Genomic DNA, 57,671 nt, shown 5'->3' on the forward strand with positions numbered 1-57,671 from the left:
CCCGTCGGCGACGGGCCACGGGGCGAGTTCGGTGTTGACGAAGAAAGGGCTGCCGGACAGGCCGATGCGCGGATTGGGGGCGGTGAAGTGGAGGGTGGGCGGGATCTGCCCGTGCTCGACGGCGGCGACGGCCTTGATCAGGCCGGCGATGCCGGACGCGGCGTCGAGGTGCCCGATATTGGTCTTCACTGCCCCCAGGGCGCAGGAGCCGGGCTCGGCGGTGCTCGCGCCGAACGCCGTGCTGAGGGCGGCGAACTCGATCGGGTCACCGAGGGCCGTGGCGGTGCCGTGGCACTCGACGTAGCCGATCGTCTCCGGCTCGACGTCCGCGTTGGCCAGGGCCGTCGCGATGACGGAGGCCTGCGAGTCGCTGCTGGGGGCGGTGAAACCGGCCCTGCGGTCCCCGTCGTTGTTCAGCGCGGAACCCTTGATGACGGCGTGGATGTGGTCGCCGTCGGCGAGCGCGTCGCCGAGCCGCTTGAGGACGGCCATCCCGACGCCGTTCCCGCCGACGGTGCCCTTGGCGTCCGCGTCGAAGGTCCGGCAGTACCCGTCCGGCGAGAAGATGCCGTCCTCCGTGTACGTGTAGCCGCTGTGCTTGGTCGCGTCGACGGCGACGCCACCGGCGAGCGCCATGTCGCACTGGTACGACAGGAGCGCCTGGCAAGCCAGCGCCACGGAGACGAGCGAGGTCGAACAGGCCGACTGGACGTTGACACTGGGGCCTTCGAGGCCGAGCTTGTACGACACCCGCGAGGTGAGGAAGTCGGCGCTGTTGCCGATCATCACCTGACTGCCGCCCAGCGCTCCGACGGCCCCGCCGTTGGCCGCGACGTTGAACATCAGATACGTGTTGGTTCCCGCCCCGGCATACACGCCGACGAGTCCCTCGTAGCGGGCGGGGTCGTGGCCCGCCGTCTCCAAGGCGGTCCAGGCGCATTCGAGCAGGATCCGGGCCTGGGGATCCATCGCCTCGGCCTCGCGGGGCGAATAGCCGAAGAACTCGGCGTCGAACCGGTCGATGTCCGCCAGTTCATAGACCGCGGGGACGTACAGCGGGTCCCTGGCTCGTTCCGGGTCGACGCCGCGGGCCGCAAGATCCTCCTCGGACAGGAAGGCGACCGAGCACTTCCCGTCCCGTATGTTGCGCCAGTAGGCCCCCACGTCCGAAGCTCCCGGAAAGCGACCCGCCATGCCGATCACGGCGATGTCCAGGCTCTCCGCATACTCGTCGAACTGCTGCTCTGTCATCGGTCTCCCCTCGCCGCAGCGAGCATGTTCTCTCCCCCTGGGCGGGCTCCCCGCTCAGGCGGGTCCCGCCGTCCGGCTGCGTCCGGTCAGGTTGACGAGGACGGTCGCGTCCCTGTCGATCCGGCCTGCGGCCGCTTCGTTGCGCACCGCGGCGATCGTCGCCGCGGCGGCGTGACAGACGTCGAGGCCCTCCAACTCCCGCAGCATCGCCCGGGCTTGAACGAGCTCTCGGCCGGTGGCCGAGACGATGGCGCCGCCGGTGCTCGATGCGACGGCGTGCAGATAAGGGTAGTAGGGCGCGCCGTCGCCGAGCAGAATCGCCGTGGCCAGACCCTCGGGCCGCTCGATGCGGTCGGCGTCGGTCAGTTCCGTACGTCCCTCCTGCCAGGCCCGCGCGGCGGGCGCGCAGGAGTCCTCCTGGACCATGAGGAAGCGGGGCATGCGGTCGATGGCACCGATCCGCAGGTACTCACGCATACCCTTGTGGGCGGCCACGACGCCCATGCCGCTGCTGATGCCCTGGACGATCACGTCGGGCGTCCGGCCCATCTCGTCGAGGGCCTCCAGATAGGCGATCTTCAGCCCTTCACGACGCGCCCAGTTGAAGAACCCCGCGTCCAGGTGCAGCCTGTGGGCCTCGGCGTACCTGCGGGCCTGGGCCGAGGCGTCCACATAGGTGCCGGGCACCACGGTGAGCGTGGTCCTGGCGTCGTCGAGGATGTCGTGGTTGACGGCGAAGTCCTCACCGCAGAAGAAGTGGGCCCGCATGGCGGGGTCCCTGCGTACCGCACGGGCCAGCGCCGTCGAGCTGTTGCCCGTACTCGACCCCACGAACTCCTTGACACCGAACTGCCGGTACACGGCGAGCACGACGGCCGCCAGCCGGTCCTTGGTGGTTCCCGTCGGCTGCTTCGACTCGTCCTTCACCCAGAGGTCCGGCACGCCGACGGCAGTACCGAGCCGGGGCGCGGGACGGCACGGCGTACGTACGGTGACCCCGTCGTCGAGGAAGTCCGGCGAACTGAGGGGCAGAAAGTCGAAGTAGGCTCGTTCGGGGGCCTCATGGGCCCGGTGCGCCGAATCGTCGAGGGCATAATGCGGCTCGAGCGCACCCGAGCAGTCGGGGCACCGGTACACCAGTGCCGGCTCGAGTTCAGTACGGCAGCGCGTGCAGACGAGCACGTACTTGCCGGACGCCGGGCCATGGCTCAATACATCCACCGGCAATGCAGCGGCTCCTTGCTCTGTGGTTCCGGATGACGTTGTGTGGCGTGAGGACACCCGCATCAGCTGGTGGGCCTCTCGTTGTCGGCATCGCTCCGGCCGTGCCAGGACCGCCACAGCGCCGCGTACGGGCCGTCCGCCGCGATGAGTTTGTCGTGGGTATCCAGTTCGACGATCCTGCCGTCGTCCACCACGGCCACGCGGTCGGCGTCGTGGGCGGTCTGGAGCCGGTGGGCGATGGCGATCACGGTGCGGTCCGCCCGGACGGCGGCCATCGCCCACTCGGCGTGGCGTGCGGTCGCCGGATCGAGGAGTGCGGTGGCCTCGTCGAGGATCAGGGTGTGCGGGTCGGCGAGCTCGACCCTCGCCAGAGAGAGCTGCTGGGCCTGGGCCGGATCCAGCACCATGCCCCCGGAGCCGACCTCCGTGTCCATCCCGTCGGGCAGATCCTCGGCCCAGTCGGCACCCACCAGGGCGAGCGCGGCATACAGGCGCGCGTCATCGGCGTGCGGTGCGGCCATGGTGAGGTTGTCCCGAAGAGTACCGATGAACACGTGGTGCTCCTGAGTGACCATGACGATGCGGTTGCCCAGCTCGTCCGCGGCCGCGAGGTCCGCGACCGGCACGCCTCCCACGTGCACGCTGCCATGCCGTGGGGCGTCCGCACCGGACAACAGCTTTCCGAGTGTGGTCTTGCCCGCGCCGGAAGGACCGACGACGGCGAGCCGTTCGCCGGGGCGGACGGTGAGGTCGACTTCTTTCAGGACGTCGCGCCCTGCCACGTAGGCGTAGTCCACCCCGCGCACCTCGATGCGATCATCGGCGGGTTCCGGCACGTTGGTGCGGCGCTCCCCCGCGACCAGAGCGACGCCCTTGATCCGAGCCAGGGACGCTCCGCTGCTCTGCAGCTGTTCCACCCACATCAGGATGCGGTCCAGCGGGTCGATCAGCTGCCATATGTAGAGGCTCCCTGCCACCACCACGCCGAGACCGATCGAGCCGTCGATGTACGCGTATCCGCCCACGAGCAGGGTCACGGCGACCGGCAGCGAGTGTGCGAACTCGGTGACCGGGAACAGGACGCTGCGCAGGAACAGGGTGCGGCGTGCCGCACGGTACGACTGATCGATGGCACGGTCCGCGTCGCGCACACGGCGCTCGCGCAGCCCGAAGGCCTCCACGGTGCGTGCGCCCTGCGCGGTGGAGGCGACGACCTCGGCCACCTCCGAAGCCGCTTCTCCCGCAGCGAGGTAAGCGGTCCTCGCCCGCACGAGGTACCAGCGGGTGACCCACCAGACCAAGGGCATGCCCACCAGGGCGAACAGCCCGAGCAGCGGGTGGAGCAGGAACACGGCCGCGAAGATGAACAACACCTGTACCGCCGCGATGAACACATCGGGAACCGCGCTGCGCAGGGTGGTGGCGACGGTGCCGACGTCCATAGTGCACCGCGTCACCAAATCCCCGGAGCTGACCTGTTCGACGACCCTGGCGGGCAGGGCGAGAGCTCGGCTCACCACCTCTTCGCGCAGGCGTGCGAGGGCCCGCTCGCCGAACCGGTGGGAGTGGTTGAGCGCGAAGCGCGTGAGGACGAGTTGACCGATCGCGCACAGCAGCCCGCCGAGTGCGAGCTGGTCGACCGCCGATGTCGTGGCGTCTCCGTTCTCGATACGCGTGACGATGCGGCCCAGCAGCCAGGGCCCGGCGAGGCCCGCGACGGCGGCGAGTCCGGTGAAGAGGAGGACCAGGGCCATCGCCCGCCAGTCCGTCTTGATCAGCGCCAGGATGCCCCGACGTACGGGCGCCGCGTCCGCGACGGGAAGACGCCGGGGTTCGTGGGAGCCGCTCATCGGCTTTTTCCTTCCCGAGTGTTCCTTCCGCCCACCGGCAGGTCGCTCTCGTCGCTGCCCCGAAGGACGAGGCGCCGGTAGGCCGGATGGGAGGCGAGCAGTTCCCCGTGGTTGCCTACGGCCGCGACTTCGCCGTCCACGAGCAGGACGACATCGCAGACTTGGTCGAGGAGCAGGGGCGAGGTACTCACCACGAGGGTGGTGCGCCCCTGCCGTTCGGTACGGATGTTCTGGGCGACCGTCGCCTCGGTGTGCGCATCGAGCGCCGACGTCGGCTCGACGAGCAGCAGCACCTCCGGGTCGGCGAGCAGGGCGCGGGTCAGGCGCAGTCGCTGCCGCTGCCCCCCTGACACGTTCTGGCCCCGCTCCTCCAGCCGGGATTCGACCCCGTCGGGCATGGCCTCCACGATGTCGTGGGCCACCGCGGTCCGTACCGCCCGCTGCAACTCCTCGTCCGTGTGGTCGTCCCGTACGGAGACGGCGGAGCGCAGCGCCCCCGCGAACAGGTGGGCGTCGTTGTCGGCGACCAGGATGCGGCGGCGCACTTCGGCCAGTTCCAGGTCCGACAGCTTCGCCTCGCCCCAGGTCGCTTCGGAGTCCACGTACCGGGCGAGCCGGTCGACCACGGCTCTGGCCTCGTCGAGCCGGGCAGTGACGAGTCCGGTCATCCGCCCGGGCCGCAGTGTCAGTCCGGAGGCGGGGTCGTGCAGTGCGGTGGGTCCGGCGGGCGCGGTCGCGGTGGCCTGCGCGTCCTCGACCTCGGGCCGCAACGCCAGGATGTCGGTCACTCTACGGGCGGAGACGAGGCCCCGGGGCAGGTCTTCGGCGCCCTCCAGGAAGAAGGACACCGGGACGAGGAGCGCGGCGACGTATCCGTAGACGGCGACCATCTCGCCGACGCTGATGGCGCCGCTGGCGGCCATCCGAGCGCCGATCCAGGTCACGACGGCGATGAAGACGACGGGCAGCCCCGCTCCGATGGCCTGCACCCAGCTGGTGAACGAGGCGACCCGATAGCCGTCGGTCACCAGCTGCTGGGAGCGCTGCCGGTACCGCTTTTCGAAGACAGCCTTGCCGCCGATACCGCAGAGCACGGAGAGGCCGGCCACTATGTCCCCGGCGGCGGCGGTGAGCTTGCCCTGGTGTTCCCGGTAGGTGCCCTCCGCGCCGTGCAGCTTGCCAAGGAGCGGGCCGACGGCAATGGCGAGCAGCGGCACGCCGAGCACCACGACGGCCGCGAGGACGGCGGAAATGGTGAACAGCAGGGTGGCGGTGGCCAGGTAGGCGATGGCCGCGCCGACGCCGGGGCCCGTGATGGTGAGCGTCTGGGCGATACGGCTCATGTCGCCGGCCTGGAGGTGGGTGAGTTCGCCGACGGACACCTTGTGCGGCAGCGTGGCGCCGAGCCGGGTGATCTGCCGGATGACGACCTGGGCCGTGCGGTAAGTGGCGTCCACGCGGACGAGCGTCATGGTGCGATGGCGGAGGATGCCGAGCACCGCGATGACCGCGCCGGTGACCAGGACGATGACGGTCCAGAACAGCAGTGTGCCCGTGTCCCGTTGTCTGAGCCCGTCGTCGATGGCCCTGGCCATGAAGTACGGCGGCAGCATCAGGGCGCACATCCACAGGCTGCCCCACAGGGTACCGAGCAGGATCCGTCGGCGTTGCGCGACGACGAGCCACCACAGATAGCGGGCGGGGCTGCGGAGGTCGGGTGAGCCCGGGTCGGTGTAGGGCACCCGGTTCGACTGGGTTCCGGCGGCGCTCGTGTCCCGGAGCGGCGTCATCTTTCTTGAAGCCTTCACGTCCTCAAATGCTTTCACGGGCGTCGGGCTCCTTGTGCAGGGGCCGGCCGGACGCGGCGGTGCCAGGACGTTGCGAGACTGTTCTCTTGTTCATGTCGTCCCTGAAGTCCAGCCAGTCCTTGACCGGCGCGGGGTCGAACTTGGGCGCCGGGGCGACGAGTTGGATGAAGCGCGTGCCGACGTCCAGGAGGCCCTGGCCCACCTCCTCCGGGCTGCGCCGAAAGACGCGGGTCGACCGCTCGATCTCCCCGGGGTCGCGTCCGATCTCGGCGCACCAGGCATCGAGGACACTGTGCCGGTACGCCAGTTCCTTCGCGTCGCCGAAGCCGTGCCAGATGTCGGCGTACTGTGCGGCGAGCCGGAGGGTCCTGCGTCGGCCGTTGCCGCCGATGAGCACGGGAATCTTGCGGGTGGGGGCCGGGTTGAGCTGCCGCCAGCGGCGGTCGATGCGCTCCAGGCCCTCTCCCAGGGCGTCGAGCCGGTCCTTCGGCGTGCCGAACTCGTAGCCGTACTCGGCGTAGTCCTTCTCGCTCCAACCGGCGCCGATGCCCAGGATGAGCCGTCCGTCGCTGATGTGGTCGACGGTCCGCGCCATGTCCGCGAGCAGATCGGGGTTCCGGTAGGAGTTGCAGCTCACCAGCGGCCCTATCTCCACCCTGCTGGTCGCCTCGGCCCATGCCCCGAGCATCGTCCAGCACTCGTAGTGCTCGCCGTCGGTGGGGCCGTACACCGGGAAGAAGTGATCCCAGTTCATCAGGACGTCGATGCCCAGGTCCTCGAACATCGCGGCGGCTCGGCGGATCTCGGGGTACGAGCAGTACTGCGGTTGTATCTGCACGCCTATGCGGACAGGAAAGGAGGAGTAGGGCAGGTCGTACATGACGCTCCAAAGGAACAAGGAAGAACGGCAGACATCGAACCGCACTGGCATCGTCACGGGATGTTCTCGGCCGACATGCGCTGACGGAGGCTGAGCGGACGCATGTCCGTCCAGATCTCCGCGATGTGGGCCAGGCATTCGTCTCGTGGCCCCTCTTTCCCGACGGGGCTCCACCCCTCGGGGACATCGCGGCCCGAGGGCCAGATCGAGTACTGCTCCTCCGCGTTGACCACCACTGCGTACGAGGTGTCGTCCTGTCGGTCTTCCATGGGTGTCGTCCCTCCGTCCTCATCGTGCGGGGCGTTGCGGGCGCCCCGGCTGTCTGCGCCTCAGCTGCTGGTTCTGCCGCCTTCCCCGTTCCCTGGCGTGGTCGAGACCGTCGGCCGGTGCGGCCTCGTCGGCGGCGGCGAGGACCGCCTGGGCGCGCACCGTGGTCGCCCGGAACAGGTCGATCAGCTCGGCGCGGAGACCGAGTTCGGCCCGCAGCCGCTGGTGCAGTTCGATGAGCAGCAGTGAATGTCCGCCCAGGTCGAAGAAGTTTTGCTCCAGGCCGACGGCCTGTGTGCCGAGGAGGTCCTCCCAGATCGCGGCCACGGCCCGCTCGCGGGTGGTGCGCGGAGCCAGGGCAGGGGCCTCGGCAGGGGGCGGCGCGGGCAGGGCCTTGCGGTCCACCTTGCCGTGCGGGGTCAGGGGGAGCGCGGCCAGGGGAACGAGCGCGGACGGCACCATGTGGCGGGGCAGCTTCTCCCGCAGCCACTCGAGGACGGCGGCGTCGGTGGCCTCGGCATGCGCCGGTACGTAGTAGCCGACTGCCGTAGCCGGTTCCTGCCCTTCGCGGCAGACCGCGACCACCCCTTCCCGCACCAGCGGGCAGTCGGTCAACGCGGCCTCGACCTCGCCCAGTTCGACGCGGAACCCGCGGATCTTGACCTGGTCGTCGCCGCGGCCCAGGAACTCCAGGGTGCCGTCCTGGCGCCTGCGCACCAGGTCCCCGGTGTGGTAGAGCCGCGATCCCGGCCTGTCGGCACCGAAGGGGTCCGGGGCGAACGCCGCGGCGGTCAGGTCGGGACGTCCGACGTACCCGCGGGCCACGTTGGCGCCCGCGACGCACAGCTCGCCGATCCCGCCGGCCGGCACCGGGCGCCCGGCGGGATCCAGGACGTGGACCCTGGTGTTCGGCAGTGGTGTCCCCAACGGGGCGGTGGCCGCGGTGGGTTCGTCGTCGGGCGGAACGAGCCAGGTCAGCACGCCCACGGTGGCCTCGGTGGGGCCGTAGTGGTTGTGGACCCGGCAGTCGGGGCCCGCGGCGCGGGCCACGGAACGGAGCCAGTGCCACTGCGAGGCCTCGCCGCCCACCACGAGGTGACGCCGGGGCAGGAGATCCGCGTCGCGCCCGGAGCGCATCAGCGCCCTGAGGTGGGAGGGGGCGATCTTCAGGCAGTCGATCCGGTGGTGCGTCAGATGGTCGGCGAGAGCCTGGGCGTCGAGCGCCCTGGCCCGGGTGATCAGATGCAGTGTGCCGCCCGTGACGAGAGGAGGTACGAGCATCGTGAGACATGAGTCGACGGTCAAGGGCTGGAGCATGGCGTAGCTCAGGGCCTCGGAGATCCCGAGACGGTCCAGGAACGCGTACGTGTAGTTGACGATCTGGCGATGCTCGACGGCGACGCCCTTGGGGATTCCGGTGGAGCCCGAGGTGTAGAGGATGTACGCGAGGTCGCCGGGCACGGCACCGCTGTCCGGGCAGTCGTCGGGCAGGTCGCGCAGGGCGGTCCAGTTCGGGTCGAGCCGTACGGCGTGGGCGTCACCCGCGCCGGATGTGCCGTCGGGACCGTCGTGGACGAGGGCCGTGGCGCCGCAGTCGCGCAGCACCATGTCCCGGCGCGCGGTGGGGTCCGCGGGATCGATCGGGACATAGGCGCCGCCCGCCTTGAGCACCGCGAGCACGGCTACGATCATGGCGGGCGAGCGCTCCAGGCAGAGGGCGACCGGGCGCCGCGGCCCCACTCCCGCCGCACGCAGCAGGTGGGCGAGGCGGTTGGCGAGCCGGTCGAGGTCGGCGAAGGTCAGCTCCGCATCCTCGCACCGCACGGCGACGGCGTCAGGGGTGCGGGCGGCCTGTCGGGCGAAAAGCTCGTGGACGCAGTCGGCCGCCGCCGGGTAGTCGGCCCGCTCTCCCTGGACGTTGCGGACGGCGTTGTCGGACAGCGGCAGCGCACCAACGGCAGCGTCCGGCGTGGCGACCACGCCGACACACAACTGCTGGAAGTGCGCCGCGAGTTGGAGCACCGACTCCCGCTCGAATAGGTCGGTGTCGTACTCGAACTGGGCACGGATGGTGGTGCCGTCCGCCACGAGGTTCAGGGTGAGGTCGCGCTTGCTGGTCCCGCCGTGGACCGGGAAGTCGCTCAGCGTCAGCCCGTCCATGGCGGGTAGGGCCGGCGCGGTGCGCAGGGTGCACATCACCTGGAAGAAGGGCGTGGCGTGACTGGTGCGCTCGGGCCTCAGCCGCTCCACGACCTTCTCGAACGGAACCTCCTTGTGCGCCAGCGCCTCCCCCGCCACGGCGCGCACATGGCGCAGCAGTTCGCGGAAGGTGTGTCCGCCGTCAACGCGGGTGCGCAGCAGCAAAGTGTTGACGAACAGGCCGACCATGTCCTCGACCTGGGCGTGGTCGCGGTTGGCCACCGATGTGGCGACCAGGAGGTCGGTACGGCCGGTGTAGCGGTGCAGCAGCGCGTGGAACGCCGCGGTGGCGACCATGAACAGCGTGGCGCCCTCCCGCCGCGCCAGGTCGCCGAGCCCGGCGGCCGCGGCCGGGCCGAGGTCGAAGTCCACCACGCCGCCGCGGAAGGCCGGGGTGGCGGGCCGGGGCCGGTCGGCGGGGAGTTCGAGGACCGGCGGCGCGCCGGCCAGGACCCGCTCCCAGTGGGCGAGTGGGGACTCGCTGCCCGGCCCCTCGGTGCTCTCGCGGTGCCAGCGCGCGAAGTCGCCGTAATGAACCTGTGGCGGCTGCGGCGTCGAGTGCTGTCCACGCCGCACGGCGTCGTAGGTGTGGGCGACATCGCGGAGCAGGACTCCCCAGCTCCAGGCGTCGCCGACGAGGTGGTGCAGGGTGAGCACCAGGACATGGTCGTCGGGGGCCAGAGCTATCAGATGGGCGGTGATGAGCTGGGCGCCCCCCAGGTCGAACGGGGTCGCCGCTATCCGGTCCGCCAACTCGCGGGCCTTTCTCTCGCGCTCGGCGGCGGGCTCCCCGGTGAGGTCGTGCCGTTGGACGGCGACGGTGGCCGGGTCGGCCGGGATGCGCTGTTCCGGTTCGGCGCCGACAGGGTGGAACGTGGCCAGGAGCACGGGGTGGCGGGCGACGCACGCGTCGAGGGCCGTCTGCAGGGCAGGGACGTCGAGCGGCCCGGTCAGCCGTATCGCGGCGGGTACGTTGTACGCCCCCGTGCCGGGGAACATCTGCTCGAAGAGCCACAGTTGGCGCTGTGGATACGACAGGGGCGCCTGTGCGCGCACCGGATGAGGTGTGATCGACGGCACGTGGTCGGCCCGCAGTCCCCGTTGCGCGAGCAACCGCCGCATCGCCTCGCGCCGCCGTGCCGGGAGTTCGTCGCTCGTGCTGCTCACTGGTCCTCCTGCGGCGTGTTCAGAAGCGTCTCGAGATCGCTGTCGGACAGGGCGACGACCTCCAGCAGGAGCGCCGCGCGTTCGTCCACCTCGGGCCCGGCGACCGGGTCGTCCCGAAGGGCTCGGACCACACCGGCGACAGTGGCGTCGGTGAAGAACCTCTCCAGCGGGAACGCCGCCCCAAAGGTCTCCCGCACTCGCACGGCGAAGCGGGTGGCGAGCAGGGAGTAGCCGCCCGAGGCCCAGAAGTCGTCGTGGACGCCGACCGGCCCGCAGGGCGCGAGGACCTCCCGCCAGAGTTCGGCCACCGCCCGTTCGGCGTCGTCGCGCGGAGCCACCGCATCGGTGGCCGCATCGGTGGCCGTATCGGCCAGGGCCTGCCGGCCGTAGCGGCCCAGGGCCTGGCGGTCGACCTTCCCGCTGGGGGTCAGCGGGAGCTCGGGGCAGGGCACGAACCGGGTCGGGATCATGTACCCCGGCAGTCTGCCCCGCAGGTGCTCGCGGAGCGCCTCCGCGTCGGTCTCGTGCCCTGCGGCGGCGACACAGTACGCCACAAGGATCTCGTTCTCGGCGACGACCACGGCTTGGTCAAGCGAGGAATGGCCGCGCAGCGCCTGCTCGACCTCGGTCGGTTCGACGCGAAAACCGCGCACCTTGACCTGTTGATCCGCGCGGCCGACGTACTCGATCACCCCGTCGTGCCGGAACCGGGCGCGGTCCCCAGTGGCGTAGAGCAGGTCTCCCGGCCGGTCGCCGAAGGGGTTCGGCACAAACCGCTCAGCCGTCAGGTCCGGGCGTCCGACGTAGCCACGGCCGAGTGCGGGACCGCCGATGTGCAGGTCTCCCGCGACGCCTTGGGGCACCGGCCGCATCAGTTCGTCCAGGAGATAGGCGCTCGTGCCCGCGATGGGGCGGCCGAGCGGCACCGAGCCGGCCGCCGTGTCCGCGTCCGTGAGGATGTGCCAGGTGACGTCGGCGGATATCTCGGACGCCCCGTACAGATTGAGCAGCACACGCCCCGGCAGATCGGTCAGGAAGCGGCCTGCGAGGTCGACGGGCAGGGCTTCTCCACTGCTCACCCACAGCCGCAGGTCGGGCAGTTCGGCGGCGAGGCCGTCCACGGTGTCGAGCAAGGAGCGCAACAGGGACGGGACGAGCACGATGCGGGTGACGCGATGCCGGGCGAGCACCCGCACCAGGGCGGGCGGGTCGACGAGCAGGGACTGGGACAGGACCACGATCGGGACGCCCCGGCACAGCGGGCCGAAGATCTCCCAGAAGGAGTCGAGGAAGTTGAGCGAAGTCTTCTGGCACAGCACCTCGCCGGGCCGGAAGGGGAACTCCTCCCACATCCAGGTGAGCCGGTTGGCCATGCCACCGTGCAGCCCGACGACGCCCTTGGGCGTCCCGGTCGAACCGGAGGTGTACAGGACGTAGGCGGGCTGGGCGGGGTCGATCCGCACGCCGAGCGGCTGCGTGGACCGCGCCGTGGCGGCTTGCCACAATTGGTCGACGTCCACGACCGGTCCGGCCCCCGGAGGCGGCTCCACACGGTCCCGGTGCGCGCCGGTGACGACCACGAGGTCGGCGCCCGCGTCGGCCAGCATGAAGCGGAGCCGCTCGCGCGGATACGCCGGGTCCAGCGGCAGGTAGGCAGCTCCCGTCTTCATCACCGCCAGCAGCAGGACGACGACCGCGGGGGACCGCTCGGCACAGATGCCGACTCGGCGCTCGGCGCCCACGCCCCGGTGCATGAGCTCTCGCGCCAGCTGGTTGGACCTGGCTTCCAGCTCCGCGAAGCTGAGGTCGGCGCCGGGGTCGAGCGCGTCGCTGACGGCGATCGTGTCGGGCGCGGCGAGGGCCTGCTCCCTGAGCAGCTCCGGGAGGGAGCGGTGCGGGCCGGCGGGGGCGGCGGGACCCCGCGCCCACTCCCCCGTGACCCGGGCCCGCTCTTGGCCGGAGAGGAGGTCGAGGTCGGCGAGCGGCCGGTCCGGGTCCGCGACGGCCCTCTCCAGGAGAGCGACGAAGTGGGCGCCGATCCTGCGCACGGTCTCCTCCGTGAAGAGGCCCGTGGCGTACTCGATGACGCCCACCGCCTCGTCGCCCGTCTCGCGCAACATGACCATCAGGTCGAACTTGGCGGTGACGGCGGGCATCGGTACCTGCTCCAGGCGCAGGCCTGCGAGCTCCAGAGGCGGAAGCGGTGCGTTCTGCAGTACCAGGACGTTCTGGAACACCTGGTGGTGGCCGAGGCTCCGCTCGGGTGCCACGGCCTCCACGGCAAGCTCGAACGGCAGGCTCTGGTGGTCGTACGCGGTGAGGGTCGTCTCCTTGACCCGGGCGAGCAGTTGACGGAACGACAGGCGGGGGTCGGCGTCGGTCCGTAAGGCGAGCATATTGACGAAGACGCCGATCAGGTTCTCCACATCGGGGTGGGTGCGCCCGGCGATCGGGGAACCGACCACGACGTCCCGCTCGCCCGAGTACCTGTGCAACAGGTGGGTGAAGGCGGTGAGCAGCGTCATGAAGAGGGTCGCCCCCTCGCCGCCGCCGAGCTGCCGCAGCTCCTTCAACAGCGGGCCCGGCAGATCCAGCGGAATGGCCGCCCCGGCGAAGCTCTGCGTGGCCGGACGCGCTCGGTCCGGCGGGAACTCCACCAGCTGCGGGGCCCCCGCCAGACGGTCGCGCCAGTAGTCCACCAGCCGCTCGCGCCGCTCGCCGGTCAACTGTGCGCGCTGCCACACGGAGTAGTCGGCGTACTGGACCGGCAGCGCGGGCGGCTCGTCGGCGGACACGCCGAGACGGCGGGCGTAGTGGATGCCGAGTTCCCGCACGAACACGCCGGTCGACCAGGCGTCGGAGATGCTGTGGTGCGTGGTGAGCAACAGGATGTGTTCCTCGTCGGCCAACCGCAGCAGGGCGGCACGCAGCAGCGGTGCCCGGGTCAGGTCGAACGAGCGGTTCGCCTCGGCGCTCGCGAGCTCCCGCCAGCGCCGATTCCGCAGGTCCTCGGGCAGGTCCCGCAGGTCGGTGACAGGCATCGGCACGGACACCTCCTCCGCGATGCGCTGGACGGCCCTTCCTTCGTCGTCGACTCCGAAGGCGGTGCGCAGGACCTCGTGGCGGCCCGCGATGTCCTCGAGGGAGCCGCGCAGCACCTCGGCATCGAGGCGCCCTTCCACGCGGACGACGTCGGCGATGTTGTAGACGGAGTTGCCGGGGGTGAGCTGCTCGATGATCCAGAACCGCTGCTGGCCGTAGGAGAGGGCGGGCGGCCGGTCACGGGGCACGACGGGGACGGGCTCCTGGGCCACGGCCGGGGAGCCGCCGGCGCGCACGTGCTGGGCGAGCCCGGCCACCGTGGGCCGCCGCAACAGGTCGAGCAGGGAAAGGTCCGCCTGAAGGGCCACGCGGACCCGGGAGACGATTTGCGTGGCGAGCAGCGAGTGGCCGCCCAACGCGTAGAAGTCGTCATCGCGTCCGACCCGGTCGATGCCGAGCATGTCGGTCCAGATCCCGGCGATGACCTCCTCCGTCTCGTCGCGGGGCTCGACGTACGCGTCGGACAACTCCGGCCGCGGCTGGCGGGCTCCGCCGACGGACGTGCGCCCCCGCCGGGCTGCTTCGGGGTGGCGGATCCAGCGGTCGAGGCGCTCCTCCAGGTCGGCGGAGACGAGGGTAGTCACGCCGGCATCGGCGCTCTCCGCGATGCGGCTGAGCAATCGGACGCCGTCCGCGACGCGGATGCCGTAGCGGGTGACGCTGGTCATGGGGCGGTCCAGGCCGCCGTCCGGAATCCAGTCTTCCAGATTGACGCTGATCCACCGCGTGCCAGGCCGCTCGGCCCGGGCCTGCGCGAAGGTGTCGAGGAAGACGCAGGCCGAGGTGTACCCGACGGTGCCGAGGCCGCCGAGCAGGGCCGCGTTCGACGAGAACAGCAGCACGAACTCCGGCGCATGACCGGCCAGCGCCCGCTCCAGGGCCCGGGTGCCCGCCACCTTGGCGCGCATCACCTCGTCCAGCCACCCGGCGTCAAGACTGTCGATGGGTGCGAACGCCTTCTCCCCGACTATTCCCGCGGCGTGGAACACCCCGGTGACGGGCCCCAGACGGCGCTCGGCCTCGTCGAGGACCTCGCGCATCCGCTCCTCGTCGGTGACGTCGACCTGACGCACCAGGACACGTGTCCCACGCGCGCGCATGGCGGTCAGCCGCCGGATTCTGCGGCTGACCCGGTCGTCCTCACCGTGCCGAGCCGTCCAGTCGTCCCACTGGTCCTCGGCGGGGAAGAAGGAGCGTCCGGTGAGGACGACGGCTGCGACCGATCCGGCCAGGTGGTCGGCCAGTTCGAGGCCGACGGCACCGAGCCCTCCCGTGATGACGTACACGCCGTCGGCCCGCAGCGGGGTGCGGGCCTCGCCCAGCACGACCGGCTGGAAGGTCTGTGCCCACCGCGTGCGTCCGCGGTACGCGAGCAACCGCTCGTCGGGGGACTCGGCGACCGCGTCGACGATGCGCCCGGCGAGCACGGACGCGGCGTCGCCGACGGCGTCGTCGGGGGCCACGTCGAGGCAGTGCACGCTGATTCCCTCGTACTCCTGGGGTACGCAACGGGCGGCGCCCAGGAGCGTGGCAGCGGCCGGACGCAGGACGTCGGCGCGTTCGACGGCGACGAGGCCGCCGGCGACGACCCACAGGTCCACGGGCGCGGAGACACTGCGAACCGACAGCGCCCGGGACAGCCACAGCAAGCTGTGCATGCCGCCGGTCTGCAGGTGTGTGTCGTCGTCGCCGTCGAGGCCCCACAGGTGCAGTACCCGCGCGGGGCGCTCGTCGGCGTCCAGGGCGGCGCACAGTTCGGTGTAGGCCGCCGGATCCGAGGGGTCGACGGTACGAGTGCCGGGGCCGAGCACGTCCGTGTCCCCGGGCAGGACGAGGGTCACCCGGTGCCCGGCCGCCGTGACCCGCTCGGCGATCTCGTGGGCAAGCCTGTGGGGTGCGCCGTCCGGCGTCGCCGGAGCAAACAGCAGCCAGTGCTCGGCCTGTTCCGCGGGCGCGGCCGGGACCGGCATGGGCACGGACTGCCAGGAGGGGGCGAGGAGCCAGGACTCGGGACCGCCCGACCGGGATGCCGGGGCGGCACGGCGAGGGCGTCCGCCGGGCAGGGCGAGCCGGCAGCGCGTCCGCTCGAACGGATAGCCGGGCAGGCCGACCCTGCGACGGCCTGCGTCGCCGGGCAGACCATGCCAGTCCAAGGCCGTGTCCGCGGCCCACATCTGTCCCGCCGCGTCGAGGAAGTGGCTGACGTCGTCGGGACGGCGCTGGTCGTAGGAGGCCCGCAGAGACGGCAGCACGACGGACCCGGAGGGCGCGTCGCCCTGCGCGAGGTGCTCCGCGGCGAGGGCGCTCAGCGACTGCCCCGGGCCGATCTCGACGAGCGTGCGGTCCCGCTCGGCGCAGAGGGTGGCCAGGCCCTCGGCGAACCGGACGGTACTGACACTGTGCCGAACCCAGTAGGCCGGGTCGGTGGCCTGCTCCGAGGTCAGCCACGTGCCGGTCACGTTGGACACGAGCGGGATGCGCGGCGGCGAGAGGGGCACACCGGCGAAGAGTTCGGCCAGGGGCGCGGCCATGCCGGCCACCAACGGCGAGTGGAAGCCGCGTTCCGCGCGCATGCGCCGGGCCGTGATGCCGCGCCCGGCCAGCCTCTGCTCCAAGCGCTCGATCGCGTCCACCGTTCCCGAGACCGCTGTCAGTTCGGGCCCGTTGAGCAGGGAGGCGGTCAGCTCGCCGTCGAGGTGTTCGGCGAGCCTGTCGGCGCCCAGCGGCACCGCGAGCATGGCGCCGGGCGGCATCCCGTCGAAGAGCCTGGCGCGCCGGACGACCACCGACAGCGCGTCCTCCAGGGAGAACACCCCCGCGACAGTGGCGGCCACGTACTCGCCGAGGCTGTGTCCGATCAGCGCGGCGGGGCGCACCCCGAGCGACTGCCAGAGTCTGGCGAGCGCGTACTCGACGACGAACAGAGCGGGGTGGGCGAGCCCGGTACGCTGCAGCGGGTCGTCGGCGTCGCCGAACATGATGCGCCGCAGGTCCAGGCCGCCGCTCGCGGGCGCGCGGACGTCCTCGCCGCACAGCCCCATGTCGTCCTTCAGGTCGGTGCCGAGCAGCGGCCGGAGCAGTGCGCAGCACTCGTCGACCGCGTCGCGGAACTCCGGCATCTCGCGGTACAGATCACGGCCCATGCCGCGGTACTGGTCCCCGAGCCCGGCGAACATGAACCCCACGGGACGGTCCTGGCCGACGGCGACGCCCTCGTGCACGCGCAGCGGATCGGCACCGCCCAGAAGGGCGACGGCCTCCTCGTGGTCCCGGGCGACCAGTGCCCTGCGGTGCTCGAACGGCACGCGGCCGTGCCGCAGGGTGTACGCGACGTCCGCGAGCGGCAGGTCCGGCCGGTCGGCGAGATGCCCGGCGAGCCGGGCGGACGCCTCCTCCAGTGCCGTGCCGGTCTTCGCGGACAGCAGCAGCAGGTGCTGGGCGAAGTCCTCGGTGGCGGGCAGCGCGGCCGGTGCCTCTTCGAGCATCAGGTGGGCGTTCGTGCCGCCGAACCCGAAGGCGCTGACGCCTGCACGGCGCGGGCCGCCCCGCTGCGGCCAGTCGGTGAGTTCGGTGTTCACGTAGAAGGGGCTCGCGTCGAAGTCGATCTGCGGGTTGGGCGTGGTGAAGTTCAGAGAGGGCGGGATCTGTCGGTGGTTCAGGGCCAGGGCCGTCTTGATGAGTCCGGCCACCCCGGCGGCCGCGTCCAGGTGGCCGATGTTGGTCTTGACCGATCCGATGGCGCAGAAGCCGGTGGCGTCGGTGCTCTGCCGGAACGCCTTGGTCAGCGCGGCCACTTCCACCGGGTCACCGAGTTCGGTCGCGGTCCCGTGCGCCTCGATGTACGAGATCGTCGACGGGGCGACATCGGCGATCCGGTGGGCGCGCAGCACGACCTCGGCCTGCCCGTCCAGGCTGGGCGCGGTGAAGCCGACGCGGTTGGCGCCGTCGCTGTTGACGGCGGATGCCTTGATGACGGCGTACACCGTGTCGCCGTCGTCGAGGGCCTCGCTCAGTCGCTTGAGCGCGATGACGCCGGCGCCGCTGCCGAACACGGTGCCGTCGCCCGCGGCGTCGAAGGCCCGGCAGTGCCCGTCGGAGGAGGCCGTGCCACCGGGCACATGGACATAGCCGGTGCGCTCGGGCAGCACCACTGTGCTGCCACCGACCAGCGCCAGATCGCACTGGTAGCTCAGCAGGCTGTCACAGGCCAGGTGCGCGGCGACCAGTGAGGTCGAACAGCCGGTCTGCACCGTCATGCTGGGGCCGCGCAGGTCGAGGTGGTAGGAGACGCGGCTGCTGAGGAAGTCCTTGTCGTTCCCGAGCATGGCCAGCTGGGTGTCCGACTCCCTGATGTCCGGGTGGTGCAGCAGGTTGTAGAGGAGGTGGGTGCTCAGCCCCATGCCTGCGTACACGCCGATCATGCCGTGGTGGCCGGCCGAGGTGTACCCGGCGTGTTCCAGGGCCGTCCACGCGGTTTCGAGGAACAGCCGCTGCTGGGGGTCGAGGAGTGCCGCCTCGCGCGGGGAGTAGCCCCAGAACCGGTGGTCGAACGCCTCCGGATCGTCCACTGGGGATCCGGCGGGCACGAAACCCGCGCGGCCTGAGACCTCCGCGGGCACGCCGAGCCCGATGAGTTCCTCGGGGGTGAAGTGCCGGATGGACTCGACGCCGTCCCGCAGGTTCGACCAGAACGTCTCCAGATCCGAGGCGCCGGGGAACCGGCACGCCATGCCGATGATGGCGATGTCCGCGCCGTGGTCCTCGGTCCCGTCGCCGTCGCCGGGGCGGTCCTTGGCGTCGGCATCCTTGGGACGGTCCTCCACCGGTGCGTACTGTTCGCTCGTCACGCTCTGCCCCTTCTGCCGGTCCGGCGGGACGCCCGCCTGCTGTCGCGCTGCCGACGCGCGCGTTCCTCACTGTCGGAGAACACCCGCGTGTCCGACCCTTCGGCTACGTCGCCGAGATGCGCGGCCAGCGCGCTGACCGTCGGGTGCTCCAGGAGCTTGATCAGGGGCAGTTCCCTGCCCGTGACGTTCCGGATCCGGTCGTGGACCTGCACCATGAGCATGGAGTGCCCGCCGAGGTCGAAGAAGTTGTCGTACAGACCCACCGTCCGGACACCGAGTGCCTCGCTCCAGATGCCGGCGATGGCGCGTTCCAGCTCGGTGGACGGCGCCGCCTGGGCGGTGGGTCCCGCTGCTGCCGGATGCAGTGCGGTCAGGGCCCTGACGTCGAGCTTGCCGTGCGCGGTGCGCGGCAGTTCGGGCAGCAGGACGAAGCCGGCCGGGACCATGGACTGCGGCAGCCGTGCCCGCAGTCGGTGTCGCAGATCGCGCTCGGTGCAGGTGGCTCCCTCGGCGGCCACCACGCAGGCCACGAGCCTGGTTCCGCCGGACGCGTCCCGCTGGGCGACGACCGCGGCCTCGCGCACCTCGGGGCGGGAGCACAGGGCGGCTTCGATGTCACCGAGTTCGATGCGGTGACCGCGCACCTTGACCTGCCGGTCGATGCGGCCGAGGAACTCGACGCGGCCGTCCGCGCGATAACGCGCCAGGTCGCCTGTGCGGTAGAGGCGCCCGCCGGGAACACGGGAGAACGGGTCGGGCACGAACCGCTCCGCGGTGGCGGCCGGACGCCGCCAGTAACCGCGGGCGAGCCCCGCGCCCCCGATCACCAGCTCTCCGGGCACGCCGACCGGCACCGGCCGCAGCGTCTCGTCAACGATATGTATCCGGGTGTTGGCGACGGGGCCGCCGATCGGCACCGTGGTGTCGTCGTCGGCTTCGGTCACTTCGTGACTCGCCGACCAGATGGTGGTCTCCGTGGGCCCGTACATGTTCAGCAGGCGGGCGGGCAGGTGCTCGCGCAGTTCACAGGCGAGGGCCGGAGGCAGCGCCTCGCCGCCGAGGAGCAGGGACCGCAGCCCCTTCAGCCCGGACATGGCGGCCTTGTCGAGCGTCATCATCCGCATGGCCGACGGGGTCGCCTGGAGCAGAGTGGGCCGCCACTTCGCGATCCGGCCCGCGAGGGACCGGTCCTCGGCGGCCGATGCGGCCGCGTCGTGGGCGATCCGCTCGCGCAGCCGGTTCAGTACGGGAAGGCCGTCGAGGACCTCCCGGCCGGGCAGGCCGAAGTCGACGAGGCAAGCCAGTTCGTCGACCCCCGCCTCCGCACAGCGCTGGATCAGAGGGCGCACGGTCTCCGGCGTACCGAACAGGGCCCCGGTGTCGAAGTAGCGGTTGAAGGCGAACTCCAGCAGGGCGTCCTTGTCGGCCTCGCTCATGCCGGCGAGGTCGACCGGCAGTTCGAGGGTGCGCACCAGATTCTCGATGAGCCCCACCGACGACCGCAGATACGCGGTGAACGGCTCCCTGACCCGTTCCTTGACGGCGGTCGCGTCGTCACCGAGGAAGGTGTGCAGCATCAGGGTCACCACGCCGGTGTCCGGGTCGTGACCGTTCTCCAGGCGTGCCCGCCGGTAGCGCAGGACGTTCTCGGCGACCTGCTCGATGGTCTGTCCCAAGAGGTGGGTGAGGACGTGGGCGCCCATGGCCCCGGCCCGGGTGAAGGTCTCGGGGCTGCCCGCGGCGGTGATCCAGGTCGGCAGGGCCCGCTGGACCGGGGCGGGACGGATGCCGACGTCCACGGGCTTCCCGGTGCCGCCGGGCAGCGACACGGTCTCGCCCCGCCAGAGCCGGTGCACCGTCTCGATGTCCTCGAACATCCGCTCCTTGCGGTTCTCGTACCGCTCGGGGAAGAAGACGAAGTCGTCGGCGTGCCACCCGGAGGCGAAGGCGACCCCGGCCCTGCCGCCGGAGATGTTGTCGAGGAGCGACCACTCCTCGGCCACGCGCACCGGCGAGTGCAGGGGCAGGACGACGCTCCCCGCCCGGATGGCCACCTTGCGGGTGACCGCGGCGAGGGCGGCGCCGAGCACGGACGGGTTGGGGTACAGGCCGCCGAACTCGTGGAAGTGCCGCTCGGGCGTCCATACGGCGGTGAAGTCGTGCTCGTCGGCGTAGCGGGCGCTGTCGAAGACCAGGTCGTAGCGCCCCTCGGCGCTCGCGGCGTCGGACTGGGCGTCGCTGGCGAAGAAGAACAGACCGAAGTCGAGTGCCTTGGCCGGAGCGGCGGTCTGTTGGGACAGGGTGTCCTCGGCCAGGACGACCTTGGCGCCACGGGTCAGGGTCCACAGCAGTTCCAGGACGGATATGTCGAAGCCGACGTTGGTGACGGCGAGCATGGTGTCGTCCGGGCCGCAGCCGACCCGCTCGTCCATGGCGGCGAAGAAGTTGCCGACGTTCCGGTGGTTGATCACCACTCCCTTGGGAGTCCCCGTCGAACCCGAGGTGTACAGCAGGTAGGCCGCGTTGTCCGGGTGCACCCGGCCCGCCGGTGCGGCGGCGTCGCCGTCGTGCGGCGCCGCGACCACGTCGTCGATGTCCAGCAGGTCCGTATCGGCTCCCGCGACCTGGTGGGCCACGTGGCGACGGGTCAGCACCAGGTCGAGCCGGGCGTCGGAGGTGATGACATCGAGCCGCTCGCGCGGGTAGTCGGGGTCGAGTGGCACGTAGGCGCCGCCGGCCTTGAGGACGGCGAGCATCGCGACGATCAGTTCGGGCGAGCGGTCGAGGCAGATGCCCACCCTGGACTCGGCCCCGACGCCGCGGCTGCGAAGTGCGCGGGACACCCGGTCCGACGCCGCGGACAGTTCGTGGAACGTCATCCGTGCCGAGCGGAAGACGACGGCCACCGCGTCCGGTGTACGGGCGGCCGCGGCCTCGAACTCCGTATGGACGCACAGGCCCTCGGCGAGGTCGAGGGCGGTGTCGTTCCAGTCGTGCAGGATGCGTCGGGTCTTCTCCGCGCTGAGCAGGGGCAGTGCGCCGATAGCGCACTCGGGGTCTTCGGCGATCGAATGCAAGAGGGTGCGGAAGTTGTCGGCGATGTCGGCCACGGTGGCACGGTCGAACAGGCCGGTGTTGAAGTGGACGCGCCCCGCGAGCCCGTCCGGATGCTCGGCGGTGGCCAGCGCGAGGTCGAACTGCGCGGTGCGCTGGGGAACATGTACGGGTGCCAGGTCCAATCCCGCCACCGTGAAGGGTGTTTCACCGTGCCCGGCGGCGTAGGCGGCCAGTTCACGGGGAAAGCGGGAGGGGGCTTGCTGATGGATGAACATCGTCTGGAAGACCGGGGACCTGGCCGGGTCGCGCCCGGCCTGGAGCTGCTCGGCGAGGAGCCCGAACGGGTAGTCCTGGTGCGCGAGCGACGCGGACACCATGCCCTTGAACCGGTGCAGCAGGGTGCGGAAGTCGGGATCCCCGCTCAGGTCGCCGCGCATGACCACCGGGTTGACGAAATAGCCGACGGTGTCCGCGTGGCCGGGCTGGGAGCGGCCCGAGACCGGCGAGCCGACGACGATGTCGCTCTGGCCGCTGTAGCGATGCAGCAGGACCTGGAACGCGCACAGCAGCGTGGTGTACAGGGTGGTGCCGTTGGCGCGGGCGAGGGCGGAGATCCGCTGCGCCAGTTCCGCGTCGATCGTGAAGTCGTGGGTGTCGCCGTGGTAGGTCTGAACCGGCGGCCGAGGCCGGTCGGTGGGCAGTTCCAGGACGGGCAGCGGCCCGCTCAGGCGGTCCCGCCAGAACGCGGCGGCGGCTTCACCGGAGGGACCGGTGACGTATCGGTGCTGCCGGGCGGCGAATTCCTCGTAGTCACCGGCCGGAGGCAACTGGGGGGTGGCGCCGGTCAGTTCCGCGCGGTAGCAGCGCACCAGCTCGTCGACCAGGAGGGACATGGACCAGAAGTCGCCCACGATGTGGTGCATGAGCAGGAGCAGGACCGGAAGCCCGGCCTCCCCGTCCTGCCACAGCCGGATTCTGACCAGCGGCCCCTGTGCCAGGTCGAAGGGCTCGGCGGCCGCCTCGGCCAGCCGCTCCGCCAGGGAGCCGGGGGTGGGGCACGGCGCCGTTTCGTGGACGATGCGGATGCGGCCCTCACCGTCGATGCTGCGGACGGGCTCCCCCTCGCGTACGACGTAGGAGGTCCGCAGCGACGCGTGTCGCCGCACGACCCGGTCCAGGGCGCGCTGGAGGGCGGCCGTGTCGGTGTCCGCGGGCAGGCGCACGGCTCCGGCGATGTTGTAGGCGGCGCCGCAGCCGGTCATCTGGTCGAGGACCCACAGGCCCCGTTCACCGTGGCCCAGGGTCTCGGCGGGCGGAGCCGGAGCCGCCGGTTCCTCGGCCACAGAGGCGACCGGGGAACCGGCCTCGGCAACCGAGGCGACGACTTCCGCGAGCACCTCGGCGAAAGCCGCCCCGTGCAGCGAGTCGTAGCCGACCTCGACACCGTACGCCAGCTCCGTCTCGTGCCGGATCTCCAACAGGTCGATGGAGTCGAGGCCCAGTGCGGGGGCGGGCAGAGACAGGTCCAGCGCGGCGGGCTCGCCCCCGGCACGCAGCGCGATCCGCGTCCTGAGGAACGCCTCGATCCCCTCCGGAGTGCGCTGGACCTCGCTGTCGACGGCGGCGGCACCCGGTCCGTCGTGCGGTCCGTCGCCGCGACCGAACTCGTGGAGGCCGAGCACCGCGAGGGTGCCGTCCAGGAACTGCCGCCGTGCCGCATGCCGCTGAATCTTGCCGCTCGACGTGCGCGGCAGCCGGCCGGGCCGTACGAGGGCGAAGGCGTACGGGGAGACCTGGTGGTCCTCGACGACGGCGGCCCGCACCGCGGCCGCGACCTCACGGACATCGGCATCACGTGCCGTGCGCTCGGCCTCGTGGGTGATGACGAGGACCTCGCCGCCGTCAACGGGAACGGTGAAGCAGGCACCGCTGTTGTGCCGCAGCGCCGGATGGGTGCGGAACGCGGTGAGCTCGATGTCCTGCGGGTAGTGGTTGACTCCACGCAGGATGATCAGGTCCTTGATGCGGCCGGAGACGAACAGTTCGCCGTCGGCCACGAACCCCAGGTCGCCCGTCCTCAGGAACGGAGCCTCGCCGGTTTCCTCTGATTGGCCGGGAGCGTCGATCCGGGCGCCGAACACCTCGGTGCTGGTCTCCGGTTGTTGCCAATAGCCCTGGGCGACGCTCGGCCCGCTCACCCAGATCTCGCCGACCTCCCCGTCGGGGAGGCGGCGACGGGTGTCCGGATCCACGATGGCCAGCCGTTGGTCCGGCGACGGCTTTCCGCAGCCCACCATGGGCTCGGCATCGTCGACGGCACGGACCACCGGTGGCTCCTCGGGCGAGCCGCCCGTGACGATCAGAGTGCTCTCGGCCAGGCCGTAGCACGGGTAGAACGCCTCGCGGCGGAACCCGGTGGGCGCGAGCAGCGCCGCGAAGTCGTCCATGATGTCGGCGCGGATGGGCTCGGCGCCGTTGAAGGCCACCTTCCAGCAGCTGAGATCGAGCCCCTCCAGCTGCTCGGGAGCCACCTTGCGCAAGCACAGTTCGTAGGCGAAGTTGGGGCCGCCGCTGGTGGTGGCCCGGTGCTCGGCGACGGCCCGCAACCAGCGCGATGGCTGGGCGGCCATGGCCATCGGCGGCATCAGCACGGTCGGGTAGCCGGTGTACAACGGTTGCAGGATGCCGCCGATGAGCCCCATGTCGTGGTAGGGCGGCAGCCAGATGACGGTCTTGCTCTCGGGGGTGAGACCGAAGAACCGCTCGATGTCGCCGCCGTTGTGCAGCAGGTTGCCGTGGCTGACCATCACTCCCTTGGGAGTGCCGGTGGAGCCCGACGTGTACTGCAGGAAAGCGAGTTCGTCGCGGGACGGCGGCGCGGGCCGCCAGGTGCCGTCGGACTCCTCATCGGTGTCCACGCCGATCCACCTCATCGTCCCGACGACGGGGTTGGTGGCCGCGAACGCGTCCCGCTGGTCCGCGATGGCGCCCAGGGTGAGGGCCGCGGTGGGCCGGGCATCGGCGACGATGGACTCCAGCCGGGACAGGCTGCGGACCGGACTCGTGCCGTGCGGTGGGTAGACGGGGACGGCGACCGTGCGGGCGTACAGACAGCCGAAGAACGACGCTATGTAGTCGAGACCCGGCGGGAGGATGAGGACCACCCGGTCGCCCGGGGCGCACGACCGTCGCAGTGCCGAGCCGATCTGCCGTGCCCTGGTGTCGAGTTGGCGGTAGGTCCAGGAGACCTCGCGGTCGCTCTCCAGGAACGTGTAGGCGATGGAATCGGCCTGTTCCGCGGAACGCCGCAGCAAGAGGTCGACGAGCGAGTCGGCGACGTGGGTCGCCCTCCGTCCGCTGTTCATCGAGCTGGCCCTTCCCCGTGGTCGAGATGGTGTCTGCGATATTCGGATCTAAGCGGCCGGGTCGGCGCTCGGTGCGGGCCGGCCCCGGCCGACGAGCTGTCGGGCGTACTGACCGAGCAGCGACTGCTGGATCTGGGTGGTGCCCTCGATGATCTCCATGACCTTGGCGTCCCTGAAGTGGCGTTCGACCGCCCCGGGCGTGCCGATGCCCCGCGCGCCCTGGATCTGCACGGCGTCGGCCGCCGCCTGGTTGGCGAGCAGAGAGGCCCGGTACTTGGCCATCAGGGTGACGTTGACCGCGTCGATGTCACGGCGGTCCTTGGCGACCCCCGCCTCATGGCACAGCAGACGGGCGGCGGTGACGTCGGTGACCATGTCGGCGAGCATGCGGCGCACCAGCTGGTGTTCGCTGATCGCAGTCCCGAACTGCTCGCGCGCTTCGGCGTATTCGACGGAGGCATCCAGGCAGGCTCGGGCCAGCCCCACGGATCCCCAGGCGGTGCTGTACCTGCCGAGGTCGAGAGGGGTGGAGGCGATGAACGTCAGGCCCATTCCGGGCCGGCCGAGCAGCGCCTCCCGCGGGATCCGGCAGCCGTCGAAGACCAGCTCCCCGAGCATGGATCCACGCAGTCCGAGCAAGCCGTCGATCGGTGCGACCGTGAGGCCCGGCGCGTCGCGCTCCACGAGGAACGCGGTGTGCTTGCCTTGGAGTTGGGCGAAGACCAGGAAGAGGTCGGCGAGCTGCCCGAAGCTGATCCACTTCTTGGTCCCGTGCAGTACGTAGCCGCCGTCCGCTTCCGGGGAGCCGACGACGGGCTGCGCCGTGGTCCGGATGGAGGCCGCGTCCGAGCCGGTGTCGGGTTCCGTGAGAGCGAACGCGGCGATGGTCTCGCCGCGACGGATGGCGCCGATCCACCGCTCGCGCTGTTCGGCGGTGCCGAACACATCGATCGCCAGGGCCACCATGTCGTCGACGGCGACGAAGTTGCGGATGTTCTGGCAGGCGTACCCCAGTTCCTCGCTGAGCAGGCCGTACGTCACCCAGTCCATCCCCCCGCCGCCGCGCTCCGCGGAGACCGGCGCGGCGAGGCAGCCCTCCTTCGCCAGGTCCTGGACGACGTCCCGGGAGATCGCCTGTTCGGCATCGTATGCGGCCGCGTACGGAAGGATCTTCTCCGCGGCGAACTCCTTGAACCGGCTCCGGGCCACCCGCTGGTCCTCGGACAGCTGGACGATCACAGACATGCACCACCTTGTGTGGGAACGGGGAGTACACCGACACGTCGGCTCCCGCCCACGCCGGGAGCGGCGGATCCGACGCCCTCCCGTACGGCCGTCGGCCAGTTCTCGGGATCCAGGCCGTACTGGCAGAGAAACGCGTAGACGATCCGCTCCAGACCGAACCCGACGCAGGCGCTGCGGACAGCGCCCTCGGTGCCGTACTCGATGCCGAACTTCTTGCCGAACAGGTCGTCGTGGAAGTTGAAGGAGCCCACGGCGATGGTTCTGTGGGGCGCGACAGCAAGCCGCAACTCGTACTTCAGACCGAGCAGTCGTTGCGACCAGATCCGCGCGGACGTGTCGCCGCCACCGAAGAACGGGTCGTTGCCCACCTCGCAGAACCCGCTGAGGCCGAGTTCCTCCATCCATGCGAACACTCGTCGCATGAAGTCTTCCCTGGCGGACAGCACCTCTTCGTGGGTTCCCATGAAGACGATCTCGCGGATCGTGAAATCCCAGAGCCGCTCGAGCGTCACGGCGTATCCCGCCTCGAACCGGAAGGACTTGCCGCGAGAGGTGACGACGTGAACGCCCGCCGGGTCCAGGGTCCGCCCCTGGTATTGGTGGAACGTGTGATAACACATCGTCGGTGGCAGGCAGTAGTCGACGTTGCGGCAGGAATCCAGCACGGCGGTGTCGAGCCCCGTGTCCGCGTAGGACTTCTTGAACTCCTCGTACACATTGATGTCGTTGTGCAGCCGCGTCACGAACATCAGATGCTGCGGGAACGCCCCGAAGTAGCCCGCGGACTCCAGCGCCCGGGCGCGGATCAGCGTGGGATAGCGATACTCGACCGGGCTGTGGTCCTCACCGAGGATCCGCTTGACGGCGGAGTCGAAGTAGGCGAGCAGGGACAGCAGCGGCTCGCCCACGGCGACCTGGCCCTCCCCCGCCTCGGTCACCGCCCCGGCTCGGCTCAGCAGCGCGAACGTGCCCTCCTCGGGCACCCGCACGTGCGGCGACGTCCACACCGACTTGACCGGGACGGCGGGCTGCGGCCTGACGTCGCTGTCGACGACGCGGTTCACCTTCTCCGTGACGCTCTCCGCGTCGAGCGGTTCACTGGACAGCAGCGTGACACCGCGCACCTGGCCGTCCACCGTGTCCAGCTCGTAACCCGTGATCTCCGGCGCGACGAAGAGGAGGCGGCGCTCGATCTCGGCGTCGAGGGCTTCGGCGACCGGCGTGTGCAGCGCGACGCCGGTCCGGAAGGGCGCCACCACCCCGGGCGGCTCGGCGGCGTGATCGCTGGGGCGAATGGCTGTCATACGGGCTGCTCCTGACCGGCCGGGAAGACGGGGAGGTCGATGTGCGACGCGTGCGCGCCCCTGCGGTGGACCTGGACGACGGGCGGGGGGTGATGCACGGGAGTCTCCGCGTTGTCCCTGTCGCAGCAGGTGACCGCGATCCGCAACGCGTGGCCCGGCCGGAACACATGGCTCGTGGGGTGCAGGTCGAAGGTCAGCTCCACGGGTTCCTCCGGCAGCGTCAGCCGGGTCCCCCGGGAGCAGGGGTGGTACGGCAGGGAGAGGTTGTCGTACGGGGCGGCGCCCAGGGCCCGGTGGGAGGCGCGCAGTACGCCCTCGGTCACGTAGTGGGACGCGCCTTCCTCGTCGATGTCCTCCAGATAGACGAAGAAGTCGCCGTCGGGGTGCGTCGACGTCGCCCACAGCCGGACGACCGGATGCCCCGTGACCTCCACCTCTTCCTGGAGGGCCGCCGTCGTGTAGGTGAGGGCCGATCGGTCGCGCGCCGTCATCGGCTCATAGCCGTACGGGCCGCCGTATCCATCGGTCCAGCGGGTCGCCCGGCCGGAGGTGGCCGTGTAGTCGACCACGAACTCGTCGATGCCGGCGAGGCGGGACGGAGCCTGCGCGAGCAGGGAACCGTCGTTGACGGAGTGCACGGGCTCAGCGGCACCCTTCCCGAAGTACAGCCTTCGCGTGCGGACTTCGGGTGGGGGCCAGGTGTCGGCGGTGCGCCACTCCTCGCCCGGAGCCGCGCCGCGACGACGGTAGCGGATGGGCGGTTCGTCCATGATCCCGGTGTCCACGCCCTTGAGCCAGTGGTCGAACCACCGCAGGTGTTCAGCCGCCAGGTCGAAGCCCGCCGTACCGTTGTGGGACCAGTCGCCGACGACGAGTTTTCGCGGGCCGGTGAGATTGGCGTGCCACAGGAAGGCGTCCCGCACCCACATGTCGTGCCAGCCGGAGAGCTGGTACACGGGCACCTCGGCCGCCGCGACGGCACGCACCGCCGAGGACGGGCTCTGGTGCTCGTAGGGCGGCTCCTCGCTGCCGTCCTCGCGGCTGTCGCGATACGGCAGCGCGGCCGCCCTGGAGAAGATGTCGGCGTTGGCACGGTGCTGCTCCGCGGCCGCCCGGGCCGCCTGCTCATCACCCGCCACGGGCGCCGTGCCCGCACCGGTGTCCAGACCCTTGACCAGGTCGCCCCAGTTCCGGGCGAAGTCGTGCCGGAAGACCCCGCCGGGATAGAGGAACGCGTACAGGTCGAACAGTGCCACCTGGGGGAAGATCGCCTTTAGGCTGGGCGGCGCCGCTCCCGCGGCGAGGAACTGGGCGACGGCGAGGTAGGACTCGCCGTACATGCCGACATTCCCGTCGCACCAGTCCTGCGCGGCGAACCATTCGACGATGTCGTACGCGTCGCGCGTCTCCTCCGGACTGAACTCCGCGCCCCGCACGCCGGTGGAGGCGCCCGTACCCCGCGCGTCGGCGGCGGCGATCACATAGCCGGCGTCGAGGAACTGCCGCAGCCAGGGGCGGGTGTCGAGCTTCGTCCACGTGATGCCGTCCACCACGTCGGAGCGGTGGTAGCGGTCGTGGCACCACAGGACCGGCAGCGGCTGCGCGAGCACCTGCCCGTCCCGCTGGGGGCGGAAGACGTCGACGGCGATGCGGACGCCGTCACGCATGGTGACGTAGTGGGTGGAGGACTCGACTCCGTCCATGGCCTCCAGGTGGGCCGCGAGGGCGTCACCCCGCTCCTCCAGCCGCCTGAGCAGCGACTCGTCGAGCACGGCCGGGGGGGCCTCGTACCTCAGACGCCCCTTGGACGTCCACACCCGAACGTTCAACGTGCCCAGGTCGAGAAGGAGTTGCGCGACCTCGCTCACGCGGGTGTCGCTGTCTTGGACATGACGAGACCGACGAGGCCGTCTACGGTACGGAAGTTGTCGAACTCCAAGTCATCGGGGGTGAGTTGGAAGGAAAACTCCTGCTGGACGAAGACTGCGAGTTGCATGGCGAAGAGCGAATTCACGTATCCCAGCGCGAAGATGTCGTCGCTGTCGGCGAGGGCACGGCCGCCCAGCTGAGGCGCAAGGAACTGCTTGATACGGCCCCGGACGTCGTCCTGCTGCATTTCTCGAACCTCCTGCTGTGGGGTGGATGGTGGCGAGGCGTTTCAGTACGTGTAGAAGCCGCGCCCCGTCTTGCGGCCCAGCAGGCCGGCGTCGACCATCTTCTGGAGCAGCGGCGCGGGGCGGTACTTGCTGTCCCTGAAGCTCTCGTACAACACGGTGATCGAATTCAGGATCGTGTCGAGGCCGATGAGATCGCCCGTTTCCAGAGGGCCCATCTTGTGACCGAAACAGCCCTTGAACATCAGGTCGACCTGCTCGGCTGTGGCGACCTGGTCCTGAACACAGAAGACCGCCTCGTTGATCGTCAGCATCAGCACCCGGTTGGTGACGAACCCGGGGGCGTCCTGGACGACGATGCCCTCCTTGCCCAGGTCGTCGAGCAGCTTCCGGGCGGTGTCCAGGGTCTCGGCGGACGTGAAGTGGCCCTGGACCACCTCGACGGTGTCCATGAGGGGTACGGGATTCATGAAGTGCAGACCCAGGACCCGGTCGGGGCGGCCGGTGACGGAGCCCACCCTGGTGATCGGCACCGCGGACGTGTTCACGGCGAACACCACGTCGTCCCGGCAGATCTTGTCGATCCTCTCGTGGACGTCCCGCTTGATGTCCCAGTTCTCGGTGACGTTCTCCACCACGAAGTCCACGGCGCGAAGGCTCGCCAGGTCGGTGGTGTCGGTGATGCGTCCCAGGACGGTCCGGGCGTCGTCCCGAAGGGGCCGGCTGCGGAATATGCCGTGCAGCAGCAAGTCCTGCTCGATCTGGGCCATTGCATCGGCGAGTTGTCGCTCGGACACGTCGATCAGGATGACGTCGAGCCCCGACTCCGCCATGGACTGGGCCACACCTCGGCCGATGGTGCCTGCGCCGATGACACCCACCGTACGGATGCTCATGGGGTTACCGCCTCTGGAATCTGATACCTGACAAGGGAGGGCTGCCGACTGGGTTCTTCCGTTTCAGCCGCTGGTCCTTTTGCGGTCGAGATGGGCCGCCAGCTCGGCGATGCTGACGTAGCGGAACAGATCCACCATGGAGACACGGACGCCCAGGACCTTCTGGATGATCTGTGCCATGCGCAGCGCGACCAGCGAGTCGCCACCCATCGCGAACAGGCTTTCGTGGATGCTCAGTCCGGTCAGGCCCAGCTCCTTCACCCACACCCCGGCAACCAGCCGTTCGGTCTCGGTGTAGTCGCCGTCGTCCCGGCCGAAGAGAGTGACGCCGTCGCCGGCCCCAACCGCCGTGGACGGGGCGCCCGTCGGCTGCTGCGGCCCGGGGGAAGCGTCGACGTCCTCGACCCTTCTGCGCACGGACCCCTCGAGTACGAGAGGGGCCCTTTCGAGCAGTGCCGCCAGATCACCGGGGGCCAGCGCACCGAGCAGGGAGTAATTGATCTCCCCCACGACCACCGGGGAACCCGCGGAGTCCAGGGAGAGCATGATCTCGTCGAAGCTGCTCACCGCATCCGGCACGCCGATCGAGCGGAAGAACCCCTGGTCCCTCACCACTCCGTGGTCGAACGCCATGCCGGTGTCCAGCCAGTCGGTCCAGTCGATCGTCACCGTGCGCCGCCCGGACGCCGTGCGATGGTCGGCGAAGTGTTCGAGATAGGCGTTGGCGGCGGTGTAATCGCCCTGCCCGGCCGCCCCGAACACGGCGGTGGTGGAGCCGAACGCGAGCATGAGGTCCGGTGGGTCGTCCGCTGTCACCAGGTCAAGGACCGTGGCTCCGAGAACCTTGGGCTCAAGGGTGCGCCGGAACGTCTCGGCGTCCTTGCGGAAGAGGAAGCCGTCGCCCGCGACGCCCGCGGCGTGGATGACACAGCCGATCCGGCCCAGATTCGCGCGGACGGCACGGACGACGGCCGCCATGGCCTGCTCGTCGGCCGCGTCGGCGGGGTAGCAGCTCACCCGAGCGCCCTGGGACTCCAGTTCACGCAGTGCGGCGATCTGCTTGGCCCGCCTGTCGTCCGAGGCGGCGACCTCGTCCCAGCGCTCCCGTGGTCCCGGCACGGTACGGCCGACGAGAGCGAGCGCGATGCCCGGAACCGAAAGGGCGAGGTGCCGGGCGACAGCGAGACCGAGACCGCCGAGGCCACCGGTGATGAGGTACACGCCCTCGGGGCGGTCACCGCCCCGGCCGGACCTCTCCTGAAGGTGCACGGGAGCCAGTTCGGTCACATGGCGCCTGCCGCGTCTGAAGGCCACGGCCGTGGGTGAGCAGGGGCCGAGCAACTCGGCGAGCAGAGTCGCCGTTTCGGTCTCGTCGTCGGTGTCGACGCACAGTACCCGCGTGCCCTGGTTCTCCTGCGCGACCACCTTGGCGAGCCCGAAGAGGGTCGCGTGGACCGGCGCCGTGGCGGGCTCATCGCCCGTGACCCGCGCCGCTCCAGGTGCGATCACCGTGAGCTGTTCGGGGACCGCGTCGCGCGCCGCCAAGGCGCCGACGAGGTGGAACAGGCTGTCGACTCCACGGCGCAGATGGTCCTGGAGCCGGTCGACACCGTCTTGGGCGTCGGAGGCGGGCGCCCCGACGAAGACGACTTCCCCGGGAAGCCGGTCTGCAAGAGCCTCGATCAGCTGCTCGTACCCCTCCCGGGTCGGGGGCAGCCGGTAGGGCTCGGCACCGGTGAGGCTCGCCCGCCCGGTCGGCTCCGCCACGATCACCTGGGTGCCCTGTGCAGACAGCTCGGCGTGCAGGGCGTCGCCGAGGCCGCCCGGCTCGGCGACGAGCAGCACCGACTCCGGAGCTGCGCGGCGGGCGGAGACGGTGGGGGCCTCGGTCCAGCGCAGCGTGTGGTGGCGGGAGTGCAGGCCGGCCTGGGCGACGGTGCGCCGCGGATCGGGGACCCGCTTGACCGTGAATCCGCGGATCTCCAGCGCGGTGTTCCCGTCCTCGTCCAGGACGGTGACGTCGACCTTGCGCACCTCCGCGCCCGGCCGGGTGTCCGGTTGGGGCTCGATGAGGCTCAGCCCTCTTGGCGGCAGCGGTGCGTGCACCCGCAGCAGGTCGTAGCCGACGGGCAGAAAGAAGGCGTCGCTCTCGCGGTAGGCGCGTACGTCGTCCTCGGTCTCGTGGACGGCGAATCCGCTGAAGCCAGTGGCCAGGTCGAGCAGCGCGGGGTGCAGGACATGGTCCTGGCACTCCTGGTGATACTCCTTCGGCATGTCGAGCAGGCCGAGCGCGGCCCGCACGCCGACGTGCATGGTGCGCAGGCTCTCCTGCCAGCGGCGGCCGAAGTCCATCACGTGGTGTTCGGCCTGGGCCACGCCGAGATCCACCGTGTCGAGCCGGCACCGGTCGCGCAGGGCGTCGGGATCGCTGCTCGGTGGTGCGGTGAGCTGCACGGCCCCGGCCCTGCCCTGGACGTGCGTGACCCAGGTGCCGCGGGCCGGGTCATGACTGGCCACGGTGAATTCCACCCAGTCGTCGGACGTCTCCCGGACGGTGGTGTGCACGGTCCGGGGCTGCTCCTCCTTGACCAGCAGCGGTACGAGGAAGTCGACGTCGGCGATCTCTGTGACGGGTCGGCCGAGATGATCGGTGGCCGCGGCGCGGCACATCTCCAGATACGTGGTGCCGGGAACGACCGCCTCGCCGAGCATGCGGTGCTCGGCGAGCACCCAGTGGCGTTCGAGCGACAGTTCCGTGAGGAAGACCGACTGCCCCGCGGACCGCAGCAGCACATGGTCGAGCAGCGGGTTCGGGCCCGGCTCGCGCGGCGCGCCGGGAACGACCGGTTCCAGCCAGTACCGACTGCGCGCGAAAGGGTACGTGGGCAAACTGATCCTGCGCCGTTCCTCCGGCCCGAAGTAGCCCGCCCAGTCCGGCGCCACCCCGTGCAGCCACAGCTGACCGAGTGTTCTGCGCATGGTCTCGTCCGCGCCTCGCGGGTCGCGGCGGTGGGGCAGCGAGGCGGTGACGGTGACGTTCTGCGCCCCGGCCGCCTCCAGGGTCCTGCGGGCAAGCCCGGCGAGTGTCTGTCCGGGGCCCGCCTCCAGGAGCACGGTGGCGCCGCGTGCGGCCAACTCCCGTACACCCGAAGCGAATTCCACGGGGTGGAGGATCTGGCGTCCCCAGTACGCCGGGTCGCGCGCCTCGTCCGGGGTGATCCAGTCACCGGTCACGTTCGACACGAACGGGATGGCGGGGTCATGGCACTCCGCTGCGGCCACGGCCGCCGTGAACTCCTCGACGACCGGGCCCATCAGCTCGGAGTGGAAGGCACGGGTGACCTCCAGCGGCCGGGTGACCCAGCCGCGTTCCTCGGCCCTCACCGCGAACTTCTCGACCGCGTCGACGGAGCCGGAGACCACGCAGTCACGGGGGCCGTTGTGCGCGGCGAGCGATACCCCTGGGGGCAGTTCCCCTTCGACTTCGGCACGTTCGGCGATCACGCCGAGCATGGCCCCCTCGGCACATCCCTGCATCAGCTCGCCCCTCAGGGCCACCAGCCGCAGGGCGTCCGCCAGGCCGAACACGCCTGACACGCAGGCCGCGGCCCACTCGCCGACCGAGTGCCCGAGCAGGTAGGAGGGCCGCACGCCCCAGGAGCGCCAGAGCTCGGCCACCGCATACTCGACGCTGAACAGGCAGGGTTGGGCCCAGCGCGTCTCCGCGAGCAGCGCCGCGTCCGTTCCGCCGTCCGCGAGCAGCACCTTCCGTATGTCCTTGCCGCCCATCAGGGGCTCAAGGATCTGGGCACAGGTGTCCACGGCGTACCGGAAGGTCGGCTCGCTCTCGTACAGTTCGCGGGCCATGCCGGGGTACTGGGCTCCCTGTCCGCTGAACAACAGCGCGACGTGCGGCGACTCCTGGGACACGTGGCCGGTCGTCACCCTGGCGGGGTCACGGGACGCCAGTGCGTCGGCCACCGCGTCGGTGTCGGGGCCGCACACGATGCGCCGGTGTGCGAAGGCCCGCCTCCCGCGCGCCAGGGTGAAGGCGGCGTCCGCCAACACGGGGCGTTCGCGACGCAGGAACGCCGCGAGCCGGTCCGACGCCTGGTCGAGGGCTTCGGCCGAGCGGGCCGAGAGGACGAGAAGCTGCGATCCGTGACTGCTCGCGGCGGGCTCAGGGGCGGTGGGGGCTTCTTCGAGAACGACGTGGGCATTGGTCCCTCCGAACCCGAAGGCGCTGACGCCCGCGCGGCGGCACTGCTGCGTGCGCGGCCACGGGGTGAGTTCGGTATGCACCTGGAACGGCCCGTGGGCGAAGTCGATGTCCTTGTTGCCCTCTGTGAAGTTCAGGGATGGCGGGAGCTGCTCGTGGTGGAGGGCGAGCACGGTCTTCAGCAGACCGGCCATGCCGGCGGCTGCGTCCAGGTGACCCACGTTGGACTTGACCGAGCCGAGACGCCAAGCACCGGGCTCGCCGGTGAAGACCCGGGACAGCGCCTGGACCTCGATGGAGTCGCCGATGAGGGTTCCGCTGCCGTGCGCCTCTACATAGTCCACGGACGACGGCTCGACGCCGGCCATCACCAGCGCCTCAGTGATCACGGCGGCTTGGCCGTTGCTGCTGGGGGCACTGAAACTCGCCTTCACTGCCCCGTCGTTGTTGACAGCGGTGCCCTTGATCACCGCGTACACGGTATCGCCGTCGGCGACCGCGTCCGCCAGCCGCTTGAGGACGACCGTGCCGACACCGTTGCCGAAGACCGTTCCGCGGGCCTCGGCGTCGAACGGGCGCACGCGGCCGTCCGGGGAGAGGAATCCACCCTCCTGATAGGCGTAGCCGGTCTTCTCCGGGACCTTGTACGAAACGCCCCCCGACAGAGCCATGTCGCATTCATAATTGAGGAGGCTCTGGCACGCCGTGTGAAGGGCGACGAGCGAGCTCGAACAGGCGGTCTGCACAGGGTAGCTGGGGCCCTTGAGGTCGAGCTTGTACGACACGCGCATGGTGAGGAACGCCAGTTCGTTGCCGAGGCCCACGTTCTCGCCACGGATGGCCTCGCCTGCGTCCATGTTGCTGAGGACGTTGCCGATGTAGGCGCTGCTGCCGGCTCCTCCGAAGACGCCGACGGTGCCGTCGTACGCGGCAGGGTCGTACCCGGCGTCTTCCAGCGCCGCCCACGCGGTTTCGAGGAAGAGCCGATGTTGTGGGTCCATGATCTTGGCCTCGCGGGCCGTACAGCCGAAGAACTCCGCGTCGAAGAGGTCCATACCCTCGAACGACGGCCCGGACCGCACGTAGTGGGGCTGCTGGAACACGTCGGGGCTCACTCCGGCGGCGATGAGGTCGTCGTCGCCGTACCGGACGACCGACTCGACGCCGTTGCGCAGGTTCTCCCAGAACTCGGCCAGGTCACGGGCGCCCGGGAAGCGCCCGGCCATCCCGATGATCGCGACACCTTCCGGCGTGGCGGACTCATCGCGGTCGGCCCCGGTCGCCTCGCTCATGCCTTTCACCCCAAAGTCCTGCGATGTCCATTTCATTTTCCCCGAGTCATTTACCTCGAGAGCGAGGCACCAAGCGGCGATGCGCAACCCCGTACACCACATGCCCGGATCTACCGACCGGTAAAATCAGGTAGCAGAGTGCCACATGCACGACAAAGAGAACTCCAGCCGTCAAAAAATACCCCACCCGAACAAATAAGCCAGGCCCGGACGCTGGATTCGATGCCTGAAGCAGGCCGACCATCACCAAGAGAAATTGGGAGGGACCCGCAGCAACGCAGGGAGTGAAATCTCCCGATCAAGCCAAATGGAGATACCTATTACGGTTTCCTCATCAGCACGCAAGCCAGCTGCGCATCAATCAAGAGCTCGACCCCATCACTCGCAACTGAATAGTGGTTCGGGCGGTTGGCGCATACAGAAGATGGATTCCCCGCCCGAACCACTTCTTTCTCAACCTTGACGCCTACGCGTCAGCACGCTTGGCAACAAGCAGCTGCTGAAGCATCGGCGACTTCCCGTTGGTGCTCTTGGTGGTCATATCGGTCCCTCCCTCCCCTTCTTCGAGGTTCGAGCATCCTGACCCCCCCAAAGGATCTCTGTCAAGAGCTATCTTGACGGATCGCGACTGTCCGAATTTCGTCAACTCACGTAAGGATATTCCAGCCAACACAGAAAAAATCAGCCACAAATCATCCACCCGGATGACGGTATTCCGTTTAATGCATCTCGATGACTCGGTGCAGATTTGACGCAAATAGCCTGGCAGGGGAGCCATCAGGTCCATCACCAAAGGGATTCCATGGCCGCGGCACGCTGAGCTACACGATCGATCGAGCCAGGGGCCACGATCCGGCCACCAATGACTGCATCTCTTCCTTTGTGGGCATGTCCATTTTGGGCAGTGGCCGGCACTCAGCACTCAGGCATACGGCCGTTGCCGGACCGCAAGGCATCAGGGGGGTGTTGCACTCACCGCGATCCGACGAGCGTTCAGTCACGGCGTCCGTCGGCACCGAGAACCCGCCGTCAGGCACAGGAAGGAAGTGCCGTCCCCGCGGAGAATACGTACCTCGCCGAGCCCTCGTATAGAGCCACCGAAACCCTCCTCGCGGACGTTGAAGCCTGGCGCGGAGCTGGGTGAGCCCGGGGTGCATGTAGCGGGTGTTGCACAGCACATGGAGGACCAGGCCCCAGCGCGCCGAACTGCTCTTCCATGCCTTCGTGGTGGTGCTGGTAAAGGTGTCCGGCGCCGTAGTGGAAAATCTGCCTCGTAAAGCGTTGTCCCGTAAATGATCGCCGGTGTGTTGAGGGCATGGTCGGCCGACGGCGGGTATTCGGTTATCCGCCGAGGGCGAGGTTGTGGAGGCGGGCGATGCCGAGCATGGCTTGATGGACGCCATCGCCCTTCAGGCGGCAGTCGCGAAGGATCTTCCAGCTCTTCATCCGGGCGAAGACGTGCTCGACGCGGGCTCGGACCTGGCGATGGGAGGCATTGTGTTCTTCTTTCCAGGCCGGCAGTTCGCTCTGGCCTCGTTCGCGGCGGTGCGAATGACCAGGCCGGTGCCCCGATAGCCACCGTCGGCGATCACCGTGGTCTTGCCGACGGCCGCCTTGGCTCCGGACAGTTCCCATGCCTTGCAGTCGTTGCGGTTGCCGGGCAGGGGCCGACCGACCACGACGACGAGTCGGGTGTCAGCGTCGATGACGACCTGGTGGTTGGTCGAGTAGCGGTAATTCTTCGACTGCTCGGCGACCGTGTGGTCTCGGGTGGGGACCAGGGTGCCATCCACGATCAGAATGGTGTCCTTGCGGAACCGCTTACGGGGTTGGAGTGCGAGACGTGGGCCGAGGTCGTCGATGATCCGGTCCGCGGATGACTTCGAGACGCCGAAGAGCGGGGCGAGCTGGCGCAAAGTCAAGTTCGTGCGCCAATAAGCGGCCACCAGCAGCACCCGGTCCTCGAGCGACAGGCTCCACGGTCGGCCCTTGCGGACCGGATCCGCCCCCTCGCGTCGCAGCGCGGTGATCAGCTTGCCGAACTGACGCGGGTTCAGCCCGGTGAACGGGGCTATCCAGGACGGCTCGGACGCCGTGATCACACCAGCCACAGAGAGATCGTTCCAAAGATCGACGGCATGGGACGATGACAGCCATGTCAGGTCAGGTCTGGGTGTCCCTCATATCATTGGGCGGCGTCGTCCTCGGTGGCTCGTTGTCCTACCTCGTCCAGCACAGAACTCAGCTTTCGGCGGAACGTGCTGAACAGCAACGGCAGCAGATCTCCCTGTCGGAGGCCCGGCGCGCAGAACGGCTGGCGCTGCTGGAGCGGTTCATCGAGGTGGGGGCCGAGGCAGAACGCTCCGCGTTCAGCCGACCTTCCGAGTGGGACGACACCGACGACTGGTACCTGACGACCCAGGATGTAATGAACAGGCTGTGGGTCGTGGAACGGCTCATCCGCATCCAGTTCCCCCTGCCTGTGCACGACGCGGCACGTGCGTACTTCCTCGACCTCAACCGAACCGTGTGGGAAGGCTTATCCGAGGGCGAGAGCGTGCGGGACTACCTGGAGGACAACCGGCTGGCGTTTCTCGACGCGGCTCGTGCGGTCATGGGGTAGCGCACCACCGCCCACCGCCCCACGAAGATCTTTTACGGGACAACGCTTAGGCTCCCTGCCTGCATTTCCGCAGGTCAAGTGCAGTTCCCCTACTTTACAACGAGTCGCATGTCCAGTCAGCTCTCCCGCTCTCCCCAGGTTTTCAGGACTCATGCTGACCGAATGCTGTTCGTCGCCACCGGGCCACCCCTCACGAACGGGCGACATCAACGTAAGGAAGGGCCGCCGCACCCCCGTGACGGCGGCGCCCCGGATGGCGGCCCGCTGGTATGCGGCCAGGCCCGGCGCGATCGACTCGTACACCGCGCGCCAGTGCTCGTTACTCCACGCAGCAACGCCCGATCGCACGGAACTCCTCGGCGGTGGCTGCCCGGATCCGGGCCAGCGTCCGGTACTGGGCGTCGATCTCGACCTGCACCGCCTCGGCGTCCGTGGACGGGCCGGCGGACAGCAGCTCGGCCAGCCGGATCATCCGCGCCGTGCGCTCGCGCTCGTCGGCTTCCCTCTCGGCCTCGCTCAACGCCGAGGTGTGCCGCTCGATGGCCCCGGCCAGCTCCGGGAAACCGTGCAGGGCCTTCATGCACTGGGCAGACCGGATGCCCTCGAACAGGTTCTCCGGTCGGCTGATGCTCATCATGTCTTCCAGGCTCAGGCCCAGGCCCAGCGCCCGCAGCACGAGAGCCTGCTGCAGCCGCAGCAGTTGGCGCTCCTCGCAGTAACGGTGGCCGTTGGCCCCGATCCACGTTTTGGCCTGGCAAACGCCGACAGGAACCGCTGCCGCACGACGGCGGCCCCGCCCTGGTCGATGTGGTCACCGACCCCGGCGCGCCCGCCATCCCGCCCGAGACCACCGCCAAGCAGATCAGCGGCTTCGCCCTGTCCGCGCCCTCACCGCCCTCACCGCCCTCACCGGCGGGGCCGGACGCATGATCCACCTGGCCCGCGCCAATCTGCGGAAAAAACATCCCGCGCCCGTGAGTGAAGAGGTGCGTCGCGGGTCGTACGTACGTGCTGTTCCGCGTCTACAGCGGTCCGCTTCCCGTCGTCCGGCCGTGGCGGGAACCGGCGTACGCGGCGGTGCGGAGACCGCGGAAGCGTGCCGTCGGGTGGAGTCGGGGCAGGCTGCGGGCGTAGGGGTCGTAGGACACCGTGTCGCGGGCAGCGGTGTCATGGGCCGCTTCGAGGGTGAGGGTGGCGAAGGTGCGCCAGGGTTCGTCGGCGGCGGCTGCCCGGAGGTCGAAGTGGACGGGACGGCGGGCCACCGTCTGCCGCAGCGTCGGCAGCGAGTTCCCCGTCGGGCCTGCCGTGGCGGGGACGGGGAAGGCCGCCAGCACCCGGGGGCGGTCACCCACGCGGTAGGACAGCAGGGCGGAGTACGGTCCCGCCAGTGCCCGGCGTCGCGGGAGCGGCAGGTGGCGGCCGAGGCGGCCGGAACCACTGGATGTGAAGAGCAGGTCCAGGGCCGTGCCGGGGCCGTCCGGGTCGGTGACGCGGACGGCCAGGCCCAGGCCGTCCGGCAGCCGCCCCGGTAGGCCGAGCGCACGGGACCAGCGCACGGTGACGTCGTAGGAGCCGGGGCGGTCCAGCCACGGCACGGCCCACTTGCCGTCGGTGGTGCCGGGCACGTCGAGCGTCCCGGAGCAGAGCACTCCGTGCGGGTGCAGCGCGGGTGCCGAGCGGCGCCGGGCCACCCGGCCGGCGATGCGCTGAGCGGCCGCGTCCAGGTCCAAGATCACGCGGGGCACCTCACGAGTCGGGGCTGGGCTGTCTCCACCCTGGCACGCGACCGTCGGCGTCGCCCGGTGAGGTGAGTTTCGAGACGCCCTGAGGAAGGTGTGCGCACGGAAGGTCCGCGGTACTGGTGGAGCATGATGAAGCGCGCACTATGGCAGGGCCTGGTCGCCGGTACGGCCGGAGTGGCCGTCATGACGCTGGGCGAGAAGGCGGAGCAACGCCTGACGGGTCGCCCTGATTCCCACGTACCCGCACGCACTCTGGAACGGCTGATCGGTATGCGGGAGTACCCGGGCCGCCAGCCCGTGGTCGTGAATCTGGCCATGCACGTGGGGCAGGGGGCCGTGCTCGGCGTGCTGCGGTCGGTGATGGCGCACGCGGGGCTGCGCGGGTCGTGGTCCTCGGCGCAGTTCGCCGTCGTCCGGCTCACCAACGACCAGATCCTGGAGAACGCCACCGGCGTCGGCGCCCCGCCCGCGACCTGGCCCCGCCGCGAACTCGTGATCGACCTGCTCCACAAGACGGTGTACGCCTTCGCCACGGGCGCGGTCGCCGACGCTCTGGCCGCACGTTCGGGCTCCGGCCCCGGACAGCGTCACGCCGCGATGCGCCCTGGCCGTCACGCGGACGTGGGGCCGCTGCCGCGCGGCAGCGCTCAAGGGCGTCAAGCGCTGTAACGGGGCAGCGGCGCGGGCTCTCGGCCTCCGGCCGGCCTACCGGCGCGGCGGCGGGTGCGGCGGCCCGTGGCCGCGTACCACTGGACAGCGAGGACCAACGCGATCGCGCACTCGACCACGTCCCCGCCGTAATACATGACCTGCGCGCCGAGCCGCAGGTCGCTCGCGCCGAAGTCGGTGCCGGGCGGGCCGACGGCGTAGAGGCTCTTGGCGAGGACCGCGTGGGCCGTGCCCGCGGCGAGCAGGGCCACCGCGCGCAGCGGCAGGCCGCACCGGTGGCGGACGGGGTCGAGTCGGCAGACGGCGAAGGCGAAGAGCAGCCCGGCGGCCAGCAGGTGCAGTTCGACGAAGCCGCTCAGCATGGGGTGGTGGTGGGTGACGGACAGGAGGTCCGTCCGGTACAGCACGAACAGGCCACCGATGTCGATCACCGCGGCGACGAGCGGAAACAGCAGCCATCCCGCGAACCGCGAGTGCGCCACGCCCAGCAGTCCTCGCCGGACGGGGCCGGGCGGAAGGACGCGCAGCGTCAGAGTGAGCGGGCGGCCGAGGACGAGCAGGACGGGCGCGGCCATGGCGATGAGCAGGTGACGGGCCGAGTGAGCGGTGAACGGGCCGCCCGGCAGCCATCCGCACAGTCCCCAGACCAGGGCCGCGCTCCCGGCGGCGAAGGCGCAGTCCCGTCCCCACGGCCACGCGTCGCCACGGCGCCTGAGACGGGCTGTGGCCAGCAGATACGCGGCGCAGAGCGCGACACACGCGAGGGCAGCGGTCGCGGTGCCGGTCGGCGGAGGTCCGGTCGTCACGACGGGCGTCGGCCGTGCCGGGTGGCGCGGACGGTCAGCCACAGGCCGACGAGCAGCAGAACGAGGCCCGCGAGGTTCCAGGCCCAGTCGTAGGGCGTCACGTCGACGCCGTAGCGGATCTGGTGCAGGCGCAGCAGCTTGTGGTCGACGACCCCGTCGAAGAGCTGGAAGGCCCCGAGACCGAGGAAGAAGCCGCCCCGGGCGTGCGCGGGCGACAGGGCGCGGCGGCGCCGCAGGTCCGCGAAGAGGAAGAAACCGGCGACCATCGCCAGCAGTTCGGCGGTGTGCAGCAGGCCGTCCGACACCAGGCCTGCGCCGGAGGTGGAGCGGTCGTAGAAGTGATGCCAGTGCAGGATCTGATGGAAGACGATCTCGTCCACGGCCGCCATCACCGCGGCGCCGATCAGCGCGCACGCGAGCAGCGACCGACGAGGGTCGGCACGTCCGGCACGTCCGGCACGTCCGGCACGTCCTGGGTCCGCCCACTGGTCACGGTTCCGGGTCCTCACGGTCGGCGTCCGCCTTTCTCACCGGGTCGGCTGACGTTCATCGACTACCCCGCGACGCGGTGCGGGCACCCCCGAGTCCCCCGAACGCCGCGCTGCTGTTGGCAGCCCCCCGCCGCGGTGCGTTTGCTGGAGGACGAGGTGCGCGCCGCGTCACGGTCGATTCCGCATGACGCCGTCCGCCCGGGGAACCCGCGCGCCGAGCCACTGAACACCCCGGAGAGCTACCGGCAACAGCTGCCACGAGGAGAGAAGTCATGCGGGCACTGACGTGGCACGGCAGGCGCGACGTGCGGGTCGAGACCGTACCGGACCCCGTGCTGAAGGAACCGACCGACATTGTCGTCCGCGTGACCTCTACGGGCATCTGCGGTTCGGACCTGCACCTGTACGAGGTGCTGGGCCCCTTTCTGGACGCCGGCGACATCCTGGGCCACGAGCCCATGGGCATCGTCGAGGAGGTCGGCTCCGGCGTGACGGAGCTGGCGGTCGGTGACCGGGTCGTCGTGCCGTTCAACGTCTCGTGCGGCGACTGCTTCATGTGCGACACCGGACTGCACTCCCAGTGCGAGACGACACAGAACCGCGAACAGGGCACGGGCGGCTCACTGTTCGGCTACACCAAGCTGTACGGGCAGGTGCCCGGCGGGCAGGCGGAACTGCTGCGCGTACCCTTCGGCAACACTCTTCCCATCAAGGTCCCCGAGGGCCCACCGGACGACCGGTTCGTGTATCTCTCCGACGTCCTGCCGACCGCGTGGCAGGCCGTGGAGTACGCCGCGATCCCTCCCGGCGGCACCGTGACCGTGCTCGGCCTCGGGCCGATCGGCCTGATGTCCGCCCGGATCGCCCTGCACCGCGGGGCGAGCCTGGTGGTGGGCGTCGACCTGGTTCCCGAGCGGCTGAGCCGGGCGTCCCTGGACGGTGTGAAGGCGCTTGATCTGCGCCGTCACGGCAAGGACATCGGCGACGCGGTACGCGAACTGACCCAGGGGCGCGGCACGGACGCCGTCATCGACGCCGTCGGTATGGAGGCCCACGGCGCGGGCGCGCCGCTGGTCAAGGCGGCGCAGTGGGGCGTGGGGATGCTGCCCGACGCCGTCGGCGCGAAGGTCATGGAGCGGGTCGGCGTCGACCGCCTCGGCGCGCTGTACGCGGCGATCGACATCGTCCGCAGGGGCGGCACGGTCTCGCTCTCCGGTGTCTACGGCGGGGCCGCCGATCCGCTGCCGCTCCTGAAGATGTTCGACAAACAGATCCAGCTGCGCATGGGCCAGGCCAACGTCAAGCGCTGGGTCGACGACATCCTGCCGCTGCTCACCGACGACGACCCGCTCGGCGTCGACGGTTTCGCGACCCACCACCTTTCACTGGAGGAAGGCCCCAACGCGTACGAGACGTTCCAGGCGAAGGAAGACGGAATGATCAAGACGCTGCTCCGACCGGGACTGTGATCCGACCGGGATCGGATCGCGTTCCGGTCCTGACCGAGCAGCCGACTACTGAGGAGTCCGTAGTGCGCGAGGCATCAGCCGCCCCCCGTCGGGGCGCCGACGATCTCAGCGGGCGCTCGGCCGTCGTGGCGGGCGGGTCGAGAGGCCTGGGTCTCCTGATGGCCGACCGTCTGGCCGCCCGCGGCTGCGCCGTCACGCTCGCCGCGCGCGACGGCGATGAGCTCGACCGGGCCCGCGCCATGCTGCTCCACCGCAGGCCGCGGGCGAGGGTGCGTACGGCGATCTGTGACGTACGCGAGCAAGCGGACGTGCACGATCTCTTCGCCGCCACGAATGAGGCGTGCGGCGGCGTCGACCTCACCATCGCGAACGCCGGCATCATCCAGGTCGCCCCGTTGGAGACGTTGCGGGCGAAGGAGTTCGACGACGCGATGCGGTCGATCTTCTACGGCGCCCTGCACACGGCGCTGGAAGCCCTCCCCTACCTCAGGAACAGCCCCGGTGGCGGCCGGCTGGCGCTGATCTCCTCCGTCGGCGGACTCCTCGGCGTTCCACACTTGCTGCCCTACTCGTGTGCCAAGTCCGCGGTCGGGGTCCTCGCGGAAGGGCTGCGGGCCGAGACGGCGGGAAGCGACGTGAGCGTGACGGCCGTCTATCCCGGCCTGATGCGCACAGGGTCCCATGTGCACGCCATGTTCGACGGCGCGCAGAGCCAGGAGTACGGGTGGTTCTCCACGCTGGCGGGCACCCCGCTGGTGTCCATGAACGCGCGGCGCGCCGCCGAGCGGATCGTGCGGGCCACCGTCCGGCGCCGCGTCCGCCTCGTGCTCACCCCGGCGGCGCGCGCCGCCGATCTGGCGCACGGGATCGCCCCGGCGACGACCACACGGCTGAGCGGTGTCGCCGCGCGGTTCATGCCCGACGCGCCCGCCCGCCGTCGCGGGCTGCGCGAGGGCAAGGACATCGACCCGCCGCGGGGGCCGGTGGCCGGCACCGTCCAGCGGGCCGGAAGCGCGCTGAACGAGCGGGCCGCCGACGCCTACAACGAGCGGAACCAAGGCACCCGTGGGGTGTGAGTAGTCCGGCACCCACCCGGGTACAAAGGGGTCAAAACCGGGCAATACGACCGGGCAATACGACGCCCGAAAGGAAGCGAGGTCATCATGCCGGCTGGATCCAGCAACAAGCGTGAGCGTCAGTACGAACACATCAAGGACAGCGCCGAGGACCGCGGCGCCTCCAAGGGCCGGGCCAAGGAGATGGCCGCCCGCACGGTCAACAAGGAGCGGGCCCGCTCCGGTGAGTCCAAGACGGCGAGCAAGACGTCCACGAAGGACCCGAAGTCCGCGTCGCAGCGCGGCGGGGAGCGCTCGCACAGCGGCGCCCAGGGCCCCACGAAGGACCAGCTCTACGAGGAGGCCAAGAAGAAGAACGTCGACGGCCGTTCCTCGATGAGCAAGGAGCAGCTGAAGAAGGCGCTCGGGCACTGAGAAGGCGCCCGCGCCGGAAGGGTGTGCCCGCGGCGGGTTTCACCGCTGCGGGCACACCCTTCTGATCCGACCGGGGCCGGGCCCTCGTTCCGCGTCCTCTCAGGCCGCGGCGTTCCGCTTGTCGAGTGCTTCGATGAGCTGGTCGCGGTTCATCTTCGAGCGGCCGGGGATCTTCGCGTCGGTCGCGCGCTGGTAGAGATCACTCCTACTCAGCTCGGTGAGATTGGTGGGCTTTGTGGGTTTGGTGGGCGACGAAGCGCCTTCCCTCGAACGGTTTCGCTCGACGCTCTTCTTCAGCGCCGACATGAGGTCGATGACGTTGGTCGCCTCCGGCGGGCCCGCCTCGCTGACGACTTCCTTGCCCTCGCGTTTGGCCTCGACGAGTTCCTTGACGCGCTCCTCGAACGTGTCGCGGTAGTCCTCGGGGTTCCAGTCGACGCTGAGGGCCTCGATCAGCTGCTGGGCGGTCTTCAGCTCGCGGTCCGCGACCTTGGGGCGCCGGCCGGGCAGGACGTCCAGTTCGCGGACGGGGTCACGCACCTCGTCGGCCCAGCGCATGGTGTGCATGACGAGGACGTTCTCCTGCGCGCGCAGCGCGGTGAGGTACTGCTTGCCGCGCATGGTGAAGGTGGCGATGCCCGCCTTGTTCGACCGTTCCAGGGCGGCGCGCAGCAGCTCGTACACCTTCACGTACTCCTTCCCTCGCGGCCCGACGTAATAGGTCCGGTCGAAGTAGACGGGCTCGATGTCGTCGAGGTCGACAAAGCCCGCCATGTCGACCACCTTCGACTTGCCCGGGGCGATGGCGTCCAGTTCTTCGGGCTCGACGACGACGTACTCGCCTTCTCCGAGGTCGTAGCCCTTGACGATGTCGCCGCTGTCGACCTCCTTGCCGGTGCGTTCGTTGATCCGCTTGTAGCGGATGCGGTCGCCGGTGCCCCGTTCGAGCTGGTGGAAGTGCACGGTGTGGTCCTCGGTGGCCGTGAAGAGGCCGACGGGAACCGTGACCAGACCGAAGGTCAGCACGCCGCTCCAGATTGCTCTCGCCATCACCCATCGCCTCCTTTGGTGCCACGGTGGTCATGGTCTTCTTCGCCGGTCAGCCCGTCAGTCGGTCACGCGGTCACCCGGTCAGCCGGTCGACCAGCGCGGTGGCGGCCTCGGCCCGGCCGGTGGCGTCGCGCACCGCGCGGTCGGCCGCGCGCGCCCGGTCCCGCGCCTCGTGCTCCGCGGTACGGGCCCGCCGGTGCCGCTCCTTGGTGCTCTCGCGTTCCCGCGCGAGTTCTTCGAGGCGCCCGCGGAGCTCTTCCGTCAGCTGTGCGGCCTCCTCCGCCTCCCGGTCGGCCGCCGCCAACTCCTCTTGGCGTTCCCGCAGTTGACGCTCGGCCTCCTCGGCGTCCCGGCGGGCCCGTGACAGCTTCTGGCGCCGCCGCTCCTCGGCCGCCGTGTCCCGCTCGCGGCGCGGCGTCTTCGCCGGGGCCCGTGGGGCGGCAGTCTGGCGCTGCGGGGCGGTCTCGGCGGCGGCGACGGAGAAGTCCGTGGTGGCGTCGAGCGACTTGGTCAGCCGCCCCGCCGCCCACGCCTGGGCGGCCTTGTCGTCGGCGAGGACCGCGTGCAGGGTCTGTTCGACCTCGCGCTGGGCGTCCTCACTGATCGGGTGACCGGCCTCGCCGGCGAGCTGCTTGGCCTGCCTGGCCAGGGCGTTGATCAGGGCGTGCTGCTGACGGGACAGCTCGCGCAGCCGCTCACCGTCCAGGCCGCGGTGGGCCTGGCGCAGCCCTTCACCCAGTTGGACGAGCGGCTTCACTTCATCGGGCTGCTCACGTACGAGGAGATTGCTGGCCCAGGCCGCCAGGCTCGGGCGGCGCAGGGCCCTGATCTCCTCGGCCAGGGGGCGGTCACCGGCCTCCCGGGCCTGTGCCGCGCGCTGGTCCCGGGCGGCGGTGAACTCTTCCGGCCGCAGCCCGTACAGCTCGTCGGCGACGCTCTCCAGGTCCACGGGCGCCCTCTTTCGTCCTCTCCCTGGGCTCTCTCCCGGATGTCATGTCTATTTTGTCCTACTGGGTGCTTATGTGGTGATTGAACCGGCGGAAGACGGGCACCCAGCAGTAGGAATACATCGACAGGGAATCGACAGGGAGATGCCTATGCGTGCCGTGACCGTCCGTCCTTCGACCGCCGATTCCCTGGACGTGCGCGACGTGCCGGAGCCGGTCCCCGGCGACGGCGAGCTGCTGGTGGACGGGCTGGCGGTCGGGGTGTGCGGCACCGACAAGGAGATCGTCGCGGGCGATTACGGGTGGGCGCCGCCCGGCGAGGACCGGTTGGTCCTCGGCCATGAGTCGCTGGGCCGGGTGCGCGAGGCACCGCCGGACAGCGGGTTCGCGGCGGGAGACCTGGTGGTCGGGGTGGTGCGCCGCCCGGACCCGCAGCCGTGCGGCGCCTGTGCGCGCGGCGAGTTCGACATGTGCCGCAACGGCCGCTACACCGAGCGCGGCATCAAGGAACGCCCCGGCTATGCCAGCCAGGCCTGGACCGTGGAGAGCGACTACGCGGTCAGGCTGGATCCCGCTCTGGAGACGGTCGGGGTGCTGTTGGAGCCGACCACCGTGGTCGCCAAGGCGTGGGAGCAGGTGGAGCGGGTCGGCGGCCGGGCCTGGTTCCAGCCGCGGCGGGCGCTGGTCACCGGGGCGGGGCCGATCGGTCTGCTGGCGGCGCTGCTCGGCGTACAGCGCGGCCTCGACGTACACGTGCTCGACCGGGTCACCAAGGGCCCCAAACCGGATCTGGTCACCGACCTCGGAGCGACGTACCACAGCGAGGACATCGCCCAGGTGACCTCCGCGATCCGCCCCGACGTGGTGATCGAGGCCACCGGCGCGGGCCCCCTGGTCTTCGAGGCGATGGCGGGCACCGCGACGTACGGCATCGTGTGCCTCACCGGCGTGTCACCCGCGGGACGGCAGCTGTCGGTGGACGCCGGCTCGATCAACCGCGAACTGGTCCTGGAGAACGACGTGGTCGTCGGCTCCGTCAACGCCAACCTCCGCCACTACCACCAGGGAGCCGACGCGCTCGCCAAGGCGGACCGCGCCTGGCTGGAACGGATGGTCACCAGGCGCGTACCCCTGGAGCGCGCCGCGGAGGCGTTCACCGCGCAGGACGACGACATCAAGGTCGCCATCACCCTCGACTGAGAGCCGACGCCATCACTGTCGACGCCCTCACTGTCGACCGGGGCTCGCTCGGACCGCCGCCCGGGTGCGGTGGGCGAGGCGGGCCGTGCGCGTGGCGACGTCGACCGTGTACGCGTCGACAGTCATCGCCCGCTCGGAGACCCTCAGGACCATGAAGCCGTGGTCGGAGAAGTTCTGCCAGGTGGCGGGGTGGTCGAAGTGGGCCTCGCCGTCACCGGCCTTGGCGGCGGCTCCGCACACGATCTGCCGGGTGCCGCCGGTGCGGGTGGTGGGCTCCAGGATCTGCAGCGTGTGGTCGTGCCCGGACAGGATCAGGTCGGCCCGCCCGCACACCACCTCCTCGTACAGCTCCTTGAGGTGGATGCCGCTGGTGTAGTGGCCGATCTCGAAACCGTCGTACGAACCGGCGCTGCCGTGCTTGCCGTTGTTCAGGTACGGGTGGTGGCCGAGGACGATCTTCCAGCGTGCCCGCGACGCCTTGAGGGCGCCGTCCAGCCAGCTCCGCTGCGCCCGCATGTAGGGGCCGTTCCACCGGTAGTGCGGGTCGAGCTGGGCGACGTACGAGGAGACGGGGTTGGTGTCGATGGCGAAGAACTCCACCAGCGGATCACCGGCGCCCGCCGAGGGCAGGGACACGTTGTAGTAGCGGCTCGGCATGTACCAGCGGGGTGAGCCCTTGGCGTACGAGACCTCGCGGTCGCCGCGCGAGGGGTCGCCGCCGCTGCCCGGGATCAGACCGGAGCAGTCGTGGTTGCCGAGGACCATCAACCACGGGATGTCCACCCCGGAGTTGGGGCCCTCGAACTTGGTGCGGAACTCCGAGTCGTGGTCGGACTCGGGACCGTTCTCGTAGATGTTGTCGCCCAGACCGACCGCGAGGCCGACCCCTTCGGCGCGGCAGACCTCACGTGCCGCGGCGGCCACCGCGTGCTGCGCCTCCTCGCCGGTACCGGCGTCGCCGGTGAGGAGTACCGCGTACTCCCCCGAGCGGCCAGGACCGGTCGGCAGCGGGAACTTCCCGGTGCGGGCGGCGGCCGTGGAGGGCTGCGTTCCGCCCGGCAGGACCGTCAGCGCCGCGGCCCCCGCCACCACACCGCCGAGCACGGTCCGCCGCCGGGGCGCCCGCATGGCCCGGACCCGCTCCCCCACCGGCCCTTCGGCGAGGGCCGGGTCCGCCCGCAGCCACTGTTCCTCCGTCATGTCCGCGCTCGGCGGTATCAACTCGTCGTCACACATGGGGGGTTTCTCTCACGGAAGGGCGTGAGGGTGGTGGGGAACCGATGAACTCCTGGTGGACGTCCGGACACGGCTCCCGCCACCTCTCACGCCTCAGACCGCCGCCTCCACGGCTCGCGCGGTGGCCTCGGGTTCCGTCCCCTTGGCGAACTGCGTGCGGTACAGCTCCGCGTACCGCCCCTCCAGCGCGAGCAGCTCCTCGTGCGTGCCGCGCTCCACGATCTGTCCCGCCTCGACGACGAGGATGAGGTCGGCGGAGCGCACCGTCGACAGCCGGTGGGCGATCACCACGGCGGTGCGCCCTTCGAGGGCCTCACCGAGGGCTTCCTGGACGGCGGCCTCCGAGGTGTTGTCGAGGTGGGCCGTCGCCTCGTCGAGGATGACGACCCGCTGCCGGGCCAGGAGCAGCCGTGCGATGGTCATCCGCTGCCGCTCGCCTCCGGAGAGGCGGTAGCCGCGCTCGCCGACCACCGTGTCTAGCCCGTCCGGCAGGGAGTGCACGAGGTCCTCAAGGCGGGAGCGGCGCAGTACGTCCCACAGTTCGTCCTCGCTCGCGCCGGGCCGCGCGAGGAGCAGGTTGTCGCGGATCGACTCGTGGAAGAGGTGGCCGTCCTGCGTGACCATGCCGAGGGTGGCCCGCATGGACTCGGCGGACAGCTCTCGTACGTCGACGCCACCGATGCGCACGGTGCCCTCATCGGTGTCGTACAGCCGCGGCAGCAGCTGCGCGATGGTCGACTTGCCCGCCCCTGACGATCCGACGAGTGCGACGGTCTGGCCGGGTTCGGCGCGGAACGACAGGCCGTGCAGGACCTCGTCGCCGCCCCGGGTGTCGAGCGAGGCGACCTCTTCGAGGGAGGCGAGGGAGACCTTGTCGGCGGCGGGGTAGGCGAAGCGGACGTCGTCGAACTCGATGGCCACGGGGCCTTCGGGGACCGATACCGCGTCCTTCTTCTCCTCGATGAGCGGCTTCAGGTCGAGGACCTCGAAGACCCGCTCGAAGCTGACGAGCGCGCTCATCACCTCGACGCGCGCCCCGGCCAGGGACGTCAGCGGTGCGTAGAGCCGGGTGAGCAGCAGTGCGAGCGAGACGACGGCGCCCGCCTCCAGCGTGCCCTCCAGGGCGAAGTAGCCGCCGAGGCCGTAGACCAGGGCGAGGGCGAGCGAAGAGACCAGCGTGAGCGCGGTGATGAACGCGGACTGCGTCATGGCGGTGCGTACGCCGATGTCGCGCACTCGATGGGCCCGCGCGGCGAACTCGGCGGACTCGTCGCCGGGGCGGCCGAAGAGCTTGATCAGGGTGGCACCGGGCGCCGAGAAGCGCTCGGTCATCCGGGTGCCCATGGCGGCGTTGTGGTGGGCGGCCTCCCGCTGGAGCTTGGCCATCTTCGCTCCCATGCGGCGGGCGGGCACGACGAACACGGGCAGCAGCACCAGCGCCAGCAGGGTGATCTGCCACGAAAGAGTGAGCATGACGACGAGCGTGAGCAGAAGGGTGACGATATTGCCGACGACTCCGGAGAGCGTGTTGCTGAAGGCGCGTTGCGCGCCGATCACGTCGTTGTTGAGGCGGCTGACCAGCGCGCCGGTCCGGGTGCGGGTGAAGAAGGCGACCGGCATGCGCTGGACGTGGTCGAAGACGGCGGTCCGCAGGTCGAGGATGAGCCCTTCGCCGAGGTTCGCCGACAGCCACCGGCTCACCAGTCCGATGCCGGCCTCGGCGAGCGCGATGGCGGCGATCAGCAGGGCGTAGCGCACGACGGTCGCTGAGTCGGCGCCGGAGACGATGGTGTTGACGACTTTCCCGGCCAGTACGGGGGTCGCGACGGCCAGCAGTGCGGTGATGACGCTCAGCCCCACGAACTGCCAGATGCGTCTGCGGTGGGGCCGCGCGAAGACGCCGATGCGGCGCAGCGTGGCACGGGCGAAGGGGCGGCGGTCCTGCTGTGCGTGCATGACGCTGTACAGCTGATTCCAGGCGGTGCTTTCCATGCTCATGGGATGAACGTTAAGACCTCAAGCAAACTTGAGGTCAACTGTTCCCCCGCATTCACCCTCCCGCTTCACTCTCCTCACTCCCGCCCCTGCCGCGTCTATTGACCCCCATGTAACAGGAACGTACTTTGCCTTCAACTCTTGTGGTCGCCACAGGAGTTATCCCCCGTCCCGAGGTGAGAAGGCGAACGCATGCGTGAGGTACGAAGGCGTACTCTGCTGTCCGCGATCGGCGGCACGGCGGCCGCGGGAGGCGCGATGGGCGCCGTCGGAACAGCGGCGGCAGGCACCGCCGAAGCCGCTCCCGGCCGACCGGGGCCCGAGGCGGGCCCCCGCGACCACCGGGTGCGGAAGCTGCTCGACCTGATGACCGTCGAAGAGAAGCTGGGGCAGCTCCAGCAGCTCCCCTGGTCGTGGGAGACCGGCCCCGGCGGCGGGGCGACGAAGGACGTGGAGGACGCGGCCCGCGCGGGCCGGCTCGGCTCCGTGCTGAGCATCTTCGGGGCGAAGAGCACCAACGCCCTTCAGCGCATGGCCGTCGAGGAGTCCCGGCTCGGCATTCCGCTGGTCTTCGGGCTCGACGTCATCCACGGCTTCTGGACGACGTTCCCGATCCCACTGGCGCAGGCCGCGAGCTTCGATCCGGACGTGGCGAAGACGGACGGCGAGGTGTCGGCCGAGGAGGCGCGTTCGAACGGCGTCCACTGGACGTTCTCACCGATGATGGACGTCACCCACGAGCCGCGCTGGGGCCGCATCGCCGAGGGCAACGGCGAGGACCCGTATCTGACGGCGGCGTTCGCCGCGGCGAAGGTCGAGGGCTACCAGGGCGAGCGGAGCGAGAACGGCGCGCCGTCGTACGGCGCGAAGGACCGCGTCGCCGCCTGCGCCAAGCACTTCGTCGCGTACGGCGGCGCGGAGGGCGGCCGTGACTACAACACGGTGGACGTCTCGGAGTCGCGCCTGCGCAATCTCCACCTCCCGCCGTTCAAGGCGGCGTTGGACGCCGGCGCCGCCACGGTGATGGCCTCCTTCAACACCATCGGCGGCGTCCCCGCACACGGCAACACCCACACACTGACCGACATCCTTAAGAAGGAGTGGGGTTTCGACGGCTTCGTCGTCAGCGACTGGACCGGCGTCCAGGAGCTGATCCCGCACGGCTTCGCCGAGGACGGCGCGGCGGCGGCCCGCCTCTCCCTCAACGCGGGCGTCGACATGGAGATGACCAGCACGCACCTCGTCACGTACGGCAAGAAGCTGCTGCGCGACGGCAAGATCAGCGCGAGGCGGCTGGACGACGCGGTCGCCCGCGTCCTGCGCCTCAAGTTCGACCTCGGGCTCTTCGAGAATCCGTACGTCGACGAAGGCGCCGCCATCGACGGGCCGAGCGCCGCCGCGCGCAAGGCGGCCCGGCGGACCGCCGCCCGTTCGATGGTCCTCCTGAAGAACGAGGGCAAGACGCTCCCCCTGAAGCGGTCCGTCAGGTCGATCGCGGTCGTCGGCCCGTTCGGCGACTCCGAGGACCTCCTCGGCACCTGGTCGTTCCCCGCCGCCGTGAAGAAGTACCCCTCGGTGAAGGTCCTGGACGCCATCAGGCGCGCGGCGCCGGACGCGAAGGTGACGTACGCCCGGGGCGTGGACCCGGAGGGCAAGGACACCGGTGGCATCCCGAAGGCGGTGGCCGCCGCGCACTCCGCCGACGTCACGGTCGTCGTGGTCGGCGAGCCGCCAACGATGAGCGGCGAGGCGGCCGCGCGCAGCGACATCGGGCTGCCCGGCGGGCAGGAGAAGCTGGTGGCGGCCGTCGCCGCGACCGGGAAGCCGTTCGTGGTCGTCCTCGTCAACGGACGCCCGCTGACCATGGGCGGCTGGCTGGGCGCCGCGCCCGCCGTCCTGGAGGCCTGGCACCCGGGCCTGGAGGCGGGGAACGCCATCGCCGACGTCCTGTTCGGCGAGGTCGTGCCCGGCGGGAAGCTGCCCGTGTCGTTCCCGCGCGCGGTCGGCCAGATCCCGATCCACTACAACCACGAGTCGACGGGCCGCCCCTACGACGCGGACAACAAGTACTCGTCGAAGTACCTGGACCTGCCCCCGGGCCCGCAGTTCGCGTTCGGCCACGGTCTGAGCTATACGACGTTCGACATCGGCGAGCCGAAGCTGAGCCGCGAGCGGATCTCCGCGGGCGCGCTGCGCAAGGGCGACACCCTGGAGGTGTCGGTGAGCGTCACGAACACCGGGGACCGCGCGGGCGACGAGGTCGTCCAGCTGTACGTCCATGACCTCACGGCGAGCATCACGCAGCCGGTGCGCAAGCTGCGGGGCTTCCGCCGGGTCACGCTGGAGCCCGGCAAGTCCCGGACGGTCCGCTTCCGTATCGGCGCGGACGACCTCGGCTTCTGGACGAACGACCAGCACGGGGAGTTCCGCGTCGAGGAGGGCGCGGTGGACATCTATGTCGGCGGCAGCTCGCAGGCCGAGGCCAAGCGGAGGCTGACGATCACCTGACCGGGCGGGGGCCTCCCCCGGATGCGGTGATCCAGCCGAGCACCCATGCTGGGAGGAACGGCTCACACCTAGGAGGCCGACGATGTCCATGATGGACAAGCTCAAGCAGATGCTGAAGGGCCACGAGGACACGGCCGGTAAGGGCATCGACAAGGCGGGCGACTTCGTCGACGAGAAGACCCAGGGCAAGTACGGCGGGCAGGTCGACACCGCTCAGGACAGGCTCAGGGACCAGTTCGGCGGGGACAGCGGGCGTCAGCCTCCGAACCAGCCGTGACATGTGTGCCCCAGCGCTGCGGGCCAGGGACCCCGTCCCTGGCCCGCAGCGAAGTCATTCCGAGTCGATGAAGAACACCTGGTCGGTGCGTTCGGCGGTGCAGGGGTCCTGTTGGGCCGTGGCGCCCTCGGTCGTGGCGCTGCCGGCGATCCCCACGCAGAACTTCCGGTCGGGCGTGTAGAGCGTGTGGATCCGGTAGGTGTTGGGCACGGGCGTGTCGACCGCCTCGATGTAGAACGCGTTGGCCCCGGCGCAGTCGGTCGTGGTCTCCAGCACGTCGGGCACCGTGCTGATGGGGAACACCATGAGGCAGCGGACCCCCGCCTGGGTGCTGTGCCACTGGATCTTGAACAGTCCATTGCCCTGCGGCACCAGGTAGGTGCGCGGCGAGGTGGCCTTCGCGCACGGACGTTGCACGGCGACCGGGACGTTCAGGAGCCCGGCACGCCCCTCGGTCAGGCACTGGCCGGGCGCGCTGGCCGGCCGGATCTTGACCCAGCCCTCCTGGAGCCCCCGGAAGCTCCCCTGGGTGAACTTCGCGCCCGGCTGGTTCTCGCAGGTCCACTGGCGCAGCGCCGTACCGTCCGTGGTGGCGGAGGCGGTGACCTCGAGGCACTTGCGCGGGCTCGCCGTCATCGGCTGGATCAGCGCGGTGTCGCCCAGATCCGCGAACTGGAAGCTCATGCCGGGCCGGTCGCCGCACTCCGTCTGCACGATGGCGGCTCCGTTGTCGGCGCTGGAGTTCTCCACCGCCATGCACTTGCCGCTGAGGACGCTGACGATATGCACCGCTCCGCCGGGGGCCGAGGACTCCTTCAAGTACCACAGCGCGCCCTCCCGCCCGGCACAGCGCCGCTGCTTGACGGGCTCGCCGGCCGTCTGCGTGGCGACCTCCAGACACATGCCGGTGTGGGTGGCGGCGATGTTGATCTGCTGGCCCGCGGCGGCGGTCGCGGCCCGGGCCGCCGGGCCGCCGACCGGCAGCAGGGCCGAGGCCAGCGCCAGGAGCAGGACCAGGAGCAGGGACGGGGCGACCGCGTGCGGACGGGATGGACGGAACCTCAGCATGGAGTTCTCCGTGGGCCTGTGGGTTCGGGCCCGCCCGGCGAACTGAGCCTCCGGCTCGGTCCGCGCGGACGCGGGCATGGCGGCGCCCAGATGCTGCCCGTCGTGGCTGACGCCGGGCTGACGCGGGCCGCGGCGGGGACCGGCTTGATCGCGTGGTCCGAGGACGATCCGGGGGAGTGCCCCGGTCCCGAAGACAGCGCTGTCGCCGCCTCCATGACGCCGGGCGCACTGGACGTCGTCCAGGACGACCCAGTACTCCACCGTGAACGGCTGGGCCGGCGTGGTCGGCCGGGCAGCAGGAGGTCGGGCTTGGTGGATCGCCGCTCAGCCCGCTGCCCGGCTCGGGCGCCGACCGTCCTTGCTCAGGGCGGTCCCCGCCGGCAGCCGGGCCTTTGCCCGGTCGTGGCGGGACAGCCGGTCGCCGCCGACAAGGAATGACGTGGGCGGACGGCCCGTCGGCTGCCCCGCCCGTGACGATCGCCCGCGTCAGCGGGTCAGCGGGTCAGCGGGTCAGCGGGTCAGCGGGTCAAGCGCAGCAGTCGCAGCCGGGGCGGCAGCCGCACGTGGCCGCCGCGGCGTCGGCCGCCGCCGTGGTGGCAGCCGGGGCGGAGGGTGCGCAGCAGCCCTTGCCCTGCCAGGCGTCCAGGCCTTCCTTCACCGCCACGACGGCGATGACCAGGGCGGCGATCGGGTCGGCCCAGGACCAGCCGAGGGTGGCGTTGAGAATCAGACCGGCCAGAAGGACCGCGGAGAGGTACGTGCACAGCAGGGTCTGCTTGGAGTCGGCGACCGCGCTGGCGGAGCCCAGTTCGCGCCCGGCCCGGCGCTGGGCGGCGGACAGGAACGGCATGACCGCCAGCGACAGGGCGGCGAGGACGATGCCGGGGATGGAGCGGTCGGCCTGCCCGGTGCCGGCCAGGGCACGCACCGCGTCCATGCCCACGTACGCGGCGAGGACGAAGAAGGAGACGGCGATGATCCGCAGGGTGGTCTTCTCCCTCGCCTCGCGCACCGCGTGGTCGCGGGCGGCGAACTGCCAGGCGACCGCCGCGGCGGAGGACACCTCGATGACGGAGTCCAGGCCGAAGCCGACCAGGGCGGTGGAGGAGGCGATCGTCCCCGCGGTGAGGGCGACGACTGCCTCGATGACGTTGTAGGTGATGGTCACGGTGACCAGCAGCCGTATCCGGCGGGCGAGCGCGTCACGGCGGGCCGGGCCGCGCCCGAGGGATATCGCGGGCATCTCAGCAGCAGCCCTTCGTCTGTGCGTCCGGGCAGGTCTTGTCCGCCTCGACGGCCACCACGGCGTCGCGCAGGTCGTCCAGGGCATGGCCGAGGCGTCCGTCGGCCAGCTCGTAGCGCGTGCGCCGCCCGACGGGCACGGCGACGACCAGACCGCAGTCGCGCAGGCACGCCAGATGGTTCGAGAGCCGGGTGCGGGAGATGCCGAGGGCGTCGGCGAGGTCGGACGGATGGGCCGGGGCCTCATGCAGCGCGAGCAGCAGCCGGCAGCGGATCGGGTCGGCGAGCGCGCGGCCGAAACGGGCCAGCACCTCGATGTCGGAAGCGGAAGCGACAGTCAGCACGGCTCGAAGATACACGCCATCCTGAATTCAGGTAACCGTGAATAAAGGGGTGACGATACTTCCGTACGGGCTCTCCGCCTTGTCCGCCGGCCCGATTGTCAGTGCCCTGCGAGACGCTCATGCCATGAGCGAGACAGCATCCCGCCCCATCGGCGTCGACGACCAGCAGATCCCCGACCTTCTGACGGCGGTCGGGCCCGGCTGGCATCCCCTGCTGACGCGCCTGCACGAGCAACTCGTCGCGCTGGCCGAGGACTACCGGCTGGAGGAGCTCACGCCCAGGTTGGGGGGCTTGAGGATCTACGTCGCCGACCGCTTCGACGAAGACGGCGAGTTCGACGGCGATTGGGCGGACACCGCCGGCCGCCTCACCGAGGCCGCCGAGCTGGAGGCGGAGAAGCTCTGCGAATCCTGCGGCGCCCCCGGC

General features: G+C 70.5%; 35 protein-coding genes and 3 pseudogenes (1 of these 38 running past the window's edge). 10 read left to right on the forward strand and 28 right to left on the reverse strand.

Annotated features, from left to right (window positions below):
- From ACWDVB_RS32305 to ACWDVB_RS32385, 17 genes and pseudogenes are all read right to left on the reverse strand, one after another.
- On the reverse strand, window positions 1–1,251 hold a 1,251-nt coding region (locus tag ACWDVB_RS32305; RefSeq protein WP_451612014.1), incomplete at its 3' end, for a beta-ketoacyl synthase N-terminal-like domain-containing protein.
- 54 nt (window positions 1,252–1,305) lie between these two features.
- Window positions 1,306–2,472 carry a threonine synthase gene (locus ACWDVB_RS32310; RefSeq protein ID WP_451516357.1) on the reverse strand — a complete coding sequence of 389 codons (1,167 nt, stop codon included), beginning with the start codon at window positions 2,470–2,472 and terminating at the stop codon, window positions 1,306–1,308.
- 65 nt (window positions 2,473–2,537) lie between these two features.
- A complete protein-coding gene (locus tag ACWDVB_RS32315; RefSeq protein WP_451516358.1) occupies window positions 2,538–4,325 on the reverse strand; it encodes an ABC transporter ATP-binding protein in 1,788 nt (595 codons plus the stop codon).
- Window positions 4,322–6,115 (reverse strand): ABC transporter ATP-binding protein, encoded by a 1,794-nt coding sequence (locus ACWDVB_RS32320; RefSeq protein ID WP_451516381.1) that lies wholly within the window; start codon window positions 6,113–6,115, stop codon window positions 4,322–4,324. Before ACWDVB_RS32320 ends, ACWDVB_RS32315 begins: the two co-directional genes overlap by 4 nt.
- Window positions 6,116–6,137: 22 nt before the next feature.
- Entirely contained in the window at window positions 6,138–7,013 is an 876-nt protein-coding gene (locus tag ACWDVB_RS32325) for an LLM class F420-dependent oxidoreductase (RefSeq protein ID WP_451516359.1), read from the reverse strand.
- A 53-nt stretch (window positions 7,014–7,066) separates the two neighbouring features.
- Window positions 7,067–7,282, reverse strand: a complete 216-nt coding sequence (locus ACWDVB_RS32330; protein WP_451516360.1) for an MbtH family protein — start codon at window positions 7,280–7,282, stop codon at window positions 7,067–7,069.
- Between the two features lie 19 nt (window positions 7,283–7,301).
- Window positions 7,302–10,646: an amino acid adenylation domain-containing protein gene (locus ACWDVB_RS32335; RefSeq protein ID WP_451516361.1), complete on the reverse strand. Its 3,345-nt coding sequence runs from the start codon at window positions 10,644–10,646 to the stop codon at window positions 7,302–7,304.
- Window positions 10,643–18,595 (reverse strand): amino acid adenylation domain-containing protein, encoded by a 7,953-nt coding sequence (locus ACWDVB_RS32340; RefSeq protein WP_451516362.1) that lies wholly within the window; start codon window positions 18,593–18,595, stop codon window positions 10,643–10,645. Before ACWDVB_RS32340 ends, ACWDVB_RS32335 begins: the two co-directional genes overlap by 4 nt.
- On the reverse strand, window positions 18,592–25,017 hold the full coding sequence (locus ACWDVB_RS32345) for a MupA/Atu3671 family FMN-dependent luciferase-like monooxygenase (RefSeq protein ID WP_451516363.1): 6,426 nt from the start codon (window positions 25,015–25,017) through the stop codon (window positions 18,592–18,594). Before ACWDVB_RS32345 ends, ACWDVB_RS32340 begins: the two co-directional genes overlap by 4 nt.
- Window positions 25,018–25,065: 48 nt before the next feature.
- Window positions 25,066–26,262, reverse strand: a complete 1,197-nt coding sequence (locus ACWDVB_RS32350; protein WP_451516364.1) for an acyl-CoA dehydrogenase family protein — start codon at window positions 26,260–26,262, stop codon at window positions 25,066–25,068.
- Complete coding sequence (locus ACWDVB_RS32355; RefSeq protein ID WP_451516365.1) at window positions 26,253–27,566, reverse strand: hypothetical protein; 1,314 nt, start codon at window positions 27,564–27,566, stop codon at window positions 26,253–26,255. The genes ACWDVB_RS32350 and ACWDVB_RS32355 overlap by 10 nt, the downstream gene beginning before the upstream one ends.
- Window positions 27,563–29,434, reverse strand: coding sequence for a CocE/NonD family hydrolase (locus tag ACWDVB_RS32360; RefSeq protein ID WP_451516366.1), 1,872 nt, complete (start codon window positions 29,432–29,434; stop codon window positions 27,563–27,565). Before ACWDVB_RS32360 ends, ACWDVB_RS32355 begins: the two co-directional genes overlap by 4 nt.
- On the reverse strand, window positions 29,431–29,682 hold the full coding sequence (locus ACWDVB_RS32365; RefSeq protein WP_451516367.1) for an acyl carrier protein: 252 nt from the start codon (window positions 29,680–29,682) through the stop codon (window positions 29,431–29,433). The genes ACWDVB_RS32360 and ACWDVB_RS32365 overlap by 4 nt, the downstream gene beginning before the upstream one ends.
- Window positions 29,683–29,724: 42 nt before the next feature.
- Entirely contained in the window at window positions 29,725–30,054 is a 330-nt protein-coding gene (locus tag ACWDVB_RS32370) for a 3-hydroxyacyl-CoA dehydrogenase family protein (protein ID WP_451516382.1), read from the reverse strand.
- Window positions 30,037–30,579: pseudogene (locus ACWDVB_RS32375) on the reverse strand (3-hydroxyacyl-CoA dehydrogenase family protein); the annotation flags it as partial. The gene ACWDVB_RS32370 and the pseudogene ACWDVB_RS32375, both read right to left, overlap by 18 nt.
- Before the next feature lie 60 nt (window positions 30,580–30,639).
- Window positions 30,640–36,087 carry an SDR family NAD(P)-dependent oxidoreductase gene (locus tag ACWDVB_RS32380; protein WP_451516368.1) on the reverse strand — a complete coding sequence of 1,816 codons (5,448 nt, stop codon included), beginning with the start codon at window positions 36,085–36,087 and terminating at the stop codon, window positions 30,640–30,642.
- A 1,341-nt stretch (window positions 36,088–37,428) separates the two neighbouring features.
- A pseudogene (locus tag ACWDVB_RS32385) lies at window positions 37,429–38,198 on the reverse strand (transposase).
- Window positions 38,199–38,233: 35 nt separating this feature from the next.
- Between ACWDVB_RS32385 and ACWDVB_RS32390 the strand changes: the two are divergent.
- Window positions 38,234–38,710 carry a hypothetical protein gene (locus ACWDVB_RS32390; RefSeq protein WP_451516369.1) on the forward strand — a complete coding sequence of 159 codons (477 nt, stop codon included), beginning with the start codon at window positions 38,234–38,236 and terminating at the stop codon, window positions 38,708–38,710.
- A 234-nt stretch (window positions 38,711–38,944) separates the two neighbouring features.
- Here the strand turns inward: ACWDVB_RS32390 and ACWDVB_RS32395 are convergent.
- A pseudogene (locus tag ACWDVB_RS32395) lies at window positions 38,945–39,449 on the reverse strand (MerR family transcriptional regulator); the annotation flags it as partial.
- A 68-nt stretch (window positions 39,450–39,517) separates the two neighbouring features.
- On the opposite strand from ACWDVB_RS32395, the gene ACWDVB_RS32400 reads away from it, so the two are divergent.
- Entirely contained in the window at window positions 39,518–39,640 is a 123-nt protein-coding gene (locus ACWDVB_RS32400) for a hypothetical protein (RefSeq protein ID WP_451516370.1), read from the forward strand.
- Window positions 39,641–39,732: 92 nt separating this feature from the next.
- On the opposite strand, the gene ACWDVB_RS32405 is transcribed toward ACWDVB_RS32400, so the two are convergent.
- Entirely contained in the window at window positions 39,733–40,446 is a 714-nt protein-coding gene (locus tag ACWDVB_RS32405; protein WP_451516371.1) for a phosphodiesterase, read from the reverse strand.
- 132 nt (window positions 40,447–40,578) lie between these two features.
- On the opposite strand from ACWDVB_RS32405, the gene ACWDVB_RS32410 reads away from it, so the two are divergent.
- The gene (locus tag ACWDVB_RS32410; RefSeq protein WP_451516372.1) at window positions 40,579–41,121 is read left to right on the forward strand and encodes a hypothetical protein; all 543 of its coding nucleotides are present in this window, start codon (window positions 40,579–40,581) and stop codon (window positions 41,119–41,121) included.
- On the opposite strand, the gene ACWDVB_RS32415 is transcribed toward ACWDVB_RS32410, so the two are convergent.
- Together ACWDVB_RS32415 and ACWDVB_RS32420 are read right to left on the reverse strand one after the other, a co-directional pair.
- A complete protein-coding gene (locus ACWDVB_RS32415; RefSeq protein ID WP_451516373.1) occupies window positions 41,109–41,927 on the reverse strand; it encodes a cytochrome c oxidase assembly protein in 819 nt (272 codons plus the stop codon). The genes ACWDVB_RS32410 and ACWDVB_RS32415 overlap by 13 nt on opposite strands.
- The gene (locus ACWDVB_RS32420) at window positions 41,924–42,316 is read right to left on the reverse strand and encodes a DUF2243 domain-containing protein (protein WP_451516383.1); all 393 of its coding nucleotides are present in this window, start codon (window positions 42,314–42,316) and stop codon (window positions 41,924–41,926) included. The genes ACWDVB_RS32415 and ACWDVB_RS32420 overlap by 4 nt, the downstream gene beginning before the upstream one ends.
- Before the next feature lie 374 nt (window positions 42,317–42,690).
- On the opposite strand from ACWDVB_RS32420, the gene ACWDVB_RS32425 reads away from it, so the two are divergent.
- From ACWDVB_RS32425 to ACWDVB_RS32435, 3 genes are all read left to right on the forward strand, one after another.
- A complete protein-coding gene (locus ACWDVB_RS32425) occupies window positions 42,691–43,887 on the forward strand; it encodes an alcohol dehydrogenase catalytic domain-containing protein (protein WP_451516374.1) in 1,197 nt (398 codons plus the stop codon).
- 62 nt (window positions 43,888–43,949) lie between these two features.
- A complete protein-coding gene (locus ACWDVB_RS32430) occupies window positions 43,950–44,963 on the forward strand; it encodes an SDR family NAD(P)-dependent oxidoreductase (RefSeq protein ID WP_451516375.1) in 1,014 nt (337 codons plus the stop codon).
- Between the two features lie 87 nt (window positions 44,964–45,050).
- On the forward strand, window positions 45,051–45,377 hold the full coding sequence (locus tag ACWDVB_RS32435) for a plasmid stabilization protein (protein WP_451516376.1): 327 nt from the start codon (window positions 45,051–45,053) through the stop codon (window positions 45,375–45,377).
- A gap of 99 nt (window positions 45,378–45,476) precedes the next feature.
- Here ACWDVB_RS32435 and ku read toward each other — a convergent pair whose 3' ends face one another.
- Together ku and ACWDVB_RS32445 are read right to left on the reverse strand one after the other, a co-directional pair.
- Window positions 45,477–46,427 (reverse strand): non-homologous end joining protein Ku, encoded by a 951-nt coding sequence (gene ku / locus ACWDVB_RS32440; RefSeq protein WP_451519919.1) that lies wholly within the window; start codon window positions 46,425–46,427, stop codon window positions 45,477–45,479.
- A 73-nt stretch (window positions 46,428–46,500) separates the two neighbouring features.
- Entirely contained in the window at window positions 46,501–47,376 is an 876-nt protein-coding gene (locus ACWDVB_RS32445) for a hypothetical protein (RefSeq protein WP_451519920.1), read from the reverse strand.
- Between the two features lie 148 nt (window positions 47,377–47,524).
- Between ACWDVB_RS32445 and ACWDVB_RS32450 the strand changes: the two genes are divergently transcribed.
- Entirely contained in the window at window positions 47,525–48,574 is a 1,050-nt protein-coding gene (locus ACWDVB_RS32450; protein ID WP_451519921.1) for a glucose 1-dehydrogenase, read from the forward strand.
- A 27-nt stretch (window positions 48,575–48,601) separates the two neighbouring features.
- Here the strand turns inward: ACWDVB_RS32450 and ACWDVB_RS32455 are convergent, their stop codons facing one another.
- Together ACWDVB_RS32455 and ACWDVB_RS32460 are read right to left on the reverse strand one after the other, a co-directional pair.
- Window positions 48,602–49,810 (reverse strand): metallophosphoesterase, encoded by a 1,209-nt coding sequence (locus tag ACWDVB_RS32455; RefSeq protein ID WP_451519922.1) that lies wholly within the window; start codon window positions 49,808–49,810, stop codon window positions 48,602–48,604.
- 93 nt (window positions 49,811–49,903) lie between these two features.
- Window positions 49,904–51,808, reverse strand: a complete 1,905-nt coding sequence (locus ACWDVB_RS32460; protein ID WP_451519923.1) for an ABC transporter ATP-binding protein — start codon at window positions 51,806–51,808, stop codon at window positions 49,904–49,906.
- A gap of 189 nt (window positions 51,809–51,997) precedes the next feature.
- Here ACWDVB_RS32460 and ACWDVB_RS32465 point away from each other — a divergent pair, with 189 nt between their 5' ends.
- Window positions 51,998–54,313: a glycoside hydrolase family 3 N-terminal domain-containing protein gene (locus ACWDVB_RS32465; RefSeq protein WP_451519924.1), complete on the forward strand. Its 2,316-nt coding sequence runs from the start codon at window positions 51,998–52,000 to the stop codon at window positions 54,311–54,313.
- Window positions 54,314–54,395: 82 nt separating this feature from the next.
- Window positions 54,396–54,590: an antitoxin gene (locus tag ACWDVB_RS32470; protein ID WP_451519925.1), complete on the forward strand. Its 195-nt coding sequence runs from the start codon at window positions 54,396–54,398 to the stop codon at window positions 54,588–54,590.
- Window positions 54,591–54,644: 54 nt separating this feature from the next.
- On the opposite strand, the gene ACWDVB_RS32475 is transcribed toward ACWDVB_RS32470, so the two are convergent.
- From ACWDVB_RS32475 to ACWDVB_RS32485, 3 genes are all read right to left on the reverse strand, one after another.
- Window positions 54,645–55,919: an RICIN domain-containing protein gene (locus ACWDVB_RS32475; protein WP_451519964.1), complete on the reverse strand. Its 1,275-nt coding sequence runs from the start codon at window positions 55,917–55,919 to the stop codon at window positions 54,645–54,647.
- Between the two features lie 265 nt (window positions 55,920–56,184).
- Window positions 56,185–56,901, reverse strand: coding sequence for a cation transporter (locus tag ACWDVB_RS32480; protein ID WP_451519965.1), 717 nt, complete (start codon window positions 56,899–56,901; stop codon window positions 56,185–56,187).
- Window position 56,902: 1 nt separating this feature from the next.
- A complete protein-coding gene (locus tag ACWDVB_RS32485) occupies window positions 56,903–57,244 on the reverse strand; it encodes an ArsR/SmtB family transcription factor (RefSeq protein ID WP_451519966.1) in 342 nt (113 codons plus the stop codon).
- Between the two features lie 124 nt (window positions 57,245–57,368).
- On the opposite strand from ACWDVB_RS32485, the gene ACWDVB_RS32490 reads away from it, so the two are divergent.
- On the forward strand, window positions 57,369–57,671 hold the 5' portion of the coding sequence (locus tag ACWDVB_RS32490; RefSeq protein WP_451519967.1) for a hypothetical protein. Its footprint extends 84 nt past the window's final position; only the first 303 of its 387 coding nucleotides appear in the window; its start codon is at window positions 57,369–57,371; the stop codon falls past the right edge of the window.

This window comes from Streptomyces sp. NPDC003379 (assembly GCF_053589195.1).

Excerpts from the sequence above, each read along its gene's own strand:
- ACWDVB_RS32325 (WP_451516359.1), bottom strand. The coding sequence starts at position 7,013 with ATGTACGACCTGCCCTACTCCTCCTTTCCTGTCCGCATAGGCGTGCAG.
- ACWDVB_RS32455 (WP_451519922.1), bottom strand. The coding sequence starts at position 49,810 with ATGTGTGACGACGAGTTGATACCGCCGAGCGCGGACATGACGGAGGAA.
- ACWDVB_RS32380 (WP_451516368.1), bottom strand. The coding sequence starts at position 36,087 with ATGAGCGAGGCGACCGGGGCCGACCGCGATGAGTCCGCCACGCCGGAA.
- ACWDVB_RS32390 (WP_451516369.1), top strand. The coding sequence starts at position 38,234 with ATGACAGCCATGTCAGGTCAGGTCTGGGTGTCCCTCATATCATTGGGC.
- ACWDVB_RS32480 (WP_451519965.1), bottom strand. The coding sequence starts at position 56,901 with ATGCCCGCGATATCCCTCGGGCGCGGCCCGGCCCGCCGTGACGCGCTC.
- ACWDVB_RS32420 (WP_451516383.1), bottom strand. The coding sequence starts at position 42,316 with ATGGCGGCCGTGGACGAGATCGTCTTCCATCAGATCCTGCACTGGCAT.
- ku (WP_451519919.1), bottom strand. The coding sequence starts at position 46,427 with ATGGCGAGAGCAATCTGGAGCGGCGTGCTGACCTTCGGTCTGGTCACG.
- ACWDVB_RS32450 (WP_451519921.1), top strand. The coding sequence starts at position 47,525 with ATGCGTGCCGTGACCGTCCGTCCTTCGACCGCCGATTCCCTGGACGTG.
- ACWDVB_RS32425 (WP_451516374.1), top strand. The coding sequence starts at position 42,691 with ATGCGGGCACTGACGTGGCACGGCAGGCGCGACGTGCGGGTCGAGACC.
- ACWDVB_RS32470 (WP_451519925.1), top strand. The coding sequence starts at position 54,396 with ATGTCCATGATGGACAAGCTCAAGCAGATGCTGAAGGGCCACGAGGAC.
- ACWDVB_RS32465 (WP_451519924.1), top strand. The coding sequence starts at position 51,998 with ATGCGTGAGGTACGAAGGCGTACTCTGCTGTCCGCGATCGGCGGCACG.
- ACWDVB_RS32355 (WP_451516365.1), bottom strand. The coding sequence starts at position 27,566 with ATGACAGCCATTCGCCCCAGCGATCACGCCGCCGAGCCGCCCGGGGTG.
- ACWDVB_RS32350 (WP_451516364.1), bottom strand. The coding sequence starts at position 26,262 with ATGTCTGTGATCGTCCAGCTGTCCGAGGACCAGCGGGTGGCCCGGAGC.
- ACWDVB_RS32315 (WP_451516358.1), bottom strand. The coding sequence starts at position 4,325 with ATGAGCGGCTCCCACGAACCCCGGCGTCTTCCCGTCGCGGACGCGGCG.
- ACWDVB_RS32365 (WP_451516367.1), bottom strand. The coding sequence starts at position 29,682 with ATGCAGCAGGACGACGTCCGGGGCCGTATCAAGCAGTTCCTTGCGCCT.
- ACWDVB_RS32330 (WP_451516360.1), bottom strand. The coding sequence starts at position 7,282 with ATGGAAGACCGACAGGACGACACCTCGTACGCAGTGGTGGTCAACGCG.
- ACWDVB_RS32460 (WP_451519923.1), bottom strand. The coding sequence starts at position 51,808 with ATGAGCATGGAAAGCACCGCCTGGAATCAGCTGTACAGCGTCATGCAC.
- ACWDVB_RS32320 (WP_451516381.1), bottom strand. The coding sequence starts at position 6,115 with ATGACGCCGCTCCGGGACACGAGCGCCGCCGGAACCCAGTCGAACCGG.
- ACWDVB_RS32345 (WP_451516363.1), bottom strand. The coding sequence starts at position 25,017 with ATGAACAGCGGACGGAGGGCGACCCACGTCGCCGACTCGCTCGTCGAC.
- ACWDVB_RS32435 (WP_451516376.1), top strand. The coding sequence starts at position 45,051 with ATGCCGGCTGGATCCAGCAACAAGCGTGAGCGTCAGTACGAACACATC.
- ACWDVB_RS32410 (WP_451516372.1), top strand. The coding sequence starts at position 40,579 with ATGATGAAGCGCGCACTATGGCAGGGCCTGGTCGCCGGTACGGCCGGA.